Here is a 57671-nt window from a genome sequence, read left to right as displayed (position 1 = left end):
CGGCCGGCAGGGCGAGGGCGCCTGGCTCGGCGGTGCCACCGCCCTGGCCAGGACCGCGGCGCGGGAATGGCCTTACGCGGTGGTCAAGGCCATCGACTGCCAGAACACCGGCCGCACGCCCGCGGACACCGGCCGGGCCCTCGCCCGGGAGCTGCTGAACGGCGGCGACGACCCGGAGGTGGCTCTCGCCGCGGACGGCGCACGCCGCGTCCCGGTCCACACGGACGCGGCACCGCTGCCGGCCGGCGGGACGGGGCGTGTCGGCTCCGGCTCCTTCCTCGTGGTCACCGGAGGCGGTCGGGGCATCACCGCGCACTGCCTGGCGGAACTGGCGGCACGGGCCTCCGGCATCCGGCTGCTGCTGCTGGGACGGACCCCGCTCACCGATCCCGCCGACGAGGAGCCGGCGGAGGCCGCAGCGGCCGACCTTCCCTCCCTGACCCGGCTGCTGCTGGAGCGGGACAGGGCGGCCGGTACGGGGCGCACCCCGGCCGAGGTCACAGCCGACGCCCGGCGCCGGCTCGCGGCCCGCGAGGTCCACGCCACCGTGCGCCGCCTGACGGAAGCCGGTGCCGCCGTCCGCTACGCGGCGGTGGACGTGCGGGACCCGGGCGCCCTGCGGGAGTGTCTGAGAGACGCCCGCGAGCATTGGGGGCCGGTCACCGGCCTGGTGCACGCGGCGGGCGTCATCGCCGACAAACCGCTGGCCGACAAGACGGACGAGCAGTTCGACGCCGTCTTCTCCACCAAGGTGGACAGCCTGCGCCACCTGCTGGCGGCGACCGCCGGCGACCCGCTCGACACCATCTGCCTGTTCTCCTCCATCAGCGCCGCCGTCGGCAACCCCGGGCAGGCCGACTACGCCGCGGCCAACGCCGTGCTGGACCATCTGGCCGCCTCCCTGGCGCACCGGCGTCCGGACACGCGGGTGGTGTCGATGGCGTGGGGTCCGTGGCGCGGCGGCATGGTGACGCCGGGGCTCCAGGAACACTTCGCCCGCGAGGGTGCCGCACTCATCGCGCCGGAGGACGGTGCGGCTGCCTTCGCCGACGAGATCACGGCGGCACACGGCCCCGCACACGTGCTGCTCGTAGCGGACGCGTCCCAGCTCACCCGGTGGGGTACGGCCGCATCCGGTGCCCCGGCGGCGCTGGTGCCCCGGGGCGCGGTGCGGGTCTGCGGTGAGGCACAGCCCGAGCTGGCCGACCACGCCATCGCCGGGCGGGTGGTGCTGCCGGTGGCCAGTGCCGTCGAGTGGCTGGCACGGGCGGTGCCCGGTGAACGGGCCGAGGACGAACCGTTCGCCCTGCACGACGTGCGGGTGCGGAGCACGGTGACCCTGAAGCGCTACCCCCAGGCGCAGTGGCTGAGCCTGCACACCACCCGGACCCCCACGGCGGACGGCTGGCCGCTGGAGCTGCGCGCGGGCGGCCGGTGTCCCCGCTTCACTGCCGTGGCACCGCTCGTCCCGCCCGGTACGCCGGACACTGCCGCCAGGCCACCGCACCCGCCGCCCGCACCGTGCGCACCGCTGGGCTACGGAAGCAAGGCCCATTTCCACGGTCCGCTCTTCCGGGTCGTACGGAAGATCGAGGGACGCGACGAGCACGGTGCCCTCGGGACGCTGCACGGGCGCACCGCCATGGGGTGGCCCGAGGACCCGCACGCCCGCACCGATGCCGCGCTCACGGACGGGGCCATGCAGCTGGCGGTCCTGTGGGCCGAGGGCGTCCTCGGCCGGCCCAGCCTCCCGATGGCCGTGTCCCAGTGCCTGGTGCACCGCCCGGGACCGGCCCGGAGCGGGCCCGTCACGTGCCGCGTCACCGCTCGGTCCGCGAACGATCTCGAGGCGGTGTGCGACGCGTTCCTCACCGACGAGGACGGATCCCCCCGCGCCACGTTCCTCGGTATCCGCCTGTTCGTCCGTCCCGACTGACCGGCGCCCGGGCCGCCTCCCCGCAGTCCCGGGCGCCCCGTTCCGGGGACCCGCCCGCCGCACCTGGCAGGTCCCCGGCCGGCGCCCGCCGTCCGCACTCCCCCTCTTCGACCAGGACTTCTCATGCGCTTTCCACCGATCGCCGTGGTCGGACACGGCTGTGTCCTTCCCGGTGCCTTGACCCCCAGCGCGCTGTGGGACACCGTCGTCACCGCCCGCACCGCCCTGTCGGCAGTGCCGGAGGGCCGCTGGGGCGTCGATCCCGGGACCCTGCGCTCCACCCGGCAACCGGACCCCGACCGGATCCGCACCGACGTCGGCGGCTTCGTACGGGACTTCGACTCCGTCTTCCGCCCCCGCGCGCTCGGCTGGGACGCCTGGAGCGCGGCGCGTCTCGCACCGCTGTTCCGCTGGACCGTCCACGCCGTGGCCGATGCACTCGCCCCCGTGCCCGGCGCCCGCCACAGCACCCGCACCGGGCTGGTGATGGGCAACCTGACCTATCCCACCGCCTCGCTCGCCACCATCGCGCTGCGCCAGTGGCAGACCGGCAACGCCTTTCCGACCGGGCGCGACAGGACGGGGACGCCCGATCCGCTCAACCGGTTCTGCTTCGGTCAGCCGGCGGTGGTCGCCGGCCGGCTGCTGGGGCTCGGCGCCGGCACCCTGACTCTCGACGCGGCCTGTGCGTCCTCCCTGTACGCCGTCAAGCTCGCCTGTGACCGCCTGCACGACGGCCGGGCCGACGTGATGGTGGCGGGCGGAGCCAGTGGCGCGGACAGTCTCTTCATCCACATGGGGTTCACGGCCCTCGGCGCGCTGAGCGGCCGAGGGCGCAGCCTGCCCCTGGACCGTCGGGCGGACGGGCTGGTACCGGCCGAGGGAGCGGCCTTCGTGACGTTGATGCGGCTGCCCGACGCGCTCGCCAGGGACATCCCGGTGCTCGCCGTCATCCGGGGGGTCGGCTGCACCGCCAACGGGCGGCGCGGCAGCATCCTCGCCCCCGACCAGGACGCCCAGGAGCGGGCGATGCACCAGGCGTACCGGCAGGCCGGGCTGGCCCCGGAGCGGGTCGGTCTGCTGGAGTGCCACGCGACCGGGACACCGCTGGGCGACGCCGTCGAGATCCGTTCCAGCAACCGGGTGTTCGCCGCCGCGCGCCACCTGGCCGCCGGTTCGTCGAAGGCCAACTTCGGCCATGCTCTGCCGGCGGCCGGCGCGGTGGGCCTGCTCAAGGTCGTGGAGGCGTTGCGCACCGGCGTGATCCCGCCCGTCACCGGGGTGGAGGAGCCGTCTCCGGAGCTCTCCGGCGGACCGCTGCGGCTGCCGGCGCAGCCCGAGGACTGGACGGGTCCGAGGGTGGCGGCCCTGAGCGCGTTCGGGTTCGGGGGCAGCAACGCGCACGTGGTGCTGGAGGGCTGGCCGCCCCCCGTCTCCGGCGCCGCACCCCCGCCGGCCCCCGGTCCCGGGGCCGTCCCGGACGTCTCCGTCTCCGACGCCTCCGTCCCGGACGCCTCCGACGCGGCGGACGGCACGCCGGCGGAGCACGCGGCCGGCCCGGCGGGCGGCGACGCGGAGCGTTCCGCGGATACGTCCCCGGACGGCACCGGCGCCGAAGACGTGGTCGTGGTGGGCCTCGGGGTGCGGCTGGGCGGCGGCGCCGATGTCACCGACTTCGCACGCGACCTGGCCGCGGGCCGGGCCGGCTCGGCCCGCGCCGGCCGCGTCCACCTGGCTCTGGACAAACTGCCCTTCCCGCCGACCGACTTCATCGACGCCCACCCCGAGCAGGGAATGCTGCTGTCCGCCTGCCAGGAGGCGGTCGCCGGACTGCGGCTGCCCGGCGACCGCACCCTCGTCATGGTCGGCGCCGAAGCCACCCCCGACACCGCGCGGTACCGGAGCCGCTGGCAGCGCACGAGCGCACCGGCCGAACGCGGCAAAGGCAGCGAACTCCCTCCGCTGTGCGAGCCGTTGACCGCCAACTCCGTGATGCGGCACATGGGGGCCATTCTCGCGAGCCAGATCAACTTCGCCCTGGACCTGACCGCTCCCGGCTTCGCGCTGTCCGCCCGGGAGTCCTCCGGGCTCGAGGCACTGCGGCTGGCCGTGCGCGCCATCCGGGCCGGCGAGAGTGACGCGGCCGTCGTCGGAGCCGTCGCCATGCCCGACGAGGACGTGCACCGGTCGGTCCTGTCGGCACTCGACCAGCCGCACACTCCCGTGAACGCGGCCGTGGTCATCGTCGTCAAGTCCGCCCGGGCGGCGCGCCGGGACGGTGACCGCGTCCTCGCCGTCATCCCGCCGCCGGGCTCCGCCGCCGTCGGCGGCCCGGCCAGGCTGACGGTCGGCGACGTACCGGCCGCGTCGGGAGGACGAGGCGTCTCGGTGGACACCGCGGAGCTGTTCGGGCACGCGGACTGCGCCCATGGCATGGTGTCGGTGGCCATCGCGGTCGTCGCGCTCAGCAGGGCGCTGCTGCCCCGTCGCGGGGAGCCGGCCGTTCCGTGGCTCGGCGAGCGGTCCGCGGACGTTGTCGTCCAGCCCGCGCAGAGCGTGGACACCGACCGTCTGCGCCTGCAGGCCGCCCCGGACGTGCCGCGTGCGCAGCTGACGGAACCGGCGCCGCGCCTGCACGTGTACTCCGGCACCGGCACGGAGGCCGTGCTGGAGAACGCGCGTGCCTACCGCGAGGACGACCGGGGCCCGGCCCGGCTGGTCGTCCAGGCCTGCGGCGAGGCGCAGTTGCGCGATCGTGTCGAAGCCGCCGTCCGCTGGCTGCGCGGCGTCGGCCGCCGCCCCGACGGTGTGCACTACCGGTCCCGGCCGGTCGGCGGAGAGGTGGCGTTCGTGTACACGGGTGGCGCGGCCACGTACCACGGCATGGGCCGCGCGCTGCTGACGGCCTGTCCCGACGTGGCGCACGCCCTCGCCGAACGGTGCGGTCCGCTGGACCGGCTCGTGCAGTGGCTGTACGAGCCGTCGGCCGGGACGCAGCCCACGGCGATGCAGTTGATCTGGGCGGCCACCCTGATGAGCCGGCTGCACACGGCGATCAGCCAGGACACCCTGGGGCTGCGCCCGCACAGCGTGCTGGGTTACTCCTCGGGCGCGGCGAGCGCCCTGATCTCGCTGGGGCACTGGCGGCAGCTGCGGCCACTGGTCGCGGACGCCATGCGCAACCCTCTCTTCAACGGCCTGCTGACCGGCCCCTGTGAGGCGGTCAGGGCCGTCTGGCGCAGGTCGGGCATCCAGGGCACCCGCTGGGCCACCCACCTCCTGGGCGCGGCACCGGACCGGGTACGGGCGGCGCTGCGCGGCGAACCCGCCGTACACCTGACCGCGGTCAACAGCCCCACCTGCTGCACCATCGGTGGTGAGTCCGAGGCGTGCCAACGGGTCCTGGACAAGCTCGACGCCGCGTACGCGTTCGAGCTGGCGTACGACGTCGTGGCACACGCCCCCGAGGTCGGCGAGGTCGCCGAGCGCTGGCGGGCGTTCCACCACCGGGCGACGGAACCACAGCCCCGCGTCCGGTTCCACGACTGCGCGACCGGCCGGTGGCGGTACCCCACGGCCGAGGGCATCGCGGAAGCGCTGACCGTGCAGGCGACCCGCACGGTGGACTTCGCGGCCACCGTGGAGCAGGCCTGGGCCGACGGCGTACGGGTCTTCATCGAGCACGGCCCCAAACAGCTGTGCACCGGCTGGACCTCGGAGATTCTGCGGGGACGCGATCACCTCGCGGTGGCGCTCGACGGTGCTTCCGACCACCCGGTGCGTCACCTGTTCGACGTGACCGGCCGCCTGCTGGCCGCAGGGGTGCCCGTGCGGCACGAGGCACTGACCCGCCGCTTCACCCCGCCGCCCTCCCACCTCGCCCGTGCGGCCCGGACCATCACGGTGGCCGCCCAACTGCCCGCCGTCACCGCGCCCGTGGCCGGGGGCACGGCGGCACCCGCGGTCGCGGCGCCCGCCACCGCCGGTACCGCGACCGCCGCCGGCCAGACGCGCGGAGCCGACGACGGCACGCCCGTCCACGCCCGGAAGGACGACGGGACCACGGCGGCGGCCACCGCCCCCGCGCCCGCCGCCACACGGGCAGGCGCAGAAGTCACCGGTGTCCTCCAAGCCGCCCGTGCCACGCCACGGGGAGCGGCGCACACCGGCCGCGGACCGCACACGTCCTCGGTGTCGCGGCAGGCCTCCGGCCGACCGGCTCTCCCGGCCCCGCCACCCCTTCCCCTCTCCGACCCGTCCCACCCGCCGGCTCCGCGGCCCCGCGCCTCGACCGCCGGCGCCGTGACCGTGCAGGCACCCGCCGCCGGACCGGCGGACCGGGCCCCCGCCGCGGCCCTCGCGGCCGATGGTGTCCGCGCGGACCAGGCACCCGCCGGGGCCCCCGGCCCCGAACCCGCGGCAGACCGGCCACCGGCCCGGACCGGTGGCGCGGTAGCGGTACGGCGGCCCGCCCCAGTCGCCGCCCTCTCCCCCGTGCCCCCGGCCGGCGCCGCCCCCGGGACGGCCGCGTCGCGGTCCCTGCCGTCGGCCGTCCACCGCCACCGCGCCGTCGAGTACGGACGGCCCGCCCGCGCACTAGGCCTCCCGGCCCCGCCGCCCCTCACCGGACTGCCCGGTCCCCGCTTCGACCGGGCACAACTCGAACGGCTCGCCCACGGACCGGTGTCGGAGGTCCTCGGCCCGCTCTTCCGCCCCCAGGACGGCCGCCGGCGCCAGACCAGGCTGCCCCGGCCGCCCATGCTGCTCGTGGACCGGGTGACCGGGATCGACGCCGAGCCGGGCTCCCTCGGTACCGGCGTCATCTGGACCGAGACCGACATCCGGCCGGACGCCTGGTACCTGGACCCGGCCGGGCGGATGGCCCCCGCGATGACGGTCGAGGCGGGCCAGGCGGACCTGCTGCTCATCAGCTGGCTGGGCATCGACCTGCGCCAGACGGAGGACCGGGTGTACCGGCTGCTCGGCTGTGACCTGACCTTCCACGGGCCGCTGCCGGTGCCCGGCGACACCCTCCGCTACCGCATCGAGATCACCGGCCACGCCCGGCACACCGGTGTCCATCTCTTCTTCTTCCAGTACGACTGCTGGGTCGGCGACGAACCCCGGATCAGCGTCCGCAACGGACAGGCCGGCTTCTTCACCGACCACGAACTGCGGACATCGGCCGGTGTCCTGTGGACCCCGGACGCCCTGGCACCGGAAGGCGCCCTGCCCCAGGCCGTCCCCGAGGGCGCGGGCGCCGGCCGTGACCCGAACACCGGGCGGACGCCTGCCTTCGGTCCCGAACGGGTAACCGCCTTCGCACAGGGCCGGCCCGTCGACTGCTTCGGCCCCGGCTGGGAACCCACCCGCAGCCATCTGCGCACCCCCCGCATCGCCGACGACCGGCACCAGCTCATCCGGCGGGTCACCCACTTCGACCCGGCGGGCGGACCGGCCGGCGCGGGGTACCTGCGCGCCGAACTCCCCCTGACCGGCGGCGAATGGTTCTTCGACGGCCACTTCCACAACGACCCGTGCATGCCGGGCACGCTGATGCTGGAGGGGGGTTACCAGGCAATGGCGTTCCACCTGGCCGCGCTCGGTCTGACCACCGGGCGCGACGGCTGGCGCTTCGAACCCGTCCCACACGAGAGCGTGCGGATGCGCTGCCGCGGCCAGGCCGTGCCCGGCAACGAGCTGCTCGTCTACGAACTGTTCGTCCGCGCCGTCGAGAAGGGTCCCGAACCGGTCATCCGCGCCGACCTGCTGTGCACCGTGGACGGCAGGAAGTCCTTCCACGCGGAGGGGCTCGCCCTGTCACTGGTGCCCGACACGCCCTGGGACCAGTGGCGCACCCTCGTCCGCACCGGCGCTGCCTACGATCCGTCCACGCTGCCGGTCCCCGCCGCCGAACTGCGCGCCAGGCCACCGGCCAGGACCGCCGTCACCGTGGACGGCACGCTGCTGGACCGGGACAGCATGCTCGCCTGCGCGTGGGGGAGCCCGAGGGAGGCCATGGGACCGTCGTTCGCGTCCCTGGGCGGCAGGAGCCGTTTCCCCCGGCTCCCGGGTCCGCCCTATCTGTGCGTGGACAGGGTCACCGCGCTGCGCGCACAGGCCGGCCGGCCGGCACCGGGCAGTGCGGTGGAAACGGAGTTCGAGCTGGCCGAGGACGCCTGGTTCTGGCAGGACAGCGGCGGAACACTGCCCATGGCGATCCTCATGGAGGCCGCGCTGCAACCCTGCGGCTGGCTCGCCCAGTACACCGGCTGCGCCCCGGACCAGGGGAAGGACCTCTTCTTCCGCAATCTGGACGGCACCGCGTCCGTGCTGCGGCCCGTGCCCGTCGGCACCCGGGTCCTTCGTACCCGCGCCACCCTGCGCGAGGTCACCACCGGCGGCTCGATGGTGCTGGTCTTCTTCGACGTCACCTGCACCGCCGACGGGGCACCCGCGCTCACCTGCACCACCAGCTTCGGGTACTTCCCCGCCGGGGCGTTCGACACCCGGACGGGGCTGGACGACGGACCGGCCGAGGACCCCTCCGGCCCGGCGGACCGGGACGCGGGGGACATGCCGGACACCGACCTCACCGTGCGGCCCGAGAAGTACTGCACCGGACCCCTGCGCATCGGCCACCCGAGGCTCGTCACGCCGGACCGGGTCACCCGGTGCCGCCCGGCCGGTGGCACCGCGGGCCTCGGCAGCGTACGCGGCGAGCAGGACGTCCGCGGTGACAGCTGGTACTTCCGCGCGCACTTCTACCAGGACCCGGTCCAGCCCGGATCGCTGGGCGTGGAGGCGATGTACCAGCTGCTGCGGGTGCTGCTCATCGAGAAGGACTTCGCCGCCGGCATGCGCGCCCCGGCCTTCGAGCCGCTGGCCGACGACCCACCCCTCACGTGGAAGTACCGCGGACAGGTGACCCCCGCGTCGCGGCGGGTGGTCATCGACCTGGAGATCACCGAGACGGGAGAGACCCTGGAGGGCAGGTACGCCGTGGCCCAGGCCTGGCTCACCGTGGACGGCCTGCGGATCTACCACGTACGCAACATCGGGCTGCGTGTCACCGACACCGGAGCGCCGCCCCTGCCGGACCACTTCGCGGCGCGCGTCCTCGACTCCGCCGCCGAGCCCTGGCTGGCCGATCACCGGCCCACGCACACGGCGCCCGCCCTGCCGATGACCTGCGTGGCCGATGTGCTCGCGGAAGCCGCGCAGCGTCACACCGGGCGTGCCGTACGGGCGGTGGAGCAACTGGCGCTGGAGCGCTGGATCGTCGTCGGCTCCCCGCGCAGGCTGCTGACGGAGGTACGGGCCGTTCGCGACCGGACCGAGGTACGGCTGTTGCTGTGGCGGCAGGCGGCCACACCGGCGCTGTCGCGATACGAGCGGGTCGCCACCGCCGTCGTCCGGCACGAAGCCGGCCCGCCGCCCGAACTTCCCCCGCCGCTGTCCGACTCCCACCCCGCGCTGTGCCTGCCGTACGAGGACGGCGGACTCTTCCACGGACCGGCCTTCCGCTCGCTGGCCGGCCTGCGCCGGGGCCGGGGCGGCAGCACGGGAGTCGTCCGGCCGGCGAGGTGCCGGGTACCCTACGGCGTCGTCGCGCCCGGACTGCTCGACGCGGCGCTGCACGTCGTCCCGCACCAGGCTTTCGAAGAGTGGGACGCCCGAGTGGCGCCGGGCAGGGCGGGCTTCCCGCGCCGGCTGATCCATCTGCGGCTGTACGAGCCGCTGCCGACGACGGGAGCGTTCCGGGTCGACGCCCGTTTCGCCGGATGCGCCGACGACGATCCGGACCGCCCGCTGATCGACCTGTTCCTGCACCGGTCGGGACGCGTCCTGGCGACCATGCGGGTGGAGGAGCACCTGCTCCCCCTCGGCTTCCTGGGCCGCTACGACCCCGCTCTGCGCCAAGCGTTCCTGCGCGACCGGGTCCCCCTGCCGGGACCCGGCATCGGCCGCGGCGACCGCACCAGCACGACCGTCACCGCTCACGACGTCTCCGAGGTCGACTGGTTCCCCGGCACGGTCAGGGCCGTCTTCGGCGTGCCGGACGGGACACCCGCCGGTGACACGGTGGCGGAGGTGGCCGCCCGTGAGCACGTCGCCCGCCTGTCCGATGTCCACCCCTGCCTGATCAGCACGAGCGCCGGGCGGCTGAGCGCCCGGTCCCGTACCCGGCCGCTGACCCGGCACCACCTGTCCCTGGGGCGCGCGGGCATCGGGGTGACGGTCCGGGAAGCGGCGGCGCCCTCGCTCGACATCGGCCCCGTCACCGACTGGTGGCGGGCCCGCAACGGTGACGACTGGGGCGGCCTGGTCCTGTTGGCCGCGCTGACCCGCGGGTTCCTCACCGAGCTGGAACTCGGCGCTCCCGTGGCCTGCGAGCCTCGTCGGGACACCGGCCGGCTGTATGTGAGCGGCCCCGACGTCGATCCCGCCGCCCTGGTCTTCGCGGCCGTCAACTCCGCCCTGCGGAACGTCCCGACACTGCTGTTGGGCGGGGGCGCGTGGACCCGGCGACTCCTCGGGCTGGTGTTCGGCAGCCCGGGTAGTGGCCTCGACCCACGTACCTGCCCGTGCGCGGAGCCCGCCGCGCCGGCCGCCGAACGGGCCGCGGCGCATCTCGCCCACGGCGGTGACGTGCTGTGGCCGGCGAGCGCGGGCGTGGGGGCCGGTACGGAGCAGGCCGGGGACGAGGTGCTGCGCGGGGCGCTGCGGGCGGGCGCACCCGTGCACCCCGTCAGCTACCGTCCGGTGGCCCCGGCGCACGGCCCCGGCGCAGCGCGCCACCGCGGCCCGCACCCCGTACGGCTCCGCTGCCACCACCTGCTCGCCGGGGCGCTGCCGCCCGCCGCGCTCGCCCGCGAGCCCGCACAGGCCGTCCGCGCGGCGCTGCGCACACTGGACGAGGTGCCGGTACGGTCCCTCGTCGGCGCGGCGCCGCCGTGGAGGGCGGAGCCGGATCCCACACACCTCCGTACGGCCGACGCCGCCACCGACGACGCGCTGTTGTCCGCCCTGGTGCGGAACCTGCCCCGGGTCCCCGGAGGTCTCACCGGGCCGCTCGCCGGCCGGCCCGGCACCGGGGAGGCCGGCGCCCGGGCCGGGGAACCGCCGTGCCGCCCGGCACCGCCCGCCGCGGGCGGGGGCCGTCCGGGGCATCCTCTCGCGCGTGTTCCCGCCTGAAGACCCTGCGGGCGGCTCGCTCCGCCGCCCGGCACCCCCGTAACCGTCTCCTCGCTCAGGGAGCGCTCATGACCCGTCAGACCCCGAGGGCGGTGGCCGCCGCCGTGCTCGCCCAGCCGTCCGCCTGCGCCGAGGCAGCCCGTCTGGCACGCCTCACCGACCGCAGTACCACGGCCGTCCGCGACGAACTCCGCCGCTGTCTGCGACAGATGGCCACCGGCCGCCGGCCCCGGTGGACGGAGCTGTTCGGCCGGATCCTGCGGTGGTGTGTGGCCGGCCGCTGGCAGGTGCACAGCACCGAACCCGAACGGCAGGCGGTCCGCCGGCTCGCCGCCTCGGGCACCGTGGTGTTCCTGCCCAGCCACCGCTCGCATGCCGACCCGCTCTTCCTGGCCCGGGTGGTGCGCCAGTGCGGTGTGCCGCGGCCCACCTGGTTCGCCGGCGACAATCTGCGCCTGCCGCTGCTGACCGGGCCGGCTCGCCGGGCCGGTGTGGTCTTCCTGCGCCGCACGCTGTCCGGTGACGAGGTGTACCGCACGGCGCTGCGCCTGTACCTGGCCTACCTGTTCGCGCAGGGGAGCCCCCTGGAGTGGTACCAGGAAGGCAGCCGGACCAGGACCGGGCTGCCGCAGCCCCCGCGGCACGGTCTGCTCACGCACGCCCTCGAAGCGGTGCGGCTGGGAGTCGGCCGCCAGGTGTGGTTCGTTCCGGTCTCGCTGACCCTTACGCCGGTCCCGGACGCCGCCCGGCTGGCGGACGAGGAGGACGGCCGCCGCAAGGCACCGGAGTCGCTGCGGTGGTTCCTGCACTACGTCCGGCAGCAGCGCCGGGCCGCGGGCCGCGTCGACGTGCGCTTCGGGACCCCGCTGGAGGCCAGTGGCTACGCGTGGGCGCCCCAGGGCGACGTCACGCGGGGGGCGCGCCTGCTCGGGCGGGATGTGACCCGTGCGGTCTGCCGCGCCACGGTCGTCACCGCCGAGGCCGTCACCGCGGTCGTCCTGACCGGCCGGTCCCCCGCCCTGACCGTTCCCGACGTGCACCGCCGGGCCCAGCCGCTGCTCGATGCCCTAGAACGGTGCACCACCGCCGCCCCGCCGCCACCGGAACTGCGCACCCAGGCCGGTGTGCGGAGCGCGCTGGAACGGCTGGCCGCCGCCGGGGCGGTCACCTTCACCGACACCGACGGGCAACCCCTCGTCCGCGCGGTGCCACGGATCGCCACCCTCCACCGCAACCAGGGAGTGCACTGGTTCTGGCCGCGTGCCGTCGCCGAGATCGCCGCACTGCGTGCCTCCCGCGTGCCCGCCCACGGCGCCTGGGAGCGGGGGGTACGGGAACTGCGTCTGCTGCTGGACCTCGTGACCTGCGGGACCGGCCTGCAGTGCGACCCGTTCCTGCTGGCGACGGCGGTCGTCGAACTGAAACGGCTGACCGTCGGCGGCGGACCGGACGACGACCGGCTGTGGACGTTCGACGAGCGGCTGCGCGGTTCGGGCCCGCTCATCGCTCCCGATGTCCTGCACGGTCTGATCACCGCGCAGGCGGTCGTCTTCCGCCAGTTGCGCCTCCATTCCGGCGGACGCCCGGTCGACCGCATGACGGTGCTCACGGCGGCCCTGTCCGATACCGGGTGGAGCGGACGTCTGCACCCGGCCGCGGCCGACGTGGCCTCACCCCACCTGTACTCCGCGATCCTCATGGACGCACAGCGGCGCGGCCTGCTCGACGCGGGCGGGGCGCAGCCCGGGCTGCGCCGGGAGCGAGCGGCAAACCTGTACAGCGCCCTGGACGACCTGCGGACGCTCACCGGACTACGGAACCGCGCCGAGGGCGGGGAGGCGCAGCAGTGACCGCCGCACCGTGCGGACCGCAGGAGACGGTCACCGGCCTGGGCCGGCTGCTGGCGGAGATCGCCGAGGCCCCCACCGGGCCGGCGACCGGGGTGTACGTGGACTTCGACGGCACCTTGATCCGCGGTCATTCCGCGCTCGCCTTCTGCCTGAACCGGATCCGGCACGGCGAGTGGCCGGCCGAGGCGTGGCGGGCCCTCACCTCGGCGTCACCCGCCCGCATCGCCGCGGACCTGCTGCGCGCCCGCTCCGGGATGGAGAACCGGGCGGCCGCCCGGCTCGGCGCCGCCGCCGCGGCGCACTGGCACGGCCGCCCGACGAGCGAGCTGCTCGCCCTGTCCGACCGGGTCTTCGCCGAGGACATCGCGCCGCGGATCGTGCGTGACATGTGGCACCTGGTGCGCGCCCACCAGGAGCGCGGGCACACCGTCGTCATCGCCACCGCCGCCGCCACCCCCCAGGCCGAACCGGTCGCCCGGGCCCTGGGCGTGCGCCACCTGCTGTGCACCCCGGTGCGGTCCGCCGGCGGACGGGTCGACGCGCGTGCGCCGTCCCCGCTGTGCGCGGGACCGGCGAAACTGGAGGCGGTCCGGGCCCACGCCGCCGATCACGGGGTGCGCCTGGCCGACAGCTTCGCCTACTGCGACGGCTACGAGGACCTGCCGCTGCTGCGGAGCGTCGGACGGCCACGCGTGATCAACCCGCGCCCGGCACTGGCCCGGGAGGCGGCCGCGCGCGGCTGGCCGGTGGTACGGCTCGCGCCACGCCGGGCGGGCGCGGCCGCGGCGCTGTTCGCGACGGGCGCCGCGGCCGGTGCGGCGGCCACGGCGCTCACCGCTTCGGCACTGGTCGGGACGGTGACGGGTGACCGCCGCCGGGCCGCGCGGACGGCACTGTCCGTGGGCAGCGATCTGGTGCTGCGCGCAGCGGGGGTGCGGGTGTCCGTCACCGGCGCGGACCACGTGTGGCGCAGGCGGCCGGCGGTGTTCGTGTCCAACCACAGCAGCCCGGTGGACGCACTGGTTCTCGCCCATCTGCTGCGCGCCGACTGGTGCGCGCTGGCCAAACAGGAGCTGTCGGACGTCGTAGGCATCGGCCACTTCCTCCGCTTCGCCGACTGTGTGTTCGTCGATCGTGGCGATCGGGAGCGGTCGGCCGCCGCGCTCGCCTCGGCGCTTGCCCGGTTGCGCCAGGGAGTGTCCGTCCTGGTGGAACCGGAGGGCACGCGGGCCCGGACACCGGACCCGGGGCCGTTCCGTACCGGCGCGTTCCGGCTGGCGGCGCGGGCGGCGGTACCGGTGGTCCCGGTCGTGATCCGCAACGCCACCGACGTCATGGCCCGGGACGGGCGGCTGGTGCGGCCGGGCCGCGTCGACGTGGCCGTGCTGCCTCCGGTGGACACGTCGGGGTGGCGGGAGGAGGACATCCGCCACCACACCGACCGCGTCCGCGACATGTTCACGGCGACCCTGCGTCACTGGCCGTCCGGTTGACGGAGTCCGGCGCCGGGCCGCCGGACGGTGGTGAGCGGACGGCGGTGCGGACTCCACGGCACGGGCCAGGTTCCGCGGAGTCTTGCGCATGTCGCGCCGGTTGTGCTGCGGTACGCGGCACACCTGGAACAACAGCGGGGTCCGGGGGCCCGGGTAGTCGAAGGTGTGCGTCACACGGCGATCGGTGCCCTCCTTCGCGGCCGTCTGCCAGCGCCGGACGTGCCCCGCGTAGTGCTTCCACGCCAGGCTCCGTCCTTCGTCGAACCCCACGACCTCGTTCGCGGCAACCCGGTGGCCCCCTCCCGCGATGACCGTGGTCCTGCCGACGGCGTCTTTCGCGCCGGACGGCTCCCGCGCTTGCCCTCGGCACGACGAGCAACCGGGCAAGCGTCTTTCGGCTCGCACCAGGCCGCCGCCGAAGGCCTGTCCTGCCCTTCGGCGGCGGTCCCGTGTCGGCCGTGCCCTTCCGGCCCACCCGTGCCAAGCACCGGGCAACGAGCTACGGCGTGGCCGTCTACGCCTCCCCCGCGCGCTCGGGCGCGAGGGGCGAAGCGGGACCGGCGGTCTCTCGCAGGGCGCGGGCCTGTGCCGCGGCGGTGATGCGTTCTTCGGCGATCCGGTCGGCGGCGGTGCCCGGCAGGATCTCCTCGGTGTCCGCGCGTCGCAGCACCGTGAGCGTGGTGTCGAAGATCCGCTCGGTCCGCTCCCGGCACCGGCTGAAGTCCGTGCCGTGGAGGGTGCCGGCGACCTGTATGGCTCCGCCCGCGTTCGCCACGTAGTCCGGGACGTAGAGGACTCCGCGGTCGGCGAGGTCGTACTCCGCTTCAGGGTAGGCCAGTTGGTTGTTGGCCGCGCCGCACACCACTTCGGCGGTGATCGCCGGGACGGTCGACTGGTCCAGGGCGCCGCCCATGGCACACGGAGCGTAGATGTCCATGCCAGAGGTCCGGACCAGCGCCGCGGTGTCCTCCGCGACGGTGATACCGGGGAACTCCCTGGTGACGGCGCGCAGCGCCGCGTCGTCGACATCGGTGACCACCACGCGGGCGCCTTCCTCGACCAGGTGTCCGACCAGGAGGCGCCCCACTTTCCCGACTCCCGCGACCCCTACCGCTTTGCCGCCGAGAGAGGCGTCGCCCCAGCGGTGCTCGGCCGCCGCCCGCATGCTCTGGAAGACGCCGTACGCCGCGAGGACGGAGGTGTCTCCCGCACCGCCGGTCCGGGAGGAGCGGCCCGGGATCCACGGACAGGCTCGTGCCACGACGTCCATGTCGGCCGTGGTGGTTCCCACGTCGCATCCGGTGATGAACCGCCCTCCCAGCGAAGCGACGGCCCGACCGTAGGCCAGTAGGAGGTCCTCGGACTTGATACGCGCGGGGTCTCCGATGATGACGGCTTTGCCACCGCCGTAGGCGAAGCCCAGCAGGGCGTTCTTGTAGGACATTCCGCGCGAGAGGTTCAGCGCGTCGGTCACGGCGTGCTCGTCGCTCGCGTAGGAGTGGAAGCGGGTACCGCCCAGGGCCGGGCCCAGGGCGGTGGAGTGGAGGGCGATGACTGCCTTGAGGCCCGAGCGGGAGTCCTGGCACACGACGACCTGTTCGTGGTCGATGGTCTCACGGCCGAAGGCGGCCAGCGGTGCGGTGAACGCGAGCGTACTCACAGTGCGAACTCCTTTGTCGTTGGGATGGCTTGGCCGGCGGAGAACCGCCGGTGGCGGGACGGCGCTCCGCGCGAGGGGCGTACGGCTTCGCCGCTGTGTACGGACCGGGCTCGGTTCATGCCAGGTCCCGGGCGAGCGCGCGGCCGGCCGAGCGGCCGGAGAAGACGCAGCCCCCGAGGAAGCCGCCTTCCAGCGCGTTGTGTCCGTGTACGCCCCCGCCGCCGAAGCCGGCCGCCTCGCCTGCGCAGTAGAGGCCGTCGAAGACCTTTCCGTCCGGCCGGAGGACCTGCGAGTCCAGGGTGGTTTGCACCCCGCCCAGGGTTTTGCGGGTCATCAGGTGCAGGCGTACCGCGTACAGCGGGCCGTGGGCGGGGTCGAGCAGGCGGTGGGGCGGAGCGACTCGCAGGACCCTGTCCAGGCAGTACTCGCGCGCGTTGCGCACGGACATCAGCTGCATGTCCTTGTAGTAGTCGTTGGACGTCTGCCGGTCCCGGGCCACGACCTCGCGTTCCACCAGGGCGAGGTCCAGTGGTGCCTGAGGGGTGAGGGCGTTCATGGCCTCCACCAGCGCGGGCAGCGTCCCGCGGGTCACGATGTCCTCGCTGTGATCGAGGAAGGCTCGGATGGTCGGGTAGGCGCTCTTCTTGAGCTGCAAGAGCATCAGCGCGGGGTTCTTGCCGGTCAGGTCGGGATTCTGCTCGGAACCCGAGAGGGCGAACTCCTTGTCCACGATCAATTGGTTCAGGATGAACCACGAGTGGGAGTGACCGGTCGACGTGATCTGCGGCATCGCCTGCAGGTTCGCGTGGCCGGGGAAGAGCGGCGGGGGCAACCGCCGCCCCTTCGCGTCCAGCCACAGCGGTGAGGGGGAGGGGATGAGCCGCACCGCGTGGCGGGGCCAGACGGGGGCCCAGTTCTCCAGGCCCTCGTTGTAGGGCCACAGGCGGTCGAGGTTGACCACTGAGCCACCGGCCCGCTCGGTGATCCGCAGCATCCGCCCGTCGACGTGCGCCGGCACACCCCTGAGCAACGACGCCGGCACCGGGCCCAGACGGTCGGTCGGCCAGTGGGCGCGCACCATGTCGAGGTTGCCGCCGATGCCACCGGACGTGACAAGCACCGTCTGCGCCCGCACCTCGAACTCCCCCGCCCGCTCACGTGAGGAGGGCACGCCTCGCGGCTCGTGCGAGGGAACCAGCACCGCACCCCGTACACCGACCGCGGTCCCGCCCTCGACGACGAGCTCGTCGACCCTGTGCCGGTAGCGGAAGGTGACCAGTCCGCGCGCGGCTGCGGCGAGCACCGGTTCGCGGAAGATCCGTACGATGTCGGGCCCGCTCCCCCAGGTGAAGTGGAAGCGGGGAACCGAGTTGCCGTGGCCGGTGGCGGTGCCCACGCCCCGTTCGGGCCAGCCGACCATGGGCACCAGGCGAAGCCCCAGCCGGCGCAGATAACGGCGCTTTTCCCCCGCGGCGAAGCCGACGTACGCCTCGGCCCATTCGCGGGCCCACCGGTCCTGGCGGTCGCGGTCGAAGCCGGCCGAGGCCAGCCAGTCGGAGAGCGCCAGCTCGTAGGAGTCCTTGATGCCCAGCAGCCTCTGCTCGGGGGTGTTGACCAGGAAGAGGCCGCCTTCCGCCCAGAACGCCTGGCCGCCGAGATTGGCTTCGTTCTCCTGTTCGACGATGAGCACGCGACGCCCTGCGCGGGTCAGCTCGTAGGTGGCCACCAGCCCGGCCAGACCCGCTCCCACGACGACGACGTCGGCGTTCTCACTCATCGCTGTCACCGCTTCGTTCCGCACCCCTGCTGTTACGGGCGAGGAAGGGGCGGACAGCCCCGAGGAGCGGGCCTGCGGACTCCTGCGGCACCATGTGCCCCGTGCAGGGAATCAGTTTCAGCTGTCCCCGGCTGAGCCGGCGACGTGCGCCGATCGCCTGCCAGAACGGCAGCATGCGGTCGTGGGTGCCCCAGGCCACCAGAATGGGCATCGGCAGTTCCGGCAGCCTGCGGACGAGGAGTTCCTTCTGCCCCAGCAGTCCGACGGAGGCGCGTTGCGAGCGCAGTGTGGTCCTCAGCGCCTCTGGGGAGGAAAGCGCCTTGACCTGGCTGGAGGTCCACCTCGGTGACATGCGCCAGGGCCGGACGGAGCCGATCACCGCCATCGACGCCACAAGCAGCCTGGGACCGCAGGGAAGTACGGGGACCAGCCACCGGGTCAGATCTCCCAGCGGTGTCACCGACTGCACCACCATGGCGGGGTTGACGGCGTGGCCCATCCCGGAGGAGCTGATCAGCACCAGAGCGGGTATGTGCGTCGGCCGCTGCAAGGCCATGTGGACGGCTATCGAACCCCCCAGTGAGTGCCCCATGACCGCGGGGCGCTCCGCGTGGACGCGGTGGGCGAACTTCCACGCGAACGCCGCCATGGCGGCGGGACTGGCGTCGGAGATCGGCTCGGTGTAGCCGTAGCCCGGCATGTCGACGGCGATGACCCGGTGGCTGCCGGCCAGGCCGCCGAGGACGCGGTCCCATTCCTCGGAGACACCACCCTCGCCGTGCAGCAGCAGCACGGGGCTGCCTCTGCCGGCCGCCAGATAGCGGGTCCGTGTTCCCGCCACGTCGGTCCAGTGCTCTTCCACTGCCCGCTCGTACGCGGCGGTGGATGTTTTCATGTCGTCTCCTGGTTCTCGCTTCCGGTACGGCAGGAAAGTACGGAGGTACTGCCGCCGCCGGCCGCCGCCCGCGCCATCTCCGTTCGGACGGTCGGCTAGAGGGACCGTATTCACGACTCGCGTCGTGTCGGCAGGCATGCACCGCAGCACTGGTGGTGCGGGGATGTCTGTCGCGCATGCCTGTTCGCGTCAGGATTCCGCGCGTGCGCGGCGGAACCGGCATCGCAGGCTCTTCCCGTTTTGCACCACGTAACTCAAGACTCCCGCCGTACGGAAGGTCCATCGTGCCGGTGCACGCGAGCCCGACCGTGCACCAGGCATACACGCTTGGCAATCCACACATCTCGTACCGGTCGTGGCACCGGCGCGCCGAGAACCTCGGTGGAACGTTAATGCGGTTTGTTGCCCGCATCCAGATGAATACCCCTTTCTCTCCAGTCACGATGACGCCTCGGTCCACGCATGCCGTACGGCCTGTTCAAGCCTCCTCACACCCCGAGTGAGCTTATGGTGGATGCGCACTCCCTTTGCATCCTTGCGCCCCCTGCGCGCTCTGTGCACAGGCGCGTACGCGGTTCCGTCGCACTAGCGAACGCACTCTTTGCGTACGCCATTCCAACAGCACGCCCGCATTGCAGAGTTGACCCGGACCGCTCCCTGCCGTGCACTTGTACGGGCAGCCTGGGATTTTCGGTGGACCGCCTGGAGGGACCACACTGCGGATAAACAGTGTGCCGAGTTCCGCCCATGGAAGGCGCGGCAGCAATCCGATAAGCGCAGACCTGACGCGGCTTCAAGGCGCTGCCATAAGCGTCGATCGCCGTAGCGCAGTACCGCACTACCGCCGACGGGAAACCGTGCGCCATTACAGCTGTTCCGGATGCCAACCATTCACGTTCTCGCACACAAATCGTGCGACAGAGGTGGCAGGTGTGCGGTGAACGACCGGAGAGCCAGGCAGATCTTTCCTCAGGAAAGGGGACATGGTCAATGGTCGAGCGATCACGTACCAGCCGGGAGGCGAACGAACGGCTGCGGGCGGTGATGGAGGAAGCAGGGTGCTCCAGTACCGGGCTCGCCCGCCGGGTCAACCTCTGCGGTGCCGAGCACGGCCTCGATCTGCGCTACGACAAGACATCGGTCGCTCGCTGGCTTCGCGGCCAGCAGCCGCGCGGCCGGGTGCCGGCTGTCATCGCTATGGCGTTGGAGCGCAAGCTGGGCCGCCTGGTGACCGTCGAGGAGATCGGGATGAAGCCCGCCCCGGGGTCGGCCTCCGCCGTGGGGCTCCGTTTCGAGCCGGATCTGCTCGACGCTCTCCAGCAGGCGTGCGCCCTGTGGCGCAGTGACGCCAACCACGTGGAGTCGCTGTCCGGAACGGGACTGGCGACTTCTGTGCTCGTTCAGGCCAGCCGCGACTGGCTGATCTCGGACCTGGACCCCGCTCCCACGAACCAGGGACCCCACGCGGTCGGGTCCGGGGACGTCGAGGCGATACGCGCGACGACGTCCGCGTTCGCCGACCTCGATCACCGTTTCGGCGGCGGCCACACCCGGCAGGTCACCGTGCTCTACCTCCACACTGTCGTCGCCGGACTCTTGATGGGCGCCTACGACGAGCCGACCGGGCGTCAACTGCTCAGCGCCGTCGCCCGCTTGAGCGAGCTCGCCGGTTACATGGCCGTCGACAGCGGTCTGCTGGGGCTCGCCCAGCGCTACTACATCCAGGCACTGCGTCTGGCACAGGCCGCCGGCGACCGCGGCTTCGGCGGTTACGTGCTGGCGGGCGGCATGAGCCAAGTGGCTCTTGCCATGGGCAACCCACGAGAGACGGTGCAACTGGGGCGAGTAGCACGCGAGGGCACGGGGGGACACGTCACCGCTCCGGCCCGTGCGCTCTTCCACCTGACCGAAGCGCGTGGTTACGCCCTCCTGGGAGACCAGCCGGCCTGCGAGCACGCCGCGGGAGAAGCCAGGAAGGCGCTGAAGGAGCAGGCGTCCGGAGAGGAGCCGGACTGGGCCGTCCACATCGACCGAGGCTACCTGGCGGAACAACTGGCCCGCTGCTACCACGATCTCAACCAGCCGGCCGCCGCATTACGCTGGGCGGAAGAGTCGCTGCGCGGCATCTCACCTCAGCGGCCCCGGCGGCGCGCGCTCAGGCTGCTGTTGACGGCTTCGGCGCACCTGCGGCTCGGTCACGTGGAAGAAAGCTGCGCCACCGCTCTCGAGGCCGTGGACGCTCTCGGCCGGACGCGCTCGGCCCGATGTTCCAGTGAGCTGGCCGACTTCCGCGACCGGCTCGAGGCACTGGGCCTGCGGGCGGAAGCCCGTCTGCTGCCCGTTCCCGAACAGGCTGGCTGACAGAGGTACCGACACGGGAAGAACGGACCCGGCCGGCCGTCCGGCCGGGTTCCTCACCGGCCGGACGGCCGAGGTCTCCCAAAAGCCGCAGATAGTGAGTCGACGACGGGTGACAGGGCTGTCACGGGACCCACCTTGCCCGGTCGGGCCGGTTGATGAGCATGCGCACCATGGCCGGGGGGATGTCGTCCTTGGCGGTGAAGGCTTCTATCAGCACCAGGCGGTCGGGGGTGGCCGCGGCACGGGCCAGAGCCCGGTCCAGTCCGGCTGTCGAGCGGGCCCTCAGCACGAGCGGGTCGCGGACGCCGACAGCCGCGGGCAGCTTGGGCCAGTGCCAGCGGGAGATGTCGTTGTACACGGCCCGCAGGCCGTGAGTGGCCCGTTCGATGGTGTAGCCATGGTTGTTGACCAGGACCACGATGGGCTTGAGGTGGTGGCGGCCGATGGTGCCGAGTTCCTGGACGGTGGGCTGGGCGGCGCCGTCGCCGATGACCAGCAGCCCGCGCCGCGCGGATCGGCGAGTTGCGTTCCTAGCAGTGCGGGCAGGCCGTAACCGATGGAGCCCCAGAACGGTTGCCCGATGAACCGTGCCCCGCGAGGGAAGCGGTGACCGACGATGCCCAGGAGGGGAGTGCCGTCGTCCGCTATCACCGTGTGGTGGGGTTCCACGGCGGAACCCACCGCCTCCCACAGATAGGACTGGGTCAGTGGCAGCCCCAGCGGCGACGCTCGTCGCAGCAGGGTGGCGGCCGATCGCCCGGCCGCTGTCACGGATCCGCTCAGGCCTGTCAACGCGGCCCCCAGTCCCCGGCTTCCGGCGGCGGGGACCGGGGCAGCAGGGCGACCGCCGACCAGTTCCGTCAGTACGGTCAAGGCGGTTGCCAGCGGGACGCCGGGGAAGGTCCGGCCGTCCACCTTCGCGGTCCAGGGGCCCAGGTCGATGCCTGCCTCGGCGTCGAAGCCGTGCGTGAACTTCCCGGTCGTGGAGTCGGCGAGCAGCACGCCCGCCCGGATGAGAAGGTCCGCGCCGTCGATGGCGGCGCGCACCGGCCGTTCGCTCATGGCGCCGGAGTACACGCCCAGGAAGCCGGGGGCGCTTTCGTCCACGACGGTCTTGCCGGTCGCCAGGACCGCGTGGGGAAGGGAACCGGCGGTCAGGAAGCGGGCCAGTTCGTCGCGGGCGTGGAACCGGTCGACGAGGAAGTCCGCCAGGACGGCGACGGTGTCCGCGGTGGCGAGCCGGGCCCGGGCCGCGGTGCGGAAGGCTTCGACGCCGTCCTTTTCCACAGTTGGTCGGTCGTCGGCGGCCGACGGCCGCCACGGTGGGGCGGGAGCGAGGGCGACGTCGCGGGGCACGCGCAGGTATCCGGGCCGGCTCTCGCGCAGACAAGCGCCGAGCACCCGGTCGATCTCGGACACGGCGTTGTCGGGGCGCAGCACGGCGTGGGCGCAGACCACCTCCCGGTGGGCGCGGGCGAACCGGTCGAAGTCCCCGTCCCCCATGGAGTGGTGTACCACGGCCTTGTCCCGTTCCGTGGCCTGCGTCGGTCCGACGGCGATGTGGAGCAGCGGCAGACGCTCGGCGTAGGCGCCGGCCACCCCGTTGATCGCGCTCAGCTCGCCTACGCCGAAAGTGGTCAGGAGCGCTCCGAAACCGCGGGTGCGGGCGTAGGCGTCGGCGGCGTAGGCGGCGCCCAGTTCGCTCGCCGTACCGATCCACCTCACGTCCGGGTGGGCGACCACACGGTCCAGCACCTTCAGGTTGTAGTCGCCGGCCATGCCGAACAGGTGCCGCACGCCGAGGGCGTGGAGACGGTCGAGGAGATGGTCCATCACGGTGGTTCCCGCGACGGCGGGCTTGGGGATCATGGTGGGTTCCCTTCATGCGTTGACGAGTGCGCCGGGCGCGAGAACGGCCCGCCGGCGTGTTGTTGGTTCCCGGCGGACCGTTCGGGCGCGGAGTCCGGCCGGTGAGAAGGCCCGGTGGTAGTCGGACGGCTGGGCCGGGGCGACCGGGGCTCCGCTCCGCTCAGTACCGGCGCGCGGCGGGCCGAGGTTTCCCACTGGATCGGCGGCCGGCGGTCGAGCAGACGCGCCGAGAGGCCCGTCGGAAGCCGCGCACGTGCTCGCCACCGTAGGGCTGCGTGGGCGGTGGCCGGCAGGCAGGCGGCGGGGGCATCGGACGTGCGAGGGTGCGCGCATGCTCGTTCGGTGGCACCCCTGAGGTGCGCGTCGCGGCGACCGTCACCATGTGCGACGTATGGCCCCAGTGCGGGGCGTTCCGCCCATGTCATGATGGCCGGCCATGGGAGCGAAGCTGTCACGGCGTCTGGTACCGGATCCGTTGTGGGACCTGGTCGCACCGCTGATCCCCGAGTTCTCTCCGCGCCGGCAGGGCGGCGGCACGGTCCCGCTGGACGGCCGGAACACCTTCACCGCCGTGGTGTACGTACTGACCTGCGATTGCGCCTGGCAGCGCCTGCCGTCGTCGTTCGGGGTCTCCCCGGCGACGGCGCACCGGCGTTTCGCCGCGTGGACCAGGGCGGGCCTGTGGCCGCGCCTGCGCCGCGCGGTGTTGGAGAACCGCGGTCTCGGCGGTGACCAGGAATGGGCCGCGACCATCGTCGAAGCGGCGTTGGACCGGGGAAGGCGGTCTCCCGCCGTCTGACGGCGACCGGCGGACCGGGCGGTGCGGACGCGGTCGCCCCCGCAGGGCGGCACCGGTCCGTACGGCTCGCCGCGGACGCCCGGTCCCCCGCCCCCGGGGCAGCGCGGCGGGCGGGGAGGGCGCCGGAGCCGGAGTCACGTCGCGGACGTGGTGGTACTGGAGTGCTTGCCCAGGTGGACGACGTCGAGACGGCCGTGGGTGTACTGGTCCTGGATACCGCGCTTGTCGTACTTGCCCACTGAGGTCTTCGGGGGCGCCGCGATGATCGCCCAGCGTTCCGGAACCATCCAGGCGTCGACGTGCCGGGCCAGGAAGTCACGCAGTTCCGTCAGATCGAGGTCGGTGCCCCGGCGCGGCGACACCGCGGCCAGGGGGCGCTCTCCCCAGCGTTCGTCGGGCACCGCGACCACGACCGCCTCGGCCACCGCGGGGTGCTCCAGCAAGGCGTGCTCCAGGACCACACTGGAGATGTACTCGCCTCCGGACTTGATGACGTCCTTGGCCCGGTCGGTGAGGGTGAGGAACCCGTCCGGGGATATCCGGCCGACGTCGCCGGTCCTCAGCCAGCCGTCCGGGGTGAAGCTCTCCGCCGGCCGGACCGGCGGGGCCCCGGCGGCGCCGCCGTAGTAGGAAGAGGTCACGCAGGGACCGCACACTTGCAGCTCACCGGTGCCGGCACCGTCGTTCGGCACCGGATTGCCGTCCGCGTCGGCGAGCCGGAACCGTACCGACACCGGAAACTGACCCTGGCTGACGCGATAGGCCCAGGCCTCGTCGGGTTCCGCCCCCGCGGGCGGCAGCGCCCTGGTGACCAGCGAGGTGGTCTCCGTCATCCCCCAGGCGTGCAGGAGCTCGACGGAGTGCCTGTCCCGGTAGGCGGTCATCAAGGCCGGCGGGCACGCGGCTCCGCCCACCAGCCCCCGGCGCAGGCTCGCGGTGTCGTAGGTGCGTGCGTCGAGTTCCTCCAGGAGGGAGGCCCAGACGGTGGGCACGGCGGCGGCGAACGTCGGCCGTCCCTGCTCGATCATGCGCGCCAGTGACGCGGGCTGGGGGAACCGGTCGGCCAGTAACAGACCGGCGCCGGAGAAGAACGCGACGTGCGGAATGGTCCAGCCGTTCACGTGGAACATCGGGGCGATGGGGAACAGGACCGCGCGCGGGGTGAGGTCGTAGCGGTCCGGCGCCGCCACCTGAAGGCAGTGCAGATAAAGCGCCCGGTGGCTGTAGACCACCCCCTTGGGGTTCCCCGTGGTGCCGGAGGTGTAGCACATGGTCGCCGCCGTCCGTTCGTCCAGGTCCTCCTCCCAGGGGTAGTCGGTGGGCCGGTCGGCGATCAGCTCCTCGTAGTCGTGCACCTGGCCGGTGAACCCGGTCAGCGCCTCCCGGCCGCCGGGGCCGGCGACGACGATGTGCCGCACCCGGCCGTTCAGCTCCGGCAGCACGGGGGCCAGCGCCCGGGCGAGCCCCGCGTCCAGGAAGACGATTTCGTCTCCCGCGTGCTGGATGACGTAGGCCAGTTGCCGGGCCGGCATGCGTACGTTGAGCGGATGCAGGACCGCCCCCATCGCGGGCACGGCGAGGAACAGTTCCAGGTGACGGGCGTTGTTCCACATGAACGTGCCGATGACGCTCTGCTCGCTGTCCGGCCGGGTGCCGGTACGCGCCCCCAGCCGGTCCCGGAGGGCGTGGGCCAGCCGGGCGGCACGCTCGCCCACCTCCGCGTAACTCCTGCGGTCGAGCCCCTCCCCGTTCCACGTCGCCACGGTGGAAGCGCCCTGGACGGTGGAGCCGTATCGCAGGACACGGCCGATCGTCAACGGGACATCGGACATGGTGCTGTGCATGGCGGCCTCCAGATCGGGTTCACGTCGCCTTGGGGGGTGCCGGTTCGCCCGGCCCCCGCGATTCCGTACCGCCGGAAGATATGCCCGGACCGCATATCCTGTCGTCTCCCTCAACCTGTCTTACGTGGCTGCCGCCCAGAGGCTTTGGGGACGCCTTGTGATCAGCCAATTCGCTGGGGAAGCGATGCTTTTCCGGACCGGCGAGAATTTCGGGGACCACCGGTTCCAGCAGCTCCCGCAGTCGGTGAACTCCCGGTGAAGAAGCGGCGGGACACACCTGGGAAAGAGGACGACGCCCAGTCCACGTGAGATACGCACCGGTTATCGCATTGGTGGCGCGAAGCATGCACTCAGCGGATCCGCGCGTCCGCGACGCTCCTTGTGCTTCCGCCGTCGGTGAACTGACACCGAGGCCCGCGGTGCACGCCTGCCGATGGACGCCGCGCGTCTCTACATTCCTTTCCAGGCTCCGAACCAGCCCGGTCCCCGTCCCTGTCCGCGCGGTCACGGCGACGGGACCGCCTTTTCCGCCCCCACAGGACGACCGTCCCGGCAAGGAGAGACAACCGTGAGCCCATGCGGCAGCGAGCCCTACGCCTATGACGAGGAGCGCGCCATCACAGGACGGTGGGCCAAGACGGCTCGCGCCCTCCGCTCGGTGCGGCGGGAAGTCCCCGGGTCGGGCGGGCCCGGCCCGGACCCCGGTGACCAGCGCTTCACGGATCCCGCCTGGAGCTCCGATGCGTGCTACCGCCTCGTCCTGAACGGCTACCTGTCTTGGCGCCGGCTCCTCATGGCCGCCGCCGAGGCGCCCGGCCTGGCGGCCCACCGTCGCCGGCAGGCGGAGTTCCTCGCCCAGAACCTCACCGAGGCCCTGGCTCCCACGAACACGCTCGTCGGGAATCCCGCCGCCCTGCGCCGCGCCCTGCACACCCGGGGTGCGAGCCTGGCCAAGGGAACGGGCAACTTCCTGGACGACGCCGTACGACGTCGTGGGCGCCCGGCCAAGATGCCACCGGGCGCGTACCGCCTGGGCGAGAATCTGGCCGCCACTCCCGGACGCGTGGTGTACCGCAACGAGCTGATGGAAGTGCTCCAGTACGAGCCGCGTACCGCCCAGGTGCACCAGGTGCCCCTCCTGCTGATCCCCGCTTGGGTGAACAAGTACTACATATATGACCTGGCTCCCGGGCGCAGTCTGGTCGAGTGGGCCGTCCAGGCCGGTTTCACGGTGTTCGCCATCAGCCTGCGCAATCCCGGTCCGGACCAGAACGCGTTCACGCTCGACGAGTACGTTGAGCAAGGCCCCTTGCGGGCCATGGATGTCGTCCGGGAGATCACACGGTCGCCTCAAGCGCATGTGGTAGGTGTGTGCGCCGGCGGGATACTCGCGGCGTCGCTCGCCGCCTGGTATGCGGCAGGCGGTCAGTCGAGGGTGGCGACCGTGACCCTTTTGATGTCCGCCCTGGACTATCCGCGACCGGACACCGGCGAAAAGCCGTCAGCAGCGGAGATGAGGATGCTCACCCGCCTGCTGTCCAACCGTGAGGGTCTTGTCGACGGGCGCAGGATCAGTCTTCTCTTCGACCTGCTCCGCCCCAGGGACACCATATGGCAACCGATGGTCGCAGGGTGGCTCCTGGGTGAAAGGCCGCGGCCCTTCGACATCTGGGCATGGAGCGAGGACGGCATAGACGTCTCCCGAGCCCTGTTCGATCAATCGCTGCACATGGCGGTGGACAACACTCTGGCCCGCGGCCGGCTTCGTATCAAAGGCAGGCCCATCGACCTCTCGACCGTCACACAGGACGCCTTCGTCGTGGCGGCCGTGCGCGATCACATCGTTCCATGGGAAACGGTCTACAACAGCGCTCGACTGCTCGGCGGTGACGTCGGCTTCCATCTCATTCCATCCGGACACGTCGGCAGCCTGATCAGTCCACCACGTCCTGCCGCCGCCTACCGCACCAGCCACGGCGCGCTGCCCGCCGATCCGGAGGACTGGTTGTCAGCCTCCTTCCAGCAGCACGGCTCCTGGTGGACGGAGTGGACCCGGTGGCTCGCTCCCCGCTCGGGCCCGCAGGTCGCAAGCCGCGCCCCCGGAAGCCCGCGGTACCCGGCCGCCGAGTCGGCACCCGGGTCCTACGTACGGTCCACGTGACGGCGGCAAGTGCACCGGCCCCGCTCGTCCGTCCCGGACCGCTCGATCCCGCAACGCTTCTCCGAGACCGTCTCCGTACCACTGAACCGGACCGTTCGCCCTGCCACCGAGCAGGACACCCCCCGCGGACGTGCCCAGGCTGACCGCACCGACCCGACAGGAGCACACCAATGACCCTCCGCACCAGGAAGACGATCGGATCACTGCGCGTCTCACCGCTCGCCCTGGGCGGCAACGTCTTCGGATGGACCGCCGACGAAACGTCGTCGTTCGCCGTCCTCGACGCCTACGCCGAGGCCGGGGGCAACTTCATCGACACCGCCGACGCCTACTCGGTGTGGGTGGAGGGCCACGCCGGAGGGGAGTCCGAAAGCATCATCGGCACGTGGATGGCCGCGCGAGGAAACCGCTCGGACATGGTCATCGCCACCAAGGTGGGCGCGCACCCCCGGCTCAAGGGGCTGACCGCCGCCACCATCACCGAGGCGGTGGAAGCATCCCTCGCACGGCTGCGCACGGACTACGTGGACCTGTACTACACACACGTCGACGACGAGTCGGTCCCCGTCGCGGAGTTCCTCACCGCACTCGACGGCCTGGTCACGTCCGGCAAAGTCCGGGAGATCGGAGCCTCCAACATCTCCCCTTCCCGGCTCCGGGAGGCCCTGGCGTTCTCCGAGACAGAGCGGATATCCCGCTACGCGGCCGTCCAGCCGCACTACAACCTGGTCGTCCGGGACCTCTATGAAGGCGGGCTCGACGGGATCGCGGCTCGCCACGGCCTCGCTGTGATCCCCTACTTCGCACTCGCCAAGGGGTTCCTGACGGGCAAGTACCTGCCCGGCGAGCAGGTGGACAGCGCACGAGGCGGGCACGCGGCCCGGTATCTCGGTACGCCCAGGGGCCGGCGCGTGCTCGAGACCCTCCATGCCGTCGCCGCGGCCCACCATGTCCAGCCGGCAGCGGTCGCGCTCGCCTGGCTGGCCGCCCAGCCCACCGTCACCGCACCACTGGCCAGCGCCCGCACCCCCGAACAACTGGGGCAATTCCTCGACTTCGGCGACATCACCTTGTCCCAGGAAGAACTGGACGCGCTCACTGCGGCGTCCGACTGACCGGAGCATCGAAGGTATTGCCTGGTACCCCTTGTCCAGAGGGGGCCGGCCCTGCGCCGGGCGCGGGGCGCGCCAGCGCACCGCCGGACGCGGGATTGCGGAGGGCGCACGTCAGGAAGACGCGGGACATGGTGAAGAAAATGGCCGCACGATCACCCTGGCTTCCGCTCTGCAGCCGGCTCCCGGTTCCATCGCGGCTGATGACCCTGTGAGGAAGAAGGAACCTCCCGTGAAGAGCGTCGTCGTCACCGGAGGAACCAGCGGTATCGGCCGCACCACCGCACTCGACCTGGCCGCCCATGGCTTCCGGGTCATCGCCACGGCCCGCACCCCGGCGGGCCGTGGGCGCTCGTCAACAACGCCGGCGTGGCCGGGCCCGGCGCCTTCGAAGACGTGTCCGAGAGCGATGCCCGCACCATACTCGAAACCAATCTGCTCGGCGTGGCTCGGATGACCCGTCTCGTCCTGCCGGGAATGCGCTGCCGTGGTGAGGGCCGCATCGTGCAGATGAGCTCCGCCGGCGGCCTGGTGTCCGTACCTCTCAACGGCTGGTACGCGCCAGCAAGCACGCCTTGGAAGCGCTGACCGACGCCCTACGGCGAGAGCTGGCAGTCACCGGAGTGCACGTCTCACTCATCGAACCGGGTTTCATCGACACACCCATGGTGTCCATAGCCCTGACCACGCTCCCCGCCGGATCACGGTTCGAGGCCGCGCACGCCACGGTCCGCCGTGCCATCACGATGCGCGGCCCCCTCGGTCCCGACGCAGTCGCCCGTACTGTCCGTCGAGCATTGAGCGCCCGGACACCGCAACGCCGTTACCGGGTCGGTGTCGAGGCGGTTGCGGCGCGTGCCGCCTTCCTTCTTCCGTCCGCCGCCCTGGACATGGTGGCGCACGTGGTCGTGAGCGACGGCAGGGGGTGATGCCTGTGTGGCTTCAGCTACCGGCGCGGTGACGGCGGTGGACACCCGCCTCCTGCCGGGTGCTGGTGAAGCAACCGCCAAGGGGCTACTCGAGCTCGGCGGAGACAGCCTTCGAGAGCCCGGCACTGTGCTTCGCCGGCTGACGCGGCAGACACCTTGCCGGTCCCTGGAGCGACGCACCTCGGCGGCTCACAACCGGATCAGGACCAGTCCCGCGCTCAGCCCGCTGGCCAGGCCGATCAGAGCCCCCGTACACGGCCCGGTGCGGGAGCGGGCCGGGCGGCAGGGAGCCGGCGAACGCGAGCATCGAGGCGACATTGACGACCGCGCCGCGGCCGCGCGCCAGCATGCCCGGAATGGTGGCGCGAGTGCGCACCGTCGGCGCCAAGACATTCACGGCGATCACCTTGGTGAGCAGGGCGGCATCGACCTCGGTGAAGGGCCCGTACCCGTTGATCCCGGCATTGTTCACCAGCAGCGACACATCGTCGGCCGCGGCCCGCTCCGCGACCCGGGCCAGGTCCCAGGGGTCGGCCTCCACCGGCTCGACGTCCGCCCCTGTCCCCCGGAGCCGTTCAGCCAGTTCGTGCAGCCGCCCGGCACGCCGGGCAACCAGCGCCAGGTCCCAGCCCCGTCCGACCAGCCGGCTGGCGTACTCGGCACCGATTCCCGACGACGCCCCGGTCACCACGGCTCGGCCCGCTCTCCCGTCGTAGGTCATGACGGATCCCTTCATCCTGTGATTCCGCCGCCCCGTCCGTGGTACCGGGTACCTGCCAGTCACTGCCGTCACACTTGTCGGAGGCACTCATGCAGCGCATCCGGAGAATCGCACTCTGCGTCGCAGCCGGGAGTCTGGTCTCCTCCGTCTCCGCCGCCGTCCCGGCCACGGCCGCCCCCGGCCCGCCTGCCTGCAGCCAGGTCTCCCTGGCCTGGGCGGGTGGTTCGGCCAAACCCGGCGGCGGCAGCGATCGGCAGGAAACCGCCCTGGTCCGGGTGAAGAACAGCGGGGACCGCGCCTGTTCCCTGCTCGGCGCGCCGTCGGTCATGCTCACGACGAACGGGGTCCCGGAGACGCTCTCACAACAGTCAGGAGGCGACCTCATGAATCTAGCCCCCGGCGCGACCGCTAAGTTCACCATCACCTTCCTCAGCGACAGTGGGAAGAACGGCAACGAGATCATCCGTCCCGAGCAGGCCGTGGTCACCTTTGCCGGTGGCACGGTGAAGACCCTGACCTGGCGGTGGGGCGACGTCACCCGTCAGGAAGCCGCCAGTCGTCCTGGCAATTTCGTCAGTCCGGTCACCTGACCGACGCCATCGCGCCCGGCGCCGGGACGCGTGTCGATCACCTACTGACCGGACGGCCGTGGAACGTTGATCACCATGGGACGCACGTGCAGTGCGCCCGCTTGTGAGAGGCTCGCCGCCTGGTCCCGCAGTTCGACGAGGAGCGTGTCGGGCTGGAGCGTCTTCGCTTGGGTCTTACGGCGGTCACCCGTCGCGTTCCAGAGTTCGATCGGATACCAGCCGACGATGTAGATGCCCGCATCCGTCCCTGCTTCCGGCAGGTACCGGCCCGCCAGCTGTTCCGCCTGAGCCGTCGGGACCTCGTCGTTCCAGGAGCCCTTGACCTCGATGACCAGCTTCACTGATCCACTGGAAGCGATGTCGTGGTCGTCGCCGGGTGCGGGCAACGCCTCGACGAGAAGGTCGGTGCGGTCGCCCGCGCCGTAGGGATCGGTGGGGTGAATCAGCACCTCCCGGTTGACCGCGACACGGTGGCCGGCGAGCCGCAGAGTCAGCTCGTGTGCGAGGTATGCGCACAGGGCTGCTTCGGGTTTGGGGCGCCAGACATCAGGGATGACCGGGTTCTCCGCGGACGGCTTCCGAGGCCTCTTGCCCGGCGTCCGGTCCCACAGCAGTTCGCCGTGCGAGGGAAGTGCCAGGCTCACCTCCTCCAGGGCCTCCTGCACCACGTCCAGGAGGTCTGTGCTGGTGCGGACGACGCGTCGCGCTGGATCCTGCAGAAGCCGTATCACGTCCTCCGCGCCCACCTGGCTCCAACTCGCGGCGGCGTGTTGCTTGATGGCGGCGACGAGGGCTGCGGCGACAGCCAGTCGACCGGGGAACAGAGCCGCGAGTCGCCGCAGTTGACGAACCGCCTCCGCGGTGGCTCGCCGGCTCAGCTCAGAGAGCAGTCGGTCTCTCCATTTTCGGGCTTCTTCCTCGGCAGTGACCAAGTGAACGCCGCGAAGAGGCTGGTCCTCCTCAGGGTCGTACAAGCCACTGAGCCACAGATACAAGTCGGCGAGGAGAGCCTCGTCGAGGGAACTCTGGATACGTTCCGTTCTGGTCCTGGCGCATGCTTCGGCCAGTCTGCGGGCGAGCTCGGGGTCGGTCGCCGCGAACGCCTTGACTCGTGCCCAGTGCGCCTCGGCATCCGCGGTCAGCAGGGCCTGGGCGGCGAGGACGGCGGCTCGTGCGGCGAGCGGGGTTTTCCGGGGCCCGTCGATACTGGCGTCAATGATGCCGTGCGCGGTGTGGCTGTCGGTGGTGAGAAGGGCGGCCAGGATGCTGTGCCAGGTGCGCAGCGCGGCCTCACGGGCCTCATCGTCGCCGGGCAGGCACATGGAGTGGTCTTCGGTCGCCGGTGAGCCTGCCAGCACCTTGTCCGTCGTCTCGGGCACGAGTCCGAGGCAGGTGGAGAGCTCAGTGGCGAGGTGCTCCATGCACGTACGCAGTTCCGTGGCCCAGCGGGGGTCGACCGCGTTGAGTTCGATGGGCTGTCGGCCCGTCCTGAGCGCTGCTCGTGCTGCCTGGGTGACGCGACGGGCCAAGGACTCGGGCGCGTGGCGGGCTGCCAGGCGCAGCAGGTCCACCCGCTCGGGTTCCGTGTAGCTCGTGGCCATGCCCAGATACTCGGTGAGTATCGCGGCGGTCCAGGAACTCCATGTCCGCGCGGGGAGTTCGGGCAGGCGGTCCGTCCGGTGCAGCTCGGTGAGCAGGGCGTATCCGGCCCAGGAGCATTTGTTGCCGCTGGCGTGCGGGAGCCAGGAATCGGCGCGGTCGTGCTCGGCGGTGAGGTAGCGGAGAGCGAGCTCGGGCACGTCGGACAGATCGTCGCCGAGAGCCACGGCGGCGGGCCAGGTCGCGATGGCGCCCCGCGCATCCTGCGCGAAGCTCCCCGTCTGCGGGTCCACGCGCAGGCCCCACAGGAACTGCCACAGAGCGTCGTTGTCGCCCGCCCTGGCTTCGGCGAGGAGCCGCGCCAGATCGGCCATGAACTCCGCTGCTTCCGGCCAGTGCCTCTTGTCGGCGCTGTGGCTGCGGCGCAACGTCCGGGCAAGCGGACTGTCGAGGGGGATGGCCTCGTAGAAGGAGCGCAGATACGGCCAGGCCGGGTGCGTGTCGTCGTAGGCCAGTTCGAGTGCGTGGGGGTCGTCCGGGGGGAACGTGCAGGAAGCCAGCTCGCCGTACGCCTGGACGGCCGCGTCGTCGCCGGTCGCCGCCGCCTCGGCGGCCTGCTCCAGGACCCACGGGAAGTCCTCCCGGTCGATGAGCTGGTCACGGGTCGGCGGCTCGGGCACCGGGGATGTGCCGAGCCGCATCGGTGAGCGCCGTTCCCAGTCGTACGCGATCTGACAGGCCGCCAAGCGCGGCTCGGCCCCTGTTCGCAGAGCTTCCGTGACCAGGGCTTGTGCCAGAAGCCTCCGCAGTGACCGTGTCCCGGGCGCCTCGTGTCCGTGCTCGTCCGGTTGCAGGCAGTCCGGCACCTGGACCTTGCGGTGGTCGTGCAGGAAGCTGAAAATGATCTTCGCCAGGGTGTCCGCGTTCCGAGCCGCGTCCGGAGCCTTGAGAGCGCGGTCGATCACCCCGTTGATCAGCGAGGTCTCGAAGCGGTCGGACGAGAAGACGAAGCCGCTGTCCGGCCGGGACACTGCTTCGGATACCCAAGCCAGAAGACGCGGCAGGTCCTCGTCCCCGCACTCCGCCGGCATGTTCCTCAGGAAGTGGGCGTAGTTGCCGTACAGATCAGGGGACGGAGGGCGAAGGGCACCGAGCATCGCCGCCGCGTCCAGATGGTGCGGCCACAGCAGGTTCAGTAGCGTGCCGCGCAGCTCATGGTCGGGATCCACCCGCTCGGCGCGGGACGGATCGGACAGCGAGTCGAGCACCTCCACGAGGACGGGCACGGCACGGCCTGGGTCGCAGGCGAACGCGGCGCGCGCCGCCAGTCGACGTTCCGTTTGATGCCACGCGTCGTTCCGCACCAACCTCAGCAGCGCGTCGGCCAGCCTGGAATGAGCGGTGCCGGCCTCCTGAGCCAGCTGGAGCGCCAGACGGACTCGCGCCGTGGACTGCCACTCGGCCCCGCCTTCGGCGGAACCGGACTCCAGGACGTCGGCGAGCTGGTCAGCGAGCGCGGGATGGCGCAGGTCCCAGCGGGAGAGCTGCCATCTGGTGTCTCCCAGTTCGACCTGTGCCGCACGTTCCAGCAGTCTGCTCACGGTGAGCCGGCGGACCTCGTCGGAACGCACGAGTGCGCTGTGCACCGCCAGGCTCTCGGGATCGGCGCCGGCCAGCCAGCCGCCGGCCGAGGGATCCATGGCCACCAGCCAGGCCGCGGTCTCCCGCAGCGGTGCCGGAATGGTCGCCGTCTCCCCGTCCGGTGCGCCGATCAGGAACAGATTCTCCAGTTGTCTCGGCGTGGTCTTCCGGTCGGTCAGGTACCGAGCCGCGAGGTAGGCCGCCACGGAAGAGTGGCGGAATGCCGCCCTGCCGTCGTCCGGCGCTGTGAACAGCGCGGTCGCCAGGCATTCTTCGACCACTTGGGGCGTGACCTGGAATGCGCCGGCGGCGGTCCGCTCCGTTCCGCCCACCAGTACGTCGCCCGGCAGATCGTAGGCACCGGCCTCGAAGGTGCCGCCGTGCCAAACAGTCCGGTGGCCGGACAGCAGCATCCACGCGGCAATGCGTCCCGCCACCATCAGGCGCTGAGGGGCCGTGGTGATCAGCGCCTTCTTGAGACGGTGCGGGTCGGGGTCTTCGGCGAGGCGCGCCACTCCGCGCACGAACAATTGCTCCGGCCGCCCGTGCAGCCGGCCGTCAGCCTGATAGGTCAGGACCAGCAATTCCAAGGTCAGCGGTATGCCGGCCAGCACAGCGGCGCCGGCCGCCTCGGCCGCCTCCACGAGCTCTTCCCCCGGCACACCGGCGCTGTCGGCCAAGGACACGGCCTCCGTGCGGCTCAGCGGAGCCAGATCGACGCACCGGCACGCACCGAACGCCTCGGCCAGCACAGGCGTCAGCGCCGCCGGATAGTCGGCCGTGCGGCAGGCCATGAGGAACCGGACCCGACTGGTGTCCCGGCCGCTCAGCGACCTTCTCAGCCATCTCGACAGACGCGGCAGCAGCGGACTCTCGTCGGCCTGGTCCACGACCACCGTCAGCACTCCGCCGGTCCCGGCGGCGTCTCCTGGTGAAGGCAGGGAGGCGAGATGGCAGCCGAGTTCCTCCCGATAGGAGTACTCGGTGAGATCCCCACCCGTCACCCACAGGCAGGCGTCGGAGTCTCCGCTCCAGGTGTCGTGGACACGAGGCAACTCGCTGGTGAGCTGCTTCAGCACGGAAGTCTTACCGGCACCCGGCTCTCCCAGCACGACCATGGCTCCTGCCGCCGCGACCACGGCGGGAAGTGCCAGGACTCCTTGACGAAGTCGCCCCGCGTCAACGACCACGTCGTCATCGTCCGCCCGGAACGCTTCGGCGGCCCGCACGATCAGATCTTCAGCGGCGACACGCTCACCCCGTACCCTGCACACCCGAGGGACATGAAAGCCGAACACATAACCTGCCATGCCCGCATTGTGTCAACGCCCACTGACAGCCGCCCCGGTCGTCCTGCTCCGCGGCTGACGCCCGTTCCCCAGGGCCAGGCAACGATGCGGCTCCGGTCGTGGAGCCCGGCGACCAGGCCCTTGTCACGCCGGCGCCGGAACTCACCGCCCTCGAAGCAGCCGCCCGGAACTTCCTTGTCCACAACCGACGCCACCGCGGCGGACGCCGACCGCCTCCGGCAGGCATACCTGCGGCGCTTCGACATCGAACACACCTTCCGCCTGTTCAAGCAGACCTCGGCTGACCCCCCGAAGATCCGCACATTCGAGGCCGCCGACCGCTGGACCTGGCTCATCCTCGTCGCCCACACCCAACTCCGCCTCGCCCGCCCGCTCGCAGCCGACCGACGCCGTCCATGGGAGCAGTCCAGTTCCCCGGACAGGCTCACTCCCGCCCGCGTCCGCCGTGACTTCCGGCACATCCGCCCACAGACCGCCTGCCCGGCCGGAGCACCACAACCCGCCCGCCCCGGCCCCGGACGACCAGCGGGCCGAAAGAACACCCGCCCCGCACCCGCGGGGACAACAACTGCATGCCCCGCCGGCTGATGGTGCGGTCTGAGCAATCCCCGCTGCCACCCGCGCTCCACTGGCTGCAGGCCCATGCCCGGACCGTACCGGTGGGTGCCGCCGCCGCACGCCGCCCCGGCGGTGCCGGGGGGCGCAGGGCGTGCGAGTGCACCCCTCCGCGGTCAACGCGGAGGGCACGAGCGCGGCGTGCGGAGCGGTCGTCCGTTTCAGATCACGCCCTGGGCGAGCATCGCGTCGGCGACCCGTTCGAAGCCGGCGATGTTCGCGCCGGTGACATAGTCGTCCGGGGCGCCGTAGCGTTCCGCGGTCTCGTGGCAGGTCGCGTGGATGTCCCGCATGATGTGCGCCAGTTCTTCCTCCACCCGGGCCGGCGACCAGGCCGTCCGGGCGTGGTTCTGGGCCATCTCCAGGGCGCTCACCGCGACCCCGCCCGCGTTGGCGGCCTTGCCGGGGCCGAAGGCGACACCGGCGCGCTGGAAGAGGTGCACCGCTTCGGGCGTGGTGGGCATGTTCGCGCCCTCGGCGACCGCCTTCACGCCGTTGCGCACGAGCGCGGCGGCGTCGTTCTCGTCCAGCTCGTTCTGCGTGGCGGACGGCAGCGCGACGTCGGCCGGGACTTCCCAGACCCGTCCGCCCGGCACGAACCGGGCGGAGGACCCGCGCCGTTCGGCGTACTCGCTGATCCGTCCGCGCTCGACCTCCTTGACCTGCTTGAGCAGGTCGATGTCGATGCCCTTGTCGTCGATGACGTAGCCGCTGGAATCCGAGCAGGTCAGCGGGTTGGCACCCAGGGCGAGCAGTTTCTCGACGGTGTAGATCGCGACGTTGCCGGAGCCGGAGACGACCGCCGTCTGTCCCTCCAGGTCCTCGCCGCGCTCGCGCAGCATCGCCGCGGCGAACAGCACGCTCCCGTACCCGGTGGCCTCGGGCCTGATCGCCGAACCGCCCCAGCCCGTTCCCTTGCCGGTGAGGACACCGGCCTCCCAGCGGTTCGTGATCCGCCGGTACTGCCCGAACAGATAGCCGATCTCGCGTCCGCCGACCCCGATGTCACCGGCCGGCACATCGGTGTGCTCGCCGATGTGCCGGTACAGCTCCGTCATGAACGACTGGCAGAACCGCATGATCTCCGCGTCACTGCGGCCGTGCGGGTCGAAGTCGCTGCCGCCCTTGCCGCCGCCGATGCCGAGTCCGGTCAGCGCGTTCTTGAAGATCTGCTCGAAACCGAGGAACTTGATGATGCCGAGGTTGACGGACGGGTGGAAGCGCAGGCCCCCCTTGTACGGGCCGAGCGCGCTGTTGAACTCGACCCGGAAACCCCGGTTGACGTGCACGCGACCCTGGTCGTCCTGCCAGGGCACGCGGAAGATGACCTGGCGCTCCGGCTCACACAGCCGCTCGATGAGGCCCGGCTCGGCGAACTCCGGCCGCGCCGCAAGCACCGGCGCCAGCGTGTCCAGCACCTCGTGCACGGCTTGGTGGAACTCGGGTTGGGCGGGGTTGCGCCGCTCGATCTCGACGCGCAGGGCGTCGAGCCGGGTCTTGCTCTCGTCTCGGGTCGTCACAAGGGCCCTTTCTGGCACGGGTGTTCACCGGTACGAGCCCGGTGAAGAGGCGCCCGGCTCCATTGCCGCGCGCAGGACGGGGCCGCCCCGGACCCCTCGTCAGCTGTCACACTGAACCACCCGGAAAACGGCCGCCCCCCAGTGTTACCCCTGTGTAAACCCCAAGGCCAGCATGGCCGCACAACTGTCCGGAGTCTGAGATCACGGGCTTCCCCGGCGGGCCTGTCGACTTCGGCACCCCCGACGGCGACGAATGGCTGAACTCCCGTCCGCCTGTTCCCGCTCGGCACTGCCGTCCCGCATCCCCGTGACTCCGTCCCGGAACGGCTTCTCCCCCGAAGACCAGTGAGTCTCACCTATGCCGCTTTCAATGGGTAGTAGTTGTCGGCACATTCTCCGGGCGGCTCCCGGGCCTTGACGGTCTGTGGTCGTGGCCGAAGCAGCGGCTGCGATGACCGTTCCCGCCCGTTCCGGCCGTGGAGCACGGGGAGGCCAGGGCCGCCGACGGGGACCGTCCCGTACCGGACGGCGCCCGGTTCCCTGCCGCGCAGTGCCCAAGTGACGGTGGGTCATGGGTGGCTTCTTCGGTGTTGATCCTGTGGCAGGTTCTTCGGTGCTCCCGTCGGGACCGGCGGGGCGATGGCCGTGACAATCGCCAGACCACCGACCCGGAGGCTGGCGATGCGTCCCAAACTCAAGTCCGACGTGCTGTACGTGCCGACCGACAGCGGAGTACATGTTTTCGGGGCGGGAGCCGATGTCGCCCTGCGCGGCCGGGCCGCCTATCAATGGCTCGACCGGCTCGCCCCGCACCTCGACGGCCGGACCGAGTTGGAGGACTTGGTGCGGGGCCTGCCGGAGGAGAAACGGCAGATCGTGGACGCCCTGGTGGAGCGGCTGCGCGCGGCCGGATGCGTCCTGGACGCCGCCGACGACCTCCCGCACGGCCTGACCGACCGGGAGTTGGAGACCTACGCGGCCGAGATCGCGTTTGTCGAATACCACCTCGACTCCGCCCCGAGGCGGTTCGAGACCTACCGCGACAGCGAGGTCGTCGTGATGGGTGCGGGCCCGGTGTTCGTCTCGTTGGTCTGCTCGGTGCTGCACTCCGGGGTGCGGCGGCTGCGGGCGGTGCGGACGACGGAGGCGGTGACGGACTCGGGGCGGTTGACGCGACTGGCCGCCGAGGCGCTGCACCGCGACCCCGGCCAGGAAGTGGAGCATGCCGTCTGGGTCCCGGAGGAGGAGGCGGCAGCGGCCCGTGCCGATGTGGTGCTGCACGTCGTCTCCGCCGGCGATCACGTCGATCGTGCGGTGCGGCTGGACCGGCTCTGCCGGGACTCCGGCGCCCTCTTGGTGCAGGGCCTGGTCCTCTCCGATGTCGCCTGGCTGGGCCCGTACGGCCCCGGTTGGGCGTCGGCCTGGTCCCGGCTGGGGGCGACGGGGCCGCACCGGTCCAGCCGCTTCCTCGGCGGGCCGGCCGCGGCCGTCGTCGCCGGGCATCTCGGGCTCGCCGCGTTCAAGGCCCGCACCGGGATCGGCGGTTCCCACGAGACGGAGCTGACCCGCATCGACCTGGAGACGCTGCGTACCTCGGCGCACACGTTCCTGCCGCACCCGGACGCCCTGGCCGTGCGACCGGAGCGGGAGGAGGAGTTCGTCAGCCGGGTCCGCTCGCTGCGGGCGGCTGGGCCGGTCGGCGAGCAGGAGTTCTCCGCGCGTGCGGCGCGCTGCTTCGATCCTCATCTCGGGGCGCTGCGCGGCCTGGAGGAGGGTGAGTTCACGCAGGTGCCGCTGAACGTCACTGAGGCGGTCCGGCCCACGGACGACGGTGCTCCGCGTGTGTTCGGCGCCGGGACGAGTTTCGCCGAGGCCCGCCGCGCGGCCGCCTTGCGCGGCATCGCGGCGTACGCGGCACGGTTCACCGACTCGCGCCGCGTGCACGCGGACGGCACCGTGTGGGGTTGGGACGTCGCGGACGGGTGCGCTCGGCGAGTCCCCACGACCGTGGCGTCGGGCCTCGGACCCGGGGTGGCGGCGCGGCTCGGCTGGGACGACGCGGTGACCGACGGACTGGCCCAGCACTGCGTCCGGCTGGCCGTCGCGGACGTGACCGGCGGGACCGGCGGGCCCGTCGGCCTGGACCTCGCCGACGCCGCGCTCGACGCCCGCGCGAAGTCGCTCCTCGGTCTGCTGCGGGCAGCCGGCGGAGCGGTCCGGGTGGCCGACGTCGGGGGCGCGCTCGGAGTGCCGGTGCTGGCTTGGTGGCAGGGCGGCCGTGCGGTGGCGGCGACCTGCGGTCCGGACGCGGTCGCGGACGGTCTGGAGCGGGCCCTGCTCGACCGGCAGGCCGTCATCACCGGCGAGCCGGCGTACGCGCCGCCCACCGTGGCCGGGCTGGGATCACCGCCCGGGGAGCGAGCGGCGACCGGTGCTCCGTGGCCGGCCCTGCCCGGGCCGGAGCGCATGGTGGACTGCCTGCGGGCCCGCGGCCTGCGACCGGTGGCCGTGCCGCTGGACCACGACCCCGCCGTGCACGAGGTGCTGCCCTCCCTGCTCCGGGTCGTGGTCCTCGATGACTAGCACCGCGGACCACGGCACCGGGACGGCGCCCGGTGCGGCCGGCGTGGACGCCGACACCGTCGGGCTCCGCTTCTGGCGCCGCACCTTCGAAGGCGTCCGGGAACTCTTCGCGGAGGGCCACGGCGAGGAGGGCGGGGCGGACGATCCGCTGCCGGCCAAGACGTACCGCGGGCTGCCCCGGCACCCGTTGAGCGCGCCGGCTCGTGCGGTGGGCGACGCACGGTGGTCCTTCGCCGCCTTCCGCCGGGCGCACCCCGGTGGCGCACCGTGCCTGGACCGGCTCGACGAGCCCGCCGTGTCGGCGCTGCTGCACTGCGTCTACGGGATGAGCCGTCTGGAGGCGGGACCACACGCCGTCTGGCCGTATCACCGGCTGGTGGCCTCGGCCCGGTGTTTCTATCCGGTCGAGTTGTATCTGTGGACGGCGGAACCGGCCGGTGAACTGGCCGCCGGCTGCTACCACTACGACCCCGCGCACCACGCCCTGACCAGGCTGCGCGCGGGTGGTCTGCCGGACGTGCTCCTCGCCGCCGTCGGAGTGGAACGGCCCGCGGCCGTCCTGCGCGGAGCGTACGACGCTCCCAGCGCCCTGCTCGTGGCGGCGGTCTGCTTCCGCAAGGCGGCCTTCCGCTACCGCGACTACGCCTACCGGCTGTGCGGGCAGGAGGCCGGTATGACGGTCGGCAACGCCCTGCTCACCGCGGGTACGCTCGGGCTGCGGGCCCGTGTGCACCACCGGTTCGACGACGAGGTCGTCAACCGGGCCGTGGGACTGGACGGGTTCGAGGAGACCGCGGTCGCCGTCCTCGATCTGCGCACCGGTCCACTGCCGGCGCCCGTCCCGGCCGCACGGCGTCCCGCGCCTCCCCCGCCGTCGGCCGGTGCCGCCCGCGGAACGTCGCCGGCCACCGCCCTGCCTGCCATCCGGGCGGCGTATGTGCGGACCAACGCCACTGAGCCCACGGCCTGGTCGGGACTGCTGGAAGTCGACCGGGCCGCCAGGCGGACCTGGGCGGCCGGACGGCCGGCGGTGGACCCGCGGGCCTTCCGCCTCCCGGCCGAGACGCGGGGCGGTGAACGGGAGCTGTCCCTGGCGGCGCCGACCGAACCCGCCCCCGGCGAGATCGAGTTGGCGGCTGCGCTGCGGGCTCGCGACTCCGGGGGCCGGATGTTCCTGCCGGGCGGGGACCCGCTGCCCGTGCACCGGCTCGCGTCCGTCCTGCGGCACGCCCTGGAGCCCGTGCCGTCCGATCACACCGGCCGGGACTGCCGCCCGCTCGTCGACTGCCATGTGCTCGCGCTCGGCGTCGACGGCCTCGACTCCGGGCTGTACCGGCTGCACCCGGCCCCCGTTCCCGTGCTGGCGCCCGTGCCGGGGCGGGACTGGCGCGCGGTCCTCGCGATGCTCTGCGACCGGACCCCGGCCGTGAACTCCGCGAAGGCCGACGCGATCGTGTTCCTGACCGTGAACCGGGTCGAGGGTGAGCGGGCGTTCGGGGCCCGCGGCTACCGCATCCTGCACCAGGAGAGCGGGATCGTGGCTCAGCGCGTCAGCGTGCTCGCGGCAGCGGTGGGACGCTCCGTGCGCGTCACCAACGGCTACCACGAGGGCGTCGTCCGCGAGTTGATGGGTGTCGCCGACCGGGCGTACGTACCCGTGTTCTGCATGGTCGTCGGCCGCCGCAGGGCCACGGCGCAGTACGAGATGCCGCTGACGTGGTGAACCGCGGCTCCCCGGGGGCGGCCCCGGGGCCGTGGCCGCCGGATCCTACGGGCGGGACTGCGGTCGCACCGTGAAGACCCCGGGGCCCGTTCCGCCCGAGCATCGGACACGGCCAGCTTCCTGGCCCTTGGGCACAACCGACAACGCGGAAAGGGGAATCCGATGGAGAAGGAACTCGTCCTCGACCTCGCCGACCTCAGCGTCGACGAACTGGACGTGCTGCCGACCTCCCCGGGCGCCGGCCTGGAGTCGATCAACGTGGGTCACGCGATGGTCGAGATCGGCGCGTCCAACTGCACCTCGACCGGTACCCCGGCGAGCTGCTGCTCGTGCTGTTGCTGCTGAAGCGGCACACCTCACACAGCCGTGTCCGGCGGGCGCACCGCCCGCCGGACACGGCACCGCTCCCACCGACCAGGGAAGTGACCGTGACCGACACCGCCGCAGCCCGCCCCGCCACGGTGGCGGTCCTGGGCAAGGGCCTGCTCGCCACCGCCGTCCGGGCGGCGCTCTCCCGCGGCCACGGGACACCGGCCGGGACCGGCGGCGAAGACACCACCGCCGCCGCGAGCGGGACCGGCGCCGGTCACGGCGGCGGCTCCGCCGCCGTGACCGTCGTCGCCGACGACGGCTGGGCCGACGACTCGGCCATCACCTCCGCGCGGACGCCCCGGCTGCCCGTCCGGGTGGAGTTGGGCAGGGTGGTCATCGGGCCCATGGTCGTCCCCGGGCGCGCGGGCTGCGCCCGGTGCGCCCGCACCCGCCGGGAGCGGGCATGGGGGCCGGACAGCCCCCGGGCGGAACTGGTCCGGCGATTCGGTGAGCGCCTCGCCGACCGTCCCACCCCCGTCCTGACGGCCTGGGCGTGCGACGCGGTCGCGGACTTGGTGGTGGACGAACTGCGCTTCCCCGAGGGGCGGTTGACCCGGTGCGGTCTGGTGATGCTGTCACTGACGACCATGGCGGTCGACGCCCATCCCTTCCTGCCCGACCCGTGCTGCTCCGAGTGCGGCGGGCTCCCGGACGACCGGCCGCCGCAGCTGCTCGGCACCCCCCGGCCCAAACCCGACCGGGACACCTACCGGGTCCGCGATCTGCGGTCCGGCTGGGAGGCGTTGACACGGATGTACGTCGACGGACACACCGGAGTGGTCCGCCAGCTCGACGTGCGCACAGACTACCGCTATCCGATGGTGTCCGCCCCGCTGCACCTGCCGGACGGACAGCAGGAGGCCGGCTTCGGCCGCGACCTCGCCTACGCTTCCTGTGAACGGACCGCGTTGGCCGAGGCGTTGGAGCGACTCGGCGGCGCCCGCCCCGGCGGTCGGCGCACGACGGTGCGTGCCTCCTACCGCGAGGTCGCCGGCCAGGCGCTGTGTCCGGTGGAGCTGGGGCTGTATCCGCCCGAGCGGTACGACGAACCGGGCTTCCCCTACCCGCCGTTCGATCCGAGGACGGCCCTCGACTGGGTGTGGGGGCACTCCTTCGCCCGCGACGCGCCCGTCCTCGTACCCGAGGACTACGCGTACTACCGCACCCGGCACGGCGATCCGGACGCCCGGCCGCTGGCGTACGAGGTGTCCAACGGGTGCGCTCTGGGCGGCTGTCTGGAGGAGGCGGCGCTGCACGGGCTGGTGGAGCTGGCGGAGCGGGACGCGTTCCTGCTCACCTGGTACGCGCGGCTGCCCGCGCCCCGGGTGGACCTGTCGACGGTGTCCGACCCGCGTATCGCGGTGCTGGCCGAGCGCGTCCGGCAGGACAGCGGGCACCGGGTCCTGGCCTTCGCCACCACGCCGGAGCACGGCATCCCCACCGCGTGGGTCATGGCGGTGCATCCCACCGCACGCCTCTCCCCCGCACCCGGGGATCCACGGCCGGAGCCGGCCGCCGTCTGTGCCGCAGGCGCTCACTTCGACCCCGAACAGGCGCTGCTGAACGGCCTGCTGGAACTGACCGCCAACCTGGGCTGGAACCGTGACGCCTACCGCGAGGAGCGGGAGCGGATCGCGGCGATGGTGACCGACCCGGACCAGGTGCGGGAGATGCGGGACCACGCCCTGCTGTACTGCCACCCCGCCGCGTTCGACCGGTTCGACTTCCTCCTCGGCGACGGGCCCCCCGGCACCGGCGGGCCGGGCCTCCCGGTGGCGGAGGCGTTCGCGCGCGCGGACTGCCGGCCGCGCGGCACTGATCTGCGGGAGGACCTCGTCGAGGTGGTGTCCCGGTTCACCCGCCGCGGCCAGGACGTGATCGTGGTGGACCAGACCACGGACGAGCACCGGGCCGGCGGACTGGCCTGCGCGAAGGTCATCGTCCCCGGTCTGCTGCCCATGACGTTCGGCCACGGCATGCGCCGCACCCACGGACTGCCCCGGCTGCTGCGGCTGCCCGCGCTGCTGGGCCACCGGGCCGGGCCGCTGACCCCGTCCGACGTCAACCCGTACCCGCACCCGTTTCCGTGACACTGGAGCCGGCCATGACCGTGAACCACACCACCCCGGACGTCTTCGGCGTGCGCGTCGGCGGCCTGCCGGTACCGATGCTCGACGACATGAGCTCACCGGAGCTGTGGAACCAGATCGGGACGGTCCTGGACGGCGAGCGGGCGCTCGGCGCCGCGGAGGCGGCGCTGTCCGACGCGTTGTACGGGCTGATCGGGCAGGCGACGACCGGCAAGTCCCCGCTGGTGGCACTGCGCCGGGCCGTCCACAACCGGCGCGCGCTGACCCACCGGTACTGGAACGACGAGGTACGGGCATCGCTGCCGCCCGCCGTGACCGCCGGGGTGCGGTCCTGGAGGGAGCTGCTCGCGGCGCATGAGCGGGCCACCGCCCGACTGGACGAACTGATGGCGCACCGCACGGCCGAGCAGCACCTGCTGCTGCGCAAGGCGGTCGCCGACCCGGGCTTCCAGCACGGCCTGGTGCTCAGCAGTCCGGTTCTCTACCGGCAGGTCCGCAAGTGGCTGGCGCGTCCGGACGAGACGGTGCCGGACCGCTCGCTGGCCCTGCGCCTGACGAAGTACCTGGCCCGGGTCACCATGAAGACCAGCCCCTTCAGCACCTTCACGGTCAGCGGTCTCGGTGTCTGGCGCGAGCCGGACGCGCGTCCCGCTCCCGCGCCCGCCCCGGCACTCGCCGTGGTGACGGTCGCGGAGATCAACGTATGGGTGGTGCAGCAACTGGTACGGCAGCTGAGCCTGCGCCCCGGGCCGGCCGCCCGGATGCGGCTGCGTCTCAACCCCAGCGCCCATCTGGCGGACGGGCGCTGGGAGTTCCTCGGCACGGGGCCGGAGGAGCCGTTGCGGGGGCTGCCGGCGGGCGCCGCGGTCGCTGCCTGTGTGGCCGCGGTCGGCGAGGGCGGGCGGGTCCGCGCGGACGCCGCGCGCGAGGTCGCGACGCGCACCGGGAACGACGTGGCCGCCGCCGACGCGTATCTGGGCCGGCTGGTGGAACTGGGGCTGCTGGAGGCCGAGCGCCCCTTCGCCGACCAGGCGCTGAACCCGCTCGCCGCCCTGCGGGACTGGTTGGCCGGTGCGGGCCCCGACACGGCGGCGCTGCTCGGTGAGGTCGACGTGCTGGCGGACCTGGTGGCGCGGTACCCGACGCTGCCGGGCGCGGCGGACCGGCTGCGGTGCGGCACGGCGATCGAGGAGGCGCTGTGCCGTGTACGGGACCTGGCCGGCCCCGAGCGGATCCAGCTGCCCGCCAAGAACAGCGTGATCGAGAACGCGTTGCTGACGGAGCCCCTGGCGGGCCCGGTCCGGCAGGACTGGGAGCCGGTTCTGCGGGACCTCGACACCCTCCGCCGCTGCTACGCCGTACTGGACCCGGCACTGCCCGGCCGGGTGGCCCTCGCCGACACCTTCGCCGAACGCGTGGGCAGCGGTGCCGGCATGCCTTTCCTCACCTTCCACCGGAAGGTGCAGGAGTGGCTTCGCGAGGGTCCGGAGCTGCCGAGCCTGCTGTCCATCGCGACCCACGGCTACGCGTCCCTGCTGGACCACCGGCTCCCCCGCATCCGCGAACTCGCCGCCCGGCGGGCCGACCTGTGCGCGCTCGCCGCACCGGTCCACGCCGGTGCGGACGGCGTGGTGCGGCTGGACCCGGCGCGGCTGGCCGATCTGACCGACGGCTGGCCTCGCTGGATGCGGGCGCCGGACTCCGTGGCGTTCTACGGGCAGCCGCTCGACGGGCCGGACGCCCGCTTCGTGGTCAACGCGGTCAACTCCGGGCACGGCCGGGGGCGCGACCGCATCAGCCGCCTGCTGACGCAGGCCGGTGTCGAGGCCCGGGCGGAGACGGCCGCACCGGACGACGCGGTGATCGTCGCGGACACCTGCCGGCACTTCGGCAGCAACGTGGGGCTGCGCCGGTCCGCCGTCGCCCACGAGATCGACTACCCGGGAGGGCACAGCGAGCGCGCGGCCGAGCAGCGCATTCCGCTGTCGGACCTGCTGGTGCGTCACGATCCCGTACGGGGTCTGCTCGTCCTGTGGTCGCGCGGCCGCGACACCGAGGTGCGCCCGGTGCACCCCAACCTCATCGCGGAGCTGTGGCTCCCACCCGCCATCCGGCTGCTGCTCCAGGCGTTCGGGGCGACGTCGAACCTGCTGATCCCGGGCCGCCGGATGTTCGGGGACCCGTCCCTGGCCGCGGTGGGCGGCGTGCTGGCCGAGCCCCGGGTGACGGTCGGCGCGACCACGGTCAGCCGCCGTCAGTGGGTGTTCCCGGCATCCGCCGTGCCGGTCCGCGAGAAAGGCGCGAGCGACCGGGCGCACCTGCTGCGCCTGGCCGGCTGGCTGCGCGAGCACGGCATCCCGCGCCGCTGTTTCGTACGCGCCCTGGATCCGGCCTCCGTGGTCGGGGGCAGCGTGTGGCGGATCAAGTCGCGCAAGCCGCTCTACGTCGACTTCGCGAACCTGCTGCTGGCCGGCGTGTTCGAACGGGCGGTGGCCGGCGACGGGCAGGTGCTGTTCCTCCAGGAGGCACTGCCCGGCCCGGACGGCATGCCCGGCTACGGGGACAGCGGGCCCCGGGTGACCGAGTTTCTGATCGAGATCAACGGAGGACAGGATGCCCGAGAACGACAGCGGCTCGCTTGACCCCGAGGCCGCCGGAGGCGCGGACTGGGTGTGCGCGCACATCTTCTACGACACCGACCAGGATCTGCTGCTGACCGACTGTGTCAGGCCCCTGGTCGCGGAGCTGACCGCCGACGGGCTGGTGCAGCGGTACTTCTTCCTGCGGTACTGGGAGGGCGGCCCCCATGTGCGGCTGCGACTGCTGCCCGCGGCGACCGCCGACCGCGCGGCGATCGAGCTGCTGACCGGGGAACGCGTCCGGGAGTTCCTGGCCCGCGCCCCGGCCGCGAACGTGGTGGACCGGACCCGGTTCACCCAGGTCGCCGCCGGGCTGGCCGGTCTGGAGGGCCGCAGCGGCCACGACGTCCTGGTGCGCCCCAACAACTCCGTGGAGTTCCTGCCCTACGAACGCGAGTACGACGACTACGGGCGGGGTGCGGCGATCGCCGCCGTGGAGCGGCACTTCTTCGAGTCGAGCCGGCTCGCGCTGTCCGTGATCGCGGCCGGGGCGACGGTGGAGCAGCGTGCGCTGCTGGCCTTCGACCTGGTCGTCGGTGTGTTCGCGCTGTGCGAGGAGGTCCGCGACCAGTGGGCGCGACACGGCGGACCGCCCCTGCCGTTCGGCAGCGGTCCCGAGGCCGAGAACGTGGCCCCGCGCTATCTGGCACAGCGCGACAAGCTGCGTGCGCGGGCCCGTCTGACCTGGCGGATGGCGGCGGACCCCGAGGCGGGCGGACACGATCAGCGGGCCTACTGGCTGGCTTCGGTACGGCGGCTGCGCGAGCGGTTGCATCTTTTGGAGGATACGGGCGTGTTCACGTCCGCGTGGGCGGGGTCGCCGCTCGCGGAGCCGCTCGGACTGTCCGACACCCGTCATCCGGGCACGAGTCTGGTGCTGCTGCGCTGCGCCCACCTGGTCAGCAACCGGCTGGGACTGACCCTGTGGCAGGAGAACCAACTGCGGTTCCTGGTGGGGCGGGTGCTCGCGGAGCTGCCCGAGGCGCTGGCCGTCTCGTGAACGGGGCGGCGGGATCGAGGTGGTACAGCCTCCATGTCCATCACCACGACGAAGAAGCCGAGCCGGAGTTGGTTCTGCGCGCCGTCCGGCCGGCCTTCGAGGCCGTGGCTCCGTGGGTCGAGGGGGCCTGGTTCGGCCGGCACTGGCTGCGCGGTCCGCATCTGCGGCTGAACTTCCGCTGCCGCGACACGGAATGGGAGGAGCGCGTCCGGCCGACGGTGACCAGGATCGTGACGGACTACCTGCGCGCCCGTCCCTCCGTGGCACGGCTGGACGAGGGTGCGCTCGCCCCGGTGCACGCCCGGCTGGCGGAGCTGGAGATGGAGACCGGCCCGAGACACCCGTGGGTGCCCGACAACACAGTGCTGGAACGGCCGTACGATCACCGGCTGCCCGTGCTGGAGTCCCTGCGGGCGAGCGAGCTGCTGGCCGACTTCCTCAGTGACACCAACGACCAGGCGTTCCGGGCGTACGAGCGGGTGCGGGCGGGCGGCGCGTTGTCGCTGCTCGCGCTGGACCTGATGTGGACGACGGCGTCCGTCGCGGCTGTCCCCTTCATCGCGGGCGGGGAGCCGATCGAGCGGGGTTTCCTGTCGTTGCGCTCACATGCCGACGCGTTCCTGTCGCGTACCCGGGACCCGGCGGCCGTGCGGGCCGATTTCGATGACCGGTTCCGGCGGCAGGAGACGGTGCTGTGCGAGCGGCTGCGGTCCGTGGAGGCGGCCCTGGGTGATGAAGCCCGTGCAACGAAAGACCCGGGCCGCTCGGACGCGGTCGGTGACGTGGTGCCGTTCGTCACGGAGTGGGCGGCCGCGGTGCGCCGCCACCAGCGGATCGCGCATCCGCTGCTGGCTTCCGGCGAGGTGTCGATGGGCGGGGCCGCCCGGGCGCCTCGCCTGCCGACGCGTCGGACGAGCGAGTTCCACGCGGTGCTGCGGTCGGACCACGGGCACGAGGACTTCGTCCGGACGGACGACTGGTTCGCCTCGTTCCGCCTCGTGATGAACTACCTCTACCTGCACCTCACGCGGCTCGGGCTGAAGCCTGTCGACCGGGCGCTGCTGTGCCATCTGGCGGCGCTCACCGTCGAGGCGGTGCACGGCGTCGACGCGGTCGGCAGCTTCCAGCGGTACGTCGCCTCCGTGGACCCCTCCTCGAAGCGGCCCGAGTGGCGCCGTATCGGAGAGGCGTGGGCCGCCGGCGGAGCCGGCTGAACACCGCCGTACGGCCCGCACCGGCAGCGAGGGGAGGAACCGGCCCGGCGCCTCCCCCGCCGTCGCCGCTACGCCCGGCCGCCGGTGCCCAAGGGTGCGGGGATGACATCGGGCAACTGGTTGCGCCCGGAGATGCCGAGCTTGCGGTAGGCACCCGAGAGATGGAACTCCACGGTACGCACGGTGACGAACAGCTTGCCCGCGATGGCCCTGTTGGTGTGCCCGGCTCGCGCCAGACCCAGGATCCGCTGTTCCTGGGGGGTGAGGCCGCTCAGCGCGGGCGGGACCTCGTCGTCGTCCACCGCCGGACAGAGACATTCGCGGTCCGCGGCGATGCGGCGCACCAGCGGCTGCGCTCCGCAGGACTTGGCCGCGGAGAGCGCCGCGCGGAACTCCGTGCGCGCGGCGTCGGCGCGTCCCGCCTCGCTCAGCGTGACCCCGAGATCACGGCGGGCGTGAGCCAGTTCCAGCCGGGCGGGCGAGTGGGCCAGGGTCTCCACGGCCGTCGCGAGACGGCGCAGCCGGCGGTCCCCCGTCTCGGTCAGGGCGAGTGCGTGCTGGGCGGTGCCGACCGCGCGCGGGGTTCCCCAGCGGCGCGCGTCCTCCCACTCGGCGGCGGCGAGCCCGGACGCCTCGGTCAGGTCACCACGGGAAGCCAGCAGCCGGGCGGCGCGGGACCGCCACGGCAGCACCGCGGGGTTGCGCACCCGGGAGTCGGCCAGCAGCCTTCCGGCGGCGTAGAGGTCCTCCAGGGCGCGAGTGGTGTCCCCGGCCTGTTCCCACACGGCGGCGCGGGCGCCGAGGACCGCGACGGTGTCCTGGCGGGCCGGCAGCTCGCCGTCCAGTCCGCAGTCCGCGAGGAGGGCGAGGGCGGCGTCCGTGGCGCCGGTGCGGGCCCGCACCTCGGCCAGGGTCGCCACGGTGAGGGCGGCCGGCAGCCGAGCCGCGTCGACAGCCGGGCGCAGCAGGTCCGCCAGCGGGGTCAGGGCGGCGTCGGCGTCGGTGAGGCTGCCGCGGGCGTACAGGACGAGGGCACGCAGCAGACCGACGCCGACGTCTGCCCACGTGCCCGGCCGGGGCTGGTCCGGCAGGCGGGCCCGGCTGCAGTACGACCACGCCTCGGCGAGTTCGTCGGCACGGATCAGGACCTCGCAGCCGTGCCACAGCAGGCGGCCGGGGGCCTCGCTCCCGGCCAGTGCCCCGCGCGCGTGTCCCACCGCGGCGTCCCGGTCGGTGCCGTCGCGCAGGGCGTGCACGGCCCGCAGGGCCGACAGCTCCCGCCGGGCCTGGTCATCGGACGGGGCCTGTGCGGCCAGGCTGTCGGGCAGGTCGACGGGGAGGCCGGACGGGACCGGTCCGTCCAGGCAGAGGAGCGCTTTGTGCAGCCGGAGCCGCCAGCGCTGGGCCGCCGCTCGGGGCCCGAGTCGCTCGGCGGTGTCGTCGAGTACGGCCACCGCGTCCTCGGGCCGTCCGCATTCGGCCAGCAGTGTGCCGAGGGCCACGGCGTAGTCGGTGGCGCAACGGGGGTCGTCGGCCTCGCGCCGCGCGGCGTCCAACCGGCGTACGGCGCCGTCAGGAGCGACGAACCCGTCCAGCGCGGCGAGCTGGCACTGGACGGACGAGCGGACCTGCGGGCGCAGACGTTCCCGGAGCATTCCGCGCAGATGTCCGGCGGCCTCCTCGTGCCTGCCCTCGCGCTCCAGTTGGTTCGCCGCCATCCGTAACGGCCGGACGGTCCAGGGCAGGCCGAGCGGCCCGGCGGCGACCAGTTGCCGTGCCACCCGGGTGGCGCCGAAGTGCCCGTCGCGCAGGATCGCGGCGGCGGTGAGGTGCAGGGCGGCCCGGGTGCCGGCCGGGACGCGGCTGATAACCATCTCGGCGAGCAGGGGGTGGCGGAAGGACAGCGGGGTGCGGTTGGCGAACAGCGAGCGGGTGACCAACTCGTCGATCAGGGGCAGCGCCTCCCGTACGGAGAGCCCTGCCAGTTCGGCGCACTGGGTGATCTCCGCCCGGGGGCCGAGGACGGCGACGGCCCGTGCCAGCCCGAGGGCGGCTCCCCCGAGCCCGGCCAGCCAACGCTCGATGCCGGGCAGTGCCGCCGACGCGGCGGTGTCGCGCAGGGCGTCGGCGGTGGGGGCCGTGCCCGTGTGACACGCGAGCAGGGACAGCAGCAAGGCCGGATTGCCGCCGGTCAGCTCGTGGCACAGTTGGGCGGTCGGCGCGTCGAGCGCGACATCGCGGTACGCCGCCGCGAAGGCGCCCACCTCCTCCGGTGCCAGCCCGGACAGTGCGATGTGCTCCGCGTCCGCGGTGAGCGCGGGAGGCAACGGGTCCTGGTCCGCCGCCGCGGTGTCCCCGCCGGTCAGGGCGATGACCAGGGGCAGGCCGAAGGCCGCGGAGTACAGTCCCGAGAGCCAGTGGAGCGACCACGGGTCGAGATGTTCGGCGTCGTCCAGGCAGATCGCGACCGGCGTCCGCCTGGCCTGCCGGCACACGGTCTCCACGAGTTCGTGGAGCAGTTTCTCGCTCGGGGCGGCATGGTGGCGCACGGGTTCGTCGCCCGGCTCCGAACGATGTGCCGTGGGTTCGCCGGCCGGCTGGTGGAGTGCCGTGCCCTCGGCGGACCCGGCCGCCAGTTGGCTGACGACGCGCAGGGCGGCGCCGAGCGGGTCGTCGGGCCGAGTTCGTACCGACACGGCGGACACCCGGAACCCGGCGTCGGCGGCGAGCGCCCCGAACTCGCCCAGCAGGGCGGACTTGCCGATCCCCCGTTCTCCCTTGACGACGATGGTCGCCGGACCCCGTCCCCCGCGTGCTCTGTCGATGACGGCCGCAAGCCGTGCCCGCTCGCCTACGTGCCCGATTCGATCCACTGAGGTCAACTGCTCGCCTCCCTGCACGACGTACCGTGCATCCGCGGTCAACCGGATGTACGGGCTCCTCAATTTAGTAGGCGTTGACCTGGGAAGATGCGCGGATCGACGCAACGTGACCTGAAAGCGAGCATTCCGGCGCACAGTACTCGCACACGGCCAGGACCGCCATACCTCAACTGGGGCCTGCTCCCCATCCGTCCGTGCCCGCCGCCGAACGGTGGTGAACCTCCGGAGGATTAGGCGCGAACCGAGCGATGCCTCCCTCACCGGGGCGGCGGCCGAGCCCCGCCGGGGGTGGGGGCGCCGCCCGGAGCGACGTGAAGGCGAGGAAAAGCGCAAAGACTTCACCGACAAGCGATCTCTGAAGTGGCTGGCGCAGGGCGGCAGTTCACTCCCGTCCAAGCTCTTGACGGGGGCCGGTGCGCAGCTATGGTCTAGACCTAGTGAGTCAGGTCCGGACCAGCATCGGCGCCCCCGCCCCGACCCGTGGCAACGGTCCCGGTGCGCACGGAAGGGAGTGGCAGGGCATGCGCACGAGAAGACGAGCGGCCGTCGCCGTCGGCGCGCCGGTCGCTCCCCCGCTCATCGCCGGCGTTCCGGCGGCCCCGGTCGGCGCCCATGGCCGGGCGGCTCTGCCCGCGAGTCGGCGGGAGCGGTACGCCGAGGGCATCGTCACCGGGGGCCGGATCGGGCACGGGCCGCCGGGCGCGGAGGGGCTCGAGAGCCCGCCCGGCCGCGACAGCGGACACGCCGAGTACGCCGGGCTCGGCGACAGCACACCCTCGCGGGTCACGTCAGTCGCTTCGAGCGTGACGCACACCTGGCGGGAGACGGCACGGCAGGCCACCGGCAACGGGCAGGTCTTCATCAGCGACCGGGAGATCGGAGGGTGCACTAGCACCCACACGCGACCCGCCGTCGATGTCGGCCCGGTCGGCTCCGGCGGCGTCACCGGCCAGTGGTGCGTCCGGGAGGACCTGGGAGTCCGCCCGGCCTGATCCCGGGCACATCGGCGCGCGTTCCCCGGGGCGCGCACCCACCCAAGCCCGGGGCATGCGCGCCCGGGTAGCCCCGCGCGGCCCGGACCCGCGCGCATGCGGCACCCGGCACCACGCTGTCGGCGGCGGAGCCATCGTCGGGAGGAGCAGGTCTGTGGAGACGGCACAGCCGGTGGAGACCTGGGCGGAGTTCGGGCGGCGGCTGCGGGCCTGGCGCAGACGGGCCGGGCTGACCCAGTCGCAGCTCGGGCTGAGGGTGGGGTACCACCACAGCCTCATCAGCAGGCTCGAGGCGGGGCTGCGCGAACCGCCGGCCGGGCTCGCGAGCCGGCTCGACTCCGTCCTGGGCACCGGCGGCGAGCTGGCGGCGATCGTCGCCGCCCCGGTCGGGGCGCCGTACCGCCCCGACCGCCCGCCGGCGAACCCGCGGCTGTTCGCCCCGGTGCCGGGCGGCGGGGAAGCCCCCGTCGGCCAGGACGTGCTGGACCCCCTGCTGTGGCCGTCGGAGCTGCCCGCCGAGGGGCTGGCGTGCCCGCTGCACGGCACGGTGGGCTGTGCGGTGCCCGACCAGGCGGGGACCCCGTACCTGCTGGACCTGCTGACCGCGCCGGGGGGCGGGTCCGACGGTCTCCCGGGCGGCGAGTCGGAGGTGCTGCACGCGCTCACCGCGGTCCTGGCCTGTCTGATCCGCGGCGCGCTGCACCGGGGCGCGTCCGACGGCGTGAGCACGGTGGAGCGGCTGTTACGGGCACTGGTGCGGTGGGCGGGGGCGGTGAACTCCAGCGGCCGGCTGCCGTACGGACAGCTCCGGCTGGCCGCCCAGTACGCACAGGTCGCCGGGCGGCTGCGGATGCAGCGCGGACAGAGCAGCATCGGCATGGCCTGGTTCGGGCACGGCCTGGGCTGGGCGGACGCGGTGCACGACGTCCCGGCCCGGGCGACCCTGCTCAGTGACGTGTGCACCCTGGTCCGGCTCGACCGCGACGCCGGCTCGGCTCTCGCCTACGCCGAGGCCATCGGCGCGGTGGACCCCGGGCGGCGGTGGGTGGTCACCCTCTCCCACCTGTACCGGGCCCGCGGGCACGCGCTCGGCCACGAGCCCGACGAGTGCCGGCGGCACATCGCCCTGGCCCGGCGCTCGTTCGCCCGCCTCGGCCACCGGGACCTGCTGGAGGCGCCCTGGCTGTCCGGCGCCGAGGGCGAGATGAGGGTGGAGTCGGCGATCGGCGGGGCGCTGCGCGACCTGGCCGCCGCGACCGGCGACCGGGTGACCGCGCGGCGCGCCGTCCACGCCACCGCCCGGTCGTGTGCCCAGTTGCCGCCGCTGATGCGGGAGACCCGGCTGCTGCTCACCCTGCGCCTGGCCGACAGCTGGGCGTGCGCGGGTGACCCCGGCGCGGCGGTCGCCCTGGCGGCCCCGGTGCTCGACCAGGCGGTGTCCTCGCGCGAGTTGGTGATCAACGCCGAGTTGCGCGGACTGCACGGCAGGCTGCTCACCCGCTGGGGTGACGTGCCGGAGGTCAGGGAGTACCGCGAGCGGCTGCCGGCCGCGGGGATCTGAGCGGGTTCCGCCGCCCCGGGCCTTTGCCGGTTTTTGCCAGGGCGGGGCGGCGGGCCGCGAGCCGTTGACCCGGGCGCGCGGCGATGTGAGGGTTCGGCCAGCCCGGCGGCGTGGCGTGCCACCCCGGCGCGAGGCGGGCGGAGACACCGACACACCGCGAACACCGGCCCAATGATTGGCATGCCCATGCCCATCCAGGCGCCGGGCGAGCCCCACGACCTCTCACAAGGAGCGACAACGATGCTGAGAAAGCTGGCGGTGGCCGGGACATCCCTGGCCCTGACGCTGGGAGGGGTGGTGATGCCGGCCGCCTTCGCCTCGGCCGCGCCCCACACCGCTCCCCCGGCGGGCGAACCGGAACCGGCCCCCGTCGCCAGAGCCGTCGCGGCCGCCGACCGGGCGGCACGCAGCGGCCTCGACGCGCTGGCCAAGGGCCCCGAGGAGCAGTACGACCGGCGGCAGGTCACCCCCTGGGTCAAGGGCCTGTACTCCGTCGCCTACGAGCGCACCTACCGGGGCCTGCCCGTGGTGGGCGGCGACGTGGTCGTCCTCGCCGACGGCGACGGCCGGGTCCGCTCGGTCCAGTCCGCCACCAAGGCCAGGATCGCGCTCTCCACCAAGGCCCGGGTCACCGCCGCACAGGCGGTCCGCACCAGCCGGGCCAGGCTCGCGAAGACCGAGAAGGTCGACTCCCGCCGGCTGGTCGTGCGGGCCCGGGGCGACCGCGCCACCCTCGCCTGGGAAACCGTCCTGGCCGGGCGCACCGAGGCGAACGCCCCCAGCCGGCTGCACGTCTTCGTCGACGCGCGCACCGGAAAGGTCGTCGACACCTACGACGACGTGCGGGCGGGCAGCGGCACCAGCAAGTGGAACGGCCCCAACCCGCTGACCATCGACACCTCCCGGTCGGGCTCCTCCTACGTGCTGCGCGACACCACCCGGCCCGGACTGCAGTGTTCGGACTACAGGGGCGGCCTGTTCACCAAGGCGACCGACACCTGGGGCACCGGCAACCCCACGAGCAAGGAAACCGGCTGCGTGGACGCGATGTTCGCCGCGCAGAAGGAATGGGACATGCTCAAGAACTGGCTCGGCCGCAACGGGCACAACGGCAACGGCGGCAGCTGGCCGGTCCGCGTCGGACTCAACGAGCTGAACGCGTACTGGGACGGCTCCACCATCACCATCGGCCGCAACAGCGCGAACGAGTGGATCGCCGGGCTCGACGTGGTGGGACACGAGTTCGGCCACGGCCTGGACTCCTCCACACCCGGCGGGGCCAACCACGAGAGCGGACTGGGCGAGGCGACCGGCGACATCATGGGCGCCCTGACCGAGGCGTACGCCAACGAGCCGGCGCCGTACGACACTCCCGACTACACCGTCGGCGAGATGATCAACCTCCAGGGCCGCGGACCGATCCGCAACATGTACAACCCCAGCCAGGTCGGCAACAACCCCAACTGCTACTCCGCGTCGATCCCGCAGACCGAGGAGCACGCGGCGGCCGGGCCGCTCAACCACTGGTTCTACCTGCTGGCCGAGGGCTCCAACCCCGGCGGCGGCAAGCCCTCCAGCCCGACCTGCAACAACTCCACCGTCACCGGCGTCGGCATCCAGAACGCGGGCAAGATCTTCTACGGCGGCATGCTGCTCAAGACCAGCGGCATGACGCACAAGCGCTACCGCACCGCCACGCTCACCACGGCGAAGAACCTCGACGCCAGTTGCTCCCTGTTCAACTCCACCAAGGCCGCCTGGGACGCGATCAGCGTGCCCGCGCAGACCGGCGACCCGACCTGCGCCGGCGAACAGACCGACTTCTCGCTGGCGCTCAGCCCCACCTCGGGTGACGTCGACGCGGGCTCCTCGGCGCGCGCCACCGTCAGCACCAGCACCGTCTCCGGCACGGCCCAGCAGGTCTCGCTCACCGCCTCCGGCGCACCGACCGGGGTGAACGTCTCCTTCAGTCCGGCGACGGTCACCTCCGGCGGCAGCTCCACGATGACGGTCTCCACCTCGTCGGCCACGGCCGCCGGCACCTACCAGTTCACGGTCACGGGCACCGCGGGCACCAAGACCCACACCGCCCAGTACACGCTGCGGGTGGGCGGCGGTGGCGGCGGCAACCCGTCCACCCCGCCGGACGTCGACGTGGCCAAGGTGCAGGCACACCTGGCCCAGCTGAACACCATCGCCTCGCAGAACGGCGGCAACCGCCGCTCCACCACGGCCGGTTACCGGGCCTCGCTCGCCTACGTCAAGGGCCTGCTCCAGACGGCCGGTTACACGGTCACCGAGCAGAGCTGCACCTCTGGCTGCACCGCGGGAGCGGGCAACAACCTGATCGCCGAGTGGCCGCAGGGCGACGCGAACAACGTCTACATGTTCGGCGCACACCTCGACGGCGTGTCCGCCGGACCCGGCATCAACGACAACGGCTCCGGCTCCGCCGCGCTCCTGGAGACCGCGCTGACCCTGGCGCGGTCCAACCCCGCCATGAAGAACCGGGTCCGCTTCGCCTGGTGGACCGATGAGGAGCAGGGCCTGAACGGCTCGGACTTCTACGCCCGTTCGCTCTCCACGACCGAACGCGCCCGGATCAAGGCGTACTACAACTTCGACATGGTCGGCTCGACCAACGCCGGTTACTTCGTCAACAACCTGAACTCGGCCGCCGCGGCGCCGATGAAGGCCTACTGGGACTCCCTGGGCCTGGCCCCGCAGGAGAACGT

Annotated in this window: 30 protein-coding genes and 3 pseudogenes (2 of these 33 running past the window's edge); 23 read left to right on the top strand and 10 right to left on the bottom strand. The window is 72.8% G+C overall.

Annotated elements, in window-relative coordinates:
* The 4 genes from ACSURM_RS37055 to ACSURM_RS37040 all read left to right on the top strand — a co-directional run.
* On the top strand, positions 1 to 1936 hold the 3' portion of the coding sequence (locus ACSURM_RS37055) for an SDR family NAD(P)-dependent oxidoreductase (RefSeq protein WP_436960521.1). The gene continues 1199 nt to the left of window position 1, outside the view; the window shows 1936 of its 3135 coding nt (coding positions 1200-3135); the start codon falls outside the window, past its left edge; the stop codon is at positions 1934 to 1936.
* A gap of 123 nt (positions 1937 to 2059) precedes the next feature.
* Entirely contained in the window at positions 2060 to 11134 is a 9075-nt protein-coding gene (locus tag ACSURM_RS37050; RefSeq protein WP_436960519.1) for a beta-ketoacyl synthase N-terminal-like domain-containing protein, read from the top strand.
* A 68-nt stretch (positions 11135 to 11202) separates the two neighbouring features.
* Entirely contained in the window at positions 11203 to 12984 is a 1782-nt protein-coding gene (locus ACSURM_RS37045) for a 1-acyl-sn-glycerol-3-phosphate acyltransferase (protein ID WP_436960518.1), read from the top strand.
* Positions 12981 to 14477 (top strand): HAD-IB family hydrolase, encoded by a 1497-nt coding sequence (locus tag ACSURM_RS37040; protein ID WP_436960516.1) that lies wholly within the window; start codon positions 12981 to 12983, stop codon positions 14475 to 14477. Before ACSURM_RS37045 ends, ACSURM_RS37040 begins: the two co-directional genes overlap by 4 nt.
* Positions 14478 to 14991: 514 nt before the next feature.
* On the opposite strand, the gene ACSURM_RS37035 is transcribed toward ACSURM_RS37040, so the two are convergent.
* The 3 genes from ACSURM_RS37035 to ACSURM_RS37025 form a co-directional block, all read right to left on the bottom strand.
* On the bottom strand, positions 14992 to 16137 hold the full coding sequence (locus ACSURM_RS37035; RefSeq protein ID WP_436960514.1) for a Leu/Phe/Val dehydrogenase: 1146 nt from the start codon (positions 16135 to 16137) through the stop codon (positions 14992 to 14994).
* A gap of 115 nt (positions 16138 to 16252) precedes the next feature.
* Positions 16253 to 17914 carry an FAD-binding dehydrogenase gene (locus tag ACSURM_RS37030; RefSeq protein WP_436960512.1) on the bottom strand — a complete coding sequence of 554 codons (1662 nt, stop codon included), beginning with the start codon at positions 17912 to 17914 and terminating at the stop codon, positions 16253 to 16255.
* A complete protein-coding gene (locus tag ACSURM_RS37025; RefSeq protein ID WP_436960510.1) occupies positions 17907 to 18809 on the bottom strand; it encodes an alpha/beta fold hydrolase in 903 nt (300 codons plus the stop codon). Before ACSURM_RS37025 ends, ACSURM_RS37030 begins: the two co-directional genes overlap by 8 nt.
* A 990-nt stretch (positions 18810 to 19799) precedes the next feature.
* Between ACSURM_RS37025 and ACSURM_RS37020 the strand changes: the two genes are divergently transcribed.
* On the top strand, positions 19800 to 21170 hold the full coding sequence (locus tag ACSURM_RS37020) for a transcriptional regulator (protein WP_436960508.1): 1371 nt from the start codon (positions 19800 to 19802) through the stop codon (positions 21168 to 21170).
* Between the two features lie 121 nt (positions 21171 to 21291).
* Here the strand turns inward: ACSURM_RS37020 and ACSURM_RS37015 are convergent, their stop codons facing one another.
* Positions 21292 to 21861, bottom strand: coding sequence for a thiamine pyrophosphate-dependent enzyme (locus ACSURM_RS37015; RefSeq protein ID WP_436961262.1), 570 nt, complete (start codon positions 21859 to 21861; stop codon positions 21292 to 21294).
* A gap of 269 nt (positions 21862 to 22130) precedes the next feature.
* Positions 22131 to 23003: pseudogene (locus ACSURM_RS37010) on the bottom strand (thiamine pyrophosphate-binding protein); the annotation flags it as partial.
* A 472-nt stretch (positions 23004 to 23475) separates the two neighbouring features.
* Here ACSURM_RS37010 and ACSURM_RS37005 point away from each other — a divergent pair.
* Positions 23476 to 23838 carry a transposase gene (locus ACSURM_RS37005; protein WP_436960506.1) on the top strand — a complete coding sequence of 121 codons (363 nt, stop codon included), beginning with the start codon at positions 23476 to 23478 and terminating at the stop codon, positions 23836 to 23838.
* 134 nt (positions 23839 to 23972) lie between these two features.
* Here the strand turns inward: ACSURM_RS37005 and ACSURM_RS37000 are convergent, their stop codons facing one another.
* A complete protein-coding gene (locus ACSURM_RS37000) occupies positions 23973 to 25682 on the bottom strand; it encodes a long-chain-fatty-acid--CoA ligase (protein WP_436960504.1) in 1710 nt (569 codons plus the stop codon).
* A 568-nt stretch (positions 25683 to 26250) separates the two neighbouring features.
* Here ACSURM_RS37000 and ACSURM_RS36995 point away from each other — a divergent pair.
* The 5 genes and pseudogenes from ACSURM_RS36995 to ACSURM_RS36975 all read left to right on the top strand — a co-directional run bounded on the left by ACSURM_RS36995 (position 26251) and on the right by ACSURM_RS36975 (position 29884).
* The gene (locus tag ACSURM_RS36995; protein WP_436960502.1) at positions 26251 to 27843 is read left to right on the top strand and encodes a PHA/PHB synthase family protein; all 1593 of its coding nucleotides are present in this window, start codon (positions 26251 to 26253) and stop codon (positions 27841 to 27843) included.
* A 170-nt stretch (positions 27844 to 28013) separates the two neighbouring features.
* Positions 28014 to 28958, top strand: a complete 945-nt coding sequence (locus ACSURM_RS36990; protein WP_436960500.1) for an aldo/keto reductase — start codon at positions 28014 to 28016, stop codon at positions 28956 to 28958.
* Positions 28959 to 29166: 208 nt separating this feature from the next.
* On the top strand, positions 29167 to 29412 hold the full coding sequence (locus ACSURM_RS36985; RefSeq protein ID WP_436960498.1) for an SDR family NAD(P)-dependent oxidoreductase: 246 nt from the start codon (positions 29167 to 29169) through the stop codon (positions 29410 to 29412).
* A pseudogene (locus ACSURM_RS36980) lies at positions 29325 to 29566 on the top strand (SDR family NAD(P)-dependent oxidoreductase); the annotation flags it as partial. The gene ACSURM_RS36985 and the pseudogene ACSURM_RS36980, both read left to right, overlap by 88 nt.
* A gap of 12 nt (positions 29567 to 29578) precedes the next feature.
* A complete protein-coding gene (locus ACSURM_RS36975) occupies positions 29579 to 29884 on the top strand; it encodes a hypothetical protein (RefSeq protein WP_436961261.1) in 306 nt (101 codons plus the stop codon).
* An 85-nt stretch (positions 29885 to 29969) separates the two neighbouring features.
* Here ACSURM_RS36975 and ACSURM_RS36970 read toward each other — a convergent pair whose 3' ends face one another.
* On the bottom strand, positions 29970 to 30605 hold the full coding sequence (locus ACSURM_RS36970) for an SDR family NAD(P)-dependent oxidoreductase (RefSeq protein ID WP_436960496.1): 636 nt from the start codon (positions 30603 to 30605) through the stop codon (positions 29970 to 29972).
* Positions 30606 to 30694: 89 nt separating this feature from the next.
* Here ACSURM_RS36970 and ACSURM_RS36965 point away from each other — a divergent pair, with 89 nt between their 5' ends.
* The gene (locus ACSURM_RS36965; protein WP_436960494.1) at positions 30695 to 31195 is read left to right on the top strand and encodes a DUF4232 domain-containing protein; all 501 of its coding nucleotides are present in this window, start codon (positions 30695 to 30697) and stop codon (positions 31193 to 31195) included.
* A 41-nt stretch (positions 31196 to 31236) separates the two neighbouring features.
* On the opposite strand, the gene ACSURM_RS36960 is transcribed toward ACSURM_RS36965, so the two are convergent.
* Positions 31237 to 35745 carry a hypothetical protein gene (locus tag ACSURM_RS36960; protein WP_436960493.1) on the bottom strand — a complete coding sequence of 1503 codons (4509 nt, stop codon included), beginning with the start codon at positions 35743 to 35745 and terminating at the stop codon, positions 31237 to 31239.
* Positions 35746 to 35922: 177 nt separating this feature from the next.
* On the opposite strand from ACSURM_RS36960, the pseudogene ACSURM_RS36955 reads away from it, so the two are divergent.
* Positions 35923 to 36300, top strand: a pseudogene (locus tag ACSURM_RS36955) (NF041680 family putative transposase); the annotation flags it as partial.
* 221 nt (positions 36301 to 36521) lie between these two features.
* Here ACSURM_RS36955 and gdhA read toward each other — a convergent pair.
* The gene (gene gdhA / locus ACSURM_RS36950) at positions 36522 to 37880 is read right to left on the bottom strand and encodes an NADP-specific glutamate dehydrogenase (RefSeq protein WP_436960492.1); all 1359 of its coding nucleotides are present in this window, start codon (positions 37878 to 37880) and stop codon (positions 36522 to 36524) included.
* 681 nt (positions 37881 to 38561) lie between these two features.
* Between gdhA and ACSURM_RS36945 the strand changes: the two genes are divergently transcribed.
* The 7 genes from ACSURM_RS36945 to ACSURM_RS36915 all read left to right on the top strand — a co-directional run bounded on the left by ACSURM_RS36945 (position 38562) and on the right by ACSURM_RS36915 (position 49501).
* On the top strand, positions 38562 to 40463 hold the full coding sequence (locus ACSURM_RS36945; protein WP_436960490.1) for a hypothetical protein: 1902 nt from the start codon (positions 38562 to 38564) through the stop codon (positions 40461 to 40463).
* The gene (locus ACSURM_RS36940; protein ID WP_436960488.1) at positions 40456 to 42186 is read left to right on the top strand and encodes a SagB family peptide dehydrogenase; all 1731 of its coding nucleotides are present in this window, start codon (positions 40456 to 40458) and stop codon (positions 42184 to 42186) included. Before ACSURM_RS36945 ends, ACSURM_RS36940 begins: the two co-directional genes overlap by 8 nt.
* A gap of 162 nt (positions 42187 to 42348) precedes the next feature.
* A complete protein-coding gene (locus tag ACSURM_RS36935) occupies positions 42349 to 42531 on the top strand; it encodes a hypothetical protein (RefSeq protein WP_014677372.1) in 183 nt (60 codons plus the stop codon).
* Positions 42532 to 42614: 83 nt separating this feature from the next.
* Positions 42615 to 44648: a TOMM precursor leader peptide-binding protein gene (locus tag ACSURM_RS36930; protein WP_436960486.1), complete on the top strand. Its 2034-nt coding sequence runs from the start codon at positions 42615 to 42617 to the stop codon at positions 44646 to 44648.
* 14 nt (positions 44649 to 44662) lie between these two features.
* The gene (locus ACSURM_RS36925; RefSeq protein ID WP_436960484.1) at positions 44663 to 47290 is read left to right on the top strand and encodes a lantibiotic dehydratase; all 2628 of its coding nucleotides are present in this window, start codon (positions 44663 to 44665) and stop codon (positions 47288 to 47290) included.
* Positions 47262 to 48287, top strand: a complete 1026-nt coding sequence (locus tag ACSURM_RS36920) for a lantibiotic dehydratase C-terminal domain-containing protein (protein WP_436960482.1) — start codon at positions 47262 to 47264, stop codon at positions 48285 to 48287. The genes ACSURM_RS36925 and ACSURM_RS36920 overlap by 29 nt, the downstream gene beginning before the upstream one ends.
* Positions 48284 to 49501 carry a thiopeptide maturation pyridine synthase gene (locus ACSURM_RS36915; protein ID WP_436960481.1) on the top strand — a complete coding sequence of 406 codons (1218 nt, stop codon included), beginning with the start codon at positions 48284 to 48286 and terminating at the stop codon, positions 49499 to 49501. The genes ACSURM_RS36920 and ACSURM_RS36915 overlap by 4 nt, the downstream gene beginning before the upstream one ends.
* A 68-nt stretch (positions 49502 to 49569) precedes the next feature.
* Here the strand turns inward: ACSURM_RS36915 and ACSURM_RS36910 are convergent, their stop codons facing one another.
* Positions 49570 to 52374, bottom strand: coding sequence for an AAA family ATPase (locus tag ACSURM_RS36910; protein ID WP_436961260.1), 2805 nt, complete (start codon positions 52372 to 52374; stop codon positions 49570 to 49572).
* Between the two features lie 530 nt (positions 52375 to 52904).
* Between ACSURM_RS36910 and ACSURM_RS36905 the strand changes: the two genes are divergently transcribed.
* The 3 genes from ACSURM_RS36905 to ACSURM_RS36895 all read left to right on the top strand — a co-directional run.
* On the top strand, positions 52905 to 53375 hold the full coding sequence (locus ACSURM_RS36905) for a hypothetical protein (protein ID WP_436960479.1): 471 nt from the start codon (positions 52905 to 52907) through the stop codon (positions 53373 to 53375).
* Positions 53376 to 53529: 154 nt separating this feature from the next.
* Positions 53530 to 54936 (top strand): helix-turn-helix domain-containing protein, encoded by a 1407-nt coding sequence (locus ACSURM_RS36900; protein WP_436960478.1) that lies wholly within the window; start codon positions 53530 to 53532, stop codon positions 54934 to 54936.
* Between the two features lie 240 nt (positions 54937 to 55176).
* On the top strand, positions 55177 to 57671 hold the 5' portion of the coding sequence (locus ACSURM_RS36895; RefSeq protein ID WP_436960476.1) for a M20/M25/M40 family metallo-hydrolase. The gene runs 715 nt beyond the window's last position; 2495 of the gene's 3210 nt are visible here — the first part of the coding sequence; the start codon lies at positions 55177 to 55179; its stop codon lies off the right edge, out of view.

Source organism: Streptomyces sp. SudanB182_2057, from assembly GCF_964272715.1.
In the GTDB taxonomy this organism is placed as follows: domain Bacteria; phylum Actinomycetota; class Actinomycetes; order Streptomycetales; family Streptomycetaceae; genus Streptomyces; species Streptomyces rubradiris.
Note: the sequence above shows the minus strand (reverse complement) of the source record. Positions and strands in the feature narration are given on the sequence as shown.

Bases quoted from the DNA above. Each gene is read 5' to 3' on its own strand.
- ACSURM_RS36925 (WP_436960484.1), top strand. From the start codon at position 44,663: ATGACCGTGAACCACACCACCCCGGACGTCTTCGGCGTGCGCGTCGGC.
- ACSURM_RS37000 (WP_436960504.1), bottom strand. From the start codon at position 25,682: ATGCACAGCACCATGTCCGATGTCCCGTTGACGATCGGCCGTGTCCTG.
- ACSURM_RS36945 (WP_436960490.1), top strand. From the start codon at position 38,562: ATGCGTCCCAAACTCAAGTCCGACGTGCTGTACGTGCCGACCGACAGC.
- ACSURM_RS37045 (WP_436960518.1), top strand. From the start codon at position 11,203: ATGACCCGTCAGACCCCGAGGGCGGTGGCCGCCGCCGTGCTCGCCCAG.
- ACSURM_RS37030 (WP_436960512.1), bottom strand. From the start codon at position 17,914: ATGAGTGAGAACGCCGACGTCGTCGTCGTGGGAGCGGGTCTGGCCGGG.
- ACSURM_RS36965 (WP_436960494.1), top strand. From the start codon at position 30,695: ATGCAGCGCATCCGGAGAATCGCACTCTGCGTCGCAGCCGGGAGTCTG.
- ACSURM_RS36940 (WP_436960488.1), top strand. From the start codon at position 40,456: ATGACTAGCACCGCGGACCACGGCACCGGGACGGCGCCCGGTGCGGCC.
- ACSURM_RS36990 (WP_436960500.1), top strand. From the start codon at position 28,014: ATGACCCTCCGCACCAGGAAGACGATCGGATCACTGCGCGTCTCACCG.
- ACSURM_RS37050 (WP_436960519.1), top strand. From the start codon at position 2,060: ATGCGCTTTCCACCGATCGCCGTGGTCGGACACGGCTGTGTCCTTCCC.
- ACSURM_RS37025 (WP_436960510.1), bottom strand. From the start codon at position 18,809: ATGAAAACATCCACCGCCGCGTACGAGCGGGCAGTGGAAGAGCACTGG.
- ACSURM_RS36960 (WP_436960493.1), bottom strand. From the start codon at position 35,745: ATGGCAGGTTATGTGTTCGGCTTTCATGTCCCTCGGGTGTGCAGGGTA.
- ACSURM_RS36920 (WP_436960482.1), top strand. From the start codon at position 47,262: ATGCCCGAGAACGACAGCGGCTCGCTTGACCCCGAGGCCGCCGGAGGC.
- ACSURM_RS36970 (WP_436960496.1), bottom strand. From the start codon at position 30,605: ATGACCTACGACGGGAGAGCGGGCCGAGCCGTGGTGACCGGGGCGTCG.
- ACSURM_RS36905 (WP_436960479.1), top strand. From the start codon at position 52,905: ATGCGCACGAGAAGACGAGCGGCCGTCGCCGTCGGCGCGCCGGTCGCT.
- ACSURM_RS37005 (WP_436960506.1), top strand. From the start codon at position 23,476: ATGGGAGCGAAGCTGTCACGGCGTCTGGTACCGGATCCGTTGTGGGAC.
- ACSURM_RS37020 (WP_436960508.1), top strand. From the start codon at position 19,800: ATGGTCGAGCGATCACGTACCAGCCGGGAGGCGAACGAACGGCTGCGG.
- ACSURM_RS36935 (WP_014677372.1), top strand. From the start codon at position 42,349: ATGGAGAAGGAACTCGTCCTCGACCTCGCCGACCTCAGCGTCGACGAA.